The sequence below is a fragment of the Butyrivibrio sp. AE2032 genome, from assembly GCF_000702965.1.
On sequence record NZ_JNLF01000004.1, the window covers coordinates 403700 to 461370 of the forward strand.

Below are 57671 nucleotides of genomic sequence, written 5' to 3' on the forward strand. Positions count from 1 at the left end.
GGCAAAGAACTCTCTTTGAGCCTGTTCCCAACTTGAATATAATCTTTCTTCCTGAGCGTTTTCCTGTTCTCGTTGATCATTAGCAGTCTTTATGTAACCATCTACTACAGCTACAAGGTCCTTACTAATTGTTGATCTCAACATCTTAGCAGCATAAAAAGGACCACAAGAAGGATCTGCAGCCAGATATTTCAATGCTTCGAAGATTCGGGTAATAATTGATCTTGTATTTGCTGTTCGAGGATCAGAAATGGTTGTGTAGTCATCAATCTTCCTTGAAAGAGAAGAATAATTCTCTTGTATTTTACCGAGAACCCTGCTCTTTATATCTGTAAAATATGTCACTGTCAGATTATCATTAGCTTGTGCGTTTCTCCAATCGACAACAGGTAGCGGAAAAGCATTTAAATCAGCGCCTTGAGTTAACAGGCCATAAATCTGAGTATAAGATAATGAATTCCTATTCACAAAATCAGTTAAATTGTTTTCAGTTGGAATCTTATCATTTACGATTGTAGACATCTTTTTGAAAAACTCAGCCGCAAGGTATGTCAAAACATCTTTAAAAGGTAATGTTGCAGCTGCTGCACCTAAAACACAGTACTTATAAGTAGCTCCAAATTCTTTGTTTAACATACCAAGTTTTAAATTATAATTCGAAATGTGAGATTCCATAGTAAATTTATTATTTGTTTTAACTAAGAAATCTAAGAAATAATCTGTAACTACATTCATTGCATAATCATATCCGTCAGGCAAAATATCACCATTCGATGTCGTTGCAGAAATCAGATGGCAAATATCAACCGGCATTTTTCGGCTTTCAATTAAACCTAAACCCTTATAATACTGTGACCACTTATCTCCATTACGCTCAAAATTCATGCAATAATCAAGTTCCTGAAGAGAAGTAAATCCATTATTTTTTACATATTGCTCAGTCTCAGTATCTAATCCATTAGCACAATTTACATCCGGCATGAAAAAATAACCACACAAAAAACAATTTTTTGCTACAGTTTTTCTAACAGCCTCTCTAACCAGATAGCATACATCTAAAAACGTGCCTGAACCTGTTCCTCCACTTATTCCACTAAAAATATGTATATATACATAAGGATTAGTTAATCCGGCTCTGGCTTGATCTAATTCACTAATTACTTTCTCAAGAAAAGGCTTTGCGCGCTCCATCAAAAGATATCGACCAAGTTGTGGAACACCACCCGCTCCGGCAAGTGCACTCAGAGCATCTATTTTGGTATGTTCAAGCCAATCACGATATGCAGGATCTTCGTCCAATTTCCCCTGATGATGAGCAAAAACCTCAGAAATATCACAATTACAGGAAATAGGAAAAAACTCATTCTTTCTATCAATTTGACAGAATTCTCCCAAATTACTATTCTCTACAGAAATAGAGTTTTCATCAGAATCAACCGCCAGGAATCTAATATGATCATAGTGCGGAACTTCAGATTTAGGATCATCCGGAAGAACACGATTATATATTTTTGCCTTTAGATTTTTAAGACAATCAACTCCGGTTCCACCTAAACCGATACAAATAACCGCACAGTTATCCTGTTCCATCTGTTGAGCTACATCTACAATTCCGCCCTGTTTGTTAAGCAATAATTTCTGATACATAATATTTCCTCCGTTTATTAAATTCATTTATTTAATTTCTGGTTTTAACATGCTTTCAAATCGAATCTTAATGCCATTAGTGGAATTCTGAGAAGGTCTGACATCAATCTCAAAACCATTTCCACTTACTTCAATCGTGTTCTTCATTTCACCTTGGGCAAATACTTTTTTATTCGTAATAAACTTAATATCATATTTACCCGTAGCTTGGAAGAAGCATTTTTTCGAGTCAAAAATCCTGTTTGCTTCAGGCGAATTAAAAGGAACAAGATATAATCTTCCTCTATTTTTATGAACCATGATCTCATCACGATAATCGCCTGTAGCATCATCGAAATATCGGATAAAACAATTACCCATAAACTTCTTATTCAAAAAAATATATATAATCGTACTGAGAGCTATTATCAAAAGTAACAATATTATTCCCAGAATAATAATAGTTTTTTCTCCAATATCATTCCTTAAAACATTGATAGTAATTTCACAGGAAAGGCCGCCGGAATCTGTTGCCTTTACAATGAATAAGCCCTTCTTCAAACTACAATTAAATAATGATAATTCATTTCCTGATACAGTATAATCTGAGCCCTCCATAAATGAACTGGACTCAATACTATACCTCAAAACAGAATCCTCATTATCAGTAGCCAATTTGCTTAGATCAACATTTAAAGGCTTTGCACCGACATAAGGCCAATTATCCACTTTATGTTCGATTTGATCTTGAACCGGCTTCGGAGCAGTATTAGGCGGAACAGGTGTAGCAGCTGGAACTACTGTCATAACATTATAAGGACCAGTCTTCTCTGACTCCTTAGTAATATAGTTACCTGATAATGATGCCTCAAAATAATAGACACCGTCATCAAGATCAACATCAGCTTGGAAACAATCACCTGACACAGTCATTGGCACTCTCTTAATGACTTCTTCATAACCGTTCATAATCTTAAGTTCAGCCTCATAACCTGTATATTGAGAGGCCTCTGTAGCTACAGTAGTTCCTGAACTCAACCTGGAAGAAAAATGTGCCGGCGATGAATTATCTATTATGCCGTTATCATTATCAACATCTAAAGAAATCGAAAGGTTAGTATTATAGACCATGTTGATCTTGATCTGATCCTTCGGTATTCCTGTTGCAACTATCTTCCAGGTGCCCGGAACAACATCGGTGACCTTGATCATGGTAAACGAATGCAATTCAGTAACATAAGCATCTACCAGATTACCATCAGGAGTATATACATCCAAACTATCCGTATTACCGTGAATAATAATATTTACTTCTTCTACACCAATTCCTGGAATATCAAATGTTTTCTCAATGACACCGTTATCCGGGAATTCATCATCAACAATCGTAATTGTCGTCGTTCCATAGATTAACTCATAGAACGTATTAAACACATCATTAAGATCTTCAGCTCCGCTGACTTCTCTGAAAACGCCACCGGTTGCATCAGATATCTGTTTCATTTCGTTTGTATCAGCAGTACCATTTGAATTCAGACAAATTGTATAAATCGGGATGTCACTCTTAATTGCTAACTCGATAGCCTCTGCTTTATCTTCATATGACTGATTCAATTCGTCTTTTGTCGGCAGATCCGTATTACCATCACTAAGCAAAACTATTACAGAAGGAAGATTGGGATCACCATATTCATTAAGTGCATTAACAGCAGTAAGAAGCGCCATGCCTATATTTGTATCACCGGACGCTTTGATCGCTTCCAATGAATCCGTAACACTATTTTTATCCTGCTGGGAATTGACCAGAGACGGATTGATCTCCTGTTCAATCTTCGTTGAATAGACAAATCCACCCAAATAGTTGCCACGGGTAGCAAGCAAGTTGGCAAACTGGCTTATAGCTTCAAATCTGTATCCGTTAGGATCCGTCCATTTCATGGAACCGCTGGAATCTAAGACAAATACAACATTAAACCTGTTGTTATTATTTTGCTTTTTATCAGAATTATCAGCTGATACACAGCAAAAAAGCAAACCGATCGTTATCACGATGGATAACAATGAAACTAACGCCCTTTTTCTTCTCATCTTATTCACCACGCACAAAAAACATATAGCCATATTTCAGACTCTTAAATGATTTTAACATGTTTAGCGTTATTTACAACCTGCACAAAAAATAAGTTACATTTTATTTACCGCTAGGCATAGTGCACAAGGAATTCTTGCGAATTTTATTAATTTTTTCCATTGAATAATAAAAACTAACTCATTTTCATCAAGTTATAACTCTTTTATTCCTTTAATTCTCGAGAATGCAGTATAGTTCTCGCTTTCATAGTTTTTTGTGTAAACTGCAAAGACTATCTTTTCAAACATCCCGTCAAACTCCTCGCAGACCTGCTCTGCTGCCTGAGCAACGATTTGCGGAGGGTTGTAAAAAGCTCCGCAACCAAAGGCTCCTAGAATTACAACTCGCTCTTGATTCAAAAATGCAACAGAAAGAATCCGTCTCCAACGCTTCTTGTGCACTTCTAATAGTTCCTGATATGTCGGAGCATACTCACTATCATCATAAGATTGTCTCAGATCAGGCGCTGCACATGTAATAATATCTATCTCATACCACTCGTTGTCAGCTAAAAGCTCGCAATCGAATGTGTCAGCTTTAAAAACAGTAACGCCCGGGGTGAAAATAATGTCATCATTATTTCGCCTGTTTACTTCTTTATTACTGATTTTCTCTTTATGGCTCTCATAGAAAGCCTTTACGGTTTCATCAGATATACATCTATATAAGGTGCTGATTCGACACATGCTTTCTTCCTGTGCCGTAGTTCCTCTAACAACTCCACCACCCGGCGTAACAAAACTTGCAAAATTCAACACACAAACACCATTAGAACCGGGATTATTTAAGTATTCTTTTGCAGCTTCACACGAACGTTTAGAGGTCAGCCACAACTCTGTTTCTTTGAAAGGTTTTCCCGACTCAAATTGCAGAGCATCATCTTCCCAATAGATTTTCTGGTTAATAATTGCTCTGGATACAGACTGAGACAAGCGTTCATTTTCATCACACATTTCCAAGGTATTTTCGAATATCTTAATTCTTTCTATTCGGTCAGCCATCGGGAATACACCTCCAAAAATATTGATTTACTAATTATTTTAGACTATGTATGTCTATTCTTTGATTAATAATATCGACAATACCCAAGAGCATACTTTGTCATAATCATCATATAGTATTTCTATGCGTTTAATCATATGCTACATTTAAACGTAGGTACATAACAATTAACTATCTGAATCATCTATTGTCCTAATCATATCCCCTTAAGGAGAAGCCGCATGTCAATAAAAAAGCACATTACCTTTTTTCTTATAATAATCTTTTCGTTATCGCTATTTGCATGCAAAAATCAGGAAGCAAATGAGGATAGCAGTCCCAAACGCAACCTCGTCACAATAAAATACAACGACAATTATGACAGTGGCACAGCCGAGGTTTATTGGGACAGTTATCTGTTTGAAGATGATCCGAGCGTTTTCAATCTCGATTTGGCCAGGACCGCCGCCGCGATAAGTGCCGCATCAAATGACAGGTCAATCGGCACAGCTGAATTCCTGGCAGATGCTTTGCACGATTCTTTAGGATTGGAAGATATTTGTCTGTACAGTTATCCAAATTACAAGGGTAGCAAAGCGTTAAACATGTCAACTAAAGATTCCGATCTGTCCACCGCTTTTGCTATTGGACATCAAAAAATGACGTCTCCTGACGGAAAAGAATTTGAAATAATAGTTGTTGTATGCCGTGGAACCGAAGGATATCAGGATAGTATTTTCTATGACGGATTAGGCAGCTTATTAATTTCATCATACAGTTATGATGGGTTTAAGTCTTTTTATGGCTATGTAGATTATGCGACTCAAATCCAAAATGCTTTAGTGAACTATGTAAATAACTATTCCGGCAGTTTTGCTGCTGACGTAAAATTCTTATTTACCGGTCACAGTCTTGGTGGCACTCCTGTTCAGTTACTTGTTGCAGATCTTCAGAAATACGATAAATGCGCATACGGATATACTTTCGGGTCGCTCAACGCTACCAGCGAACCTTATCCTGACTACTACGTCTGGAACATCTTTAACTACTACGACGATTTCGGTCCTAATGGCAGCCAGTTATTCAAACCGTCCGGCGGCTGGTACACATACGAGAACAAGGTTGGGAAAATCCTATTATTCGCATGTGATTTTGATTATGTATTCACTTGCGATGATGGTTATTACAGCCATGTTATGGCCGGTTATTACGATGCATTAACAGCAGGATTTCTCGACGAAAAAGGCAATCCGACAATGTTTGATTCAAAAGGATGCTTTAATCTCGAAGGAACATGGGTAATGGATTCAAATGCTTCTGGTGGTACCCTTTCAACTGAGATTACATTTAACAGCGACGGCAGTTTCAAAAGCGGTGATCAAAGCGGGAAATATGCTGTCTCTTCAGTCGAAGACTATTGGTTCGATCTTGAACTTTCCGATAATGACTCAAAGAAAACGCCTTTCAGAGCTACCATTCATACGCCTGATGTAATAAGGCTATTCTACGAGGAGTCAGATCAGCAAGTGATATTAACACTTAAAAGAAAACGCTGATATTACGACGGGTTAAGCGTGAATATAGCGAATCATGTTTATACGTTCCATATAATTGGATTACGGCCTTCACCTATAGATTTTTCTGAGCTAAACATAAATTGACTGCTGGCTGATCAAATTGACAGCACTATCGCGCTTGCGTCACATCTGTTCTTTGGGGTATATCTGATTGCCTAGAGCTCAAAAAGATCCGTACAAATCAATTATTTGTATCTATGATACAGGCAATACTAAATTCAGAAGATTTAGCTGACATCTATCCTACTCAATCCCAATCATCTGACTGTTAAGATCGATCAATATCTTCGTTCCCTCACCCTGTTTGGATTCCGCCGATATCTTATGTCCCAAGTTGTCACAAATGCGCTTGCAGAGATAAAGGCCGATGCCGCTGGCACGCTTGTCCTCACGCCCGTTAAAGCCTGTATATCCGTTTTCAAAGATCCTGGGCAGATCTTCGCTACTGATGCCGATTCCCGTATCCTCTATGCAAAGTATCCCTGTATCTTTCATATAGATGCTGATACCGCCTGTGCTCGTGTATTTGACGGCATTGGAGATTACCTGCTCGATCACAAAGGATAACCATTTCTCGTCTGATAAGGCCATTGCACCGGTAGGTTTAAAATCCATTCTGAGCTTCTTCGAAATGAAGTCTCTGGCAAACTTCCTTATTGCAGGTTTGATGACGTCATCCAAGCTGATCTCCCTGATCACATAATCCGTGCTGTCAGAATCGAGCCTTAAGAATGTGAGAACCATCTCAACATAAGCTTCGATCCTGTTGAGGTCACTGTCGAGGCGCCTTGCAAGGTCCGAGTCCTCTGACTGTATCTGAAGTCTCATGGAAGCGATCGGTGTCTTTATCTGATGCGCCCATACTGTATAGTACTCGACCATATTGTTGTAGTCAGAGGTAGATTTCTTATGCGAGAACTCTTCCTCTTCTTTGAGTTTGCTTATTATCTCCTGATAGTCTTTTTCAATAGGGTCTACCGGGTTCGGCATCTCTCTTACCGTAAGCTTTTTATGCTTATTGAGGGTTATCAGAAAATCCACGACACCTGCGATAAGAAGGATAAAAGCACAGAGCACCAACGGATAAAGTACCGTTACGGCAGGCATGTCAAAGAGGAAATAAGATGACGCGAAAACGCCGATCACGATAAAGATCAGGATAATGACTTTCAGCCTTGATCTGAGATAATCTTTCAGCATCAATCCTCCAGGATATATCCCACGCCGAACTTGGTCTTGATTATGTCTTTGAGTCCTATACTCTCAAGTGTCTTTCTGAGTCTGCCGACATTTACGGTCAATGTATTCTCGTCGACGTAGCAGTCAGTTTCCCACAGAGCTTCCATAAGCTTCTCACGGCTTACTACCTTATTCTTATTCTGAACCAGAGTAAGAAGGATCTTATACTCGTTGCGGGCAAGATCGATCTCTTTGCCATCGTATGAGAGTGTATTGTTATTCATATTAAGGACGGCACCGCAGACCTCTACGGTGCTTGAAGACTGGCTGAAATCGTAAGTCCTTCTGAGGAGTGCGGAAACCTTTGCTATAAGCACGCTCTGATCGAAGGGTTTCGCAATGAAATCATCGGCACCCATGTTCACGGCCATAACGATGTTCATGTTATCTGCAGCAGAAGATATAAAGATTATCGGAACGGAACTCTTCTTCCTTATCTCCTGGCACCAGTGGAAACCGCCCATGTAAGGCAGAGTGATGTCAAGGATTATCAGGTGGGGTTCGTACTCGTCTATCTCTTCAATGACCTTCATGAAATCGGAGACAACGCGTCCTTCCATACCCCATGTCTTTAGGCAGGTCGTTATCCCGTCCGCTATTCCCCTGTCGTCTTCAACGATATAGATCTTATACATTATGATTTCGGAGTAAAGCTGTCAAAGATAAAGCATTTGAAATACTTTTTTGCCTGTTGCAGTTCCTCTTCGCTGCGGATGGTCCATGCAACGTTTTCAACAGTAAACAGTTTCCTGCACAACCTGTATGAAAACTGGTTAACGCTGTGATGATCGTAAGCAATAAAATCAGGACGCGCACGGAAGTTTAACATAAGATTTGTAAGCAGCAGTTTCTCGATCCAGGTTTGCGTAACATCCTGTATGAAAAAATCCATCGATAATTGACCGCGGATCACGTCAGGACGGTTCTTGCGGAACCAGCTTACAACGCTGGGATGAAAAGACTCGATAACATATATCCCGTGAAACTTATCCATCATTTCAGCCGTCATCTCGGTCGTAGTCTTCCAATCGCCCTCGGATTTGATCTCAACGATCAATGGCACATCTTCCTTGATAATACTCAGGACATCTGAAAACAACGGGATCTTCTCATCTGAGTTTGCCAGATGATATTGCTGAAGTTCATCGTAACTGCATTCGTACAGTTTCTTATCAACACCGCACATACGCTTGAGGTTTTCATCGTGGAAAACGACAAGCTTGTTGTCAGTAGTATGCTGAACATCAAGCTCTATACCATACCCGTTCTCCACAGCCAGCTTGAATGCTTTCAATGAATTCTCCGGAGCATCACTGTCGTTATTAAAGAAACCCCTGTGAGCGATCATCTTTTCCTCAAAGGGTTTCATTCTTGCCGTCCTGTCAGCACCCGGTTTAATGGCAAACAGATACAGACCGAACAATATGAGCAAAACGCAAAGAAAAACTATAACAACAACTACAAAGACATGCATATAACCATCTCCGATTATTTGGCGGTATCAATACTCAAAATTGATCAATTCCCTCAACAAAAGAACAAACTGCTTCTCAGGTTTCAGGATGGATCCGGGGGCAGTATTGTTATAGTCACCGGAATTGAAATACAAACATATTCCTGTGCCATACTCACGCGAGAAGACCAAAGGATATCCGTTTTCCGTTTCGAAATACACATTTACATCAGGAGCCAACTCACCCCAGCATACTTCACCGTCAGTCAGGCTGAAGGAATCCAGAAGAGATTCAAACAAACCCTCCTCCTTACAGATATCTGTCTTAACATATCTGACGGTCCTGGTGCGTTCAAAATTCGTGATCGTGCAACCGTAAAGTTCCTGCAGCTGGGTGTTTCGGGTCCTTCTGTAAATGATATCGTGTGCACAAATCAGTCTTCCGCCAGAACGCACATAATCCACAAGGCACTGGTTTAATCTCGCCAAAGCAGACGAGTTGTTCGTAAACTTGGTTACATCCGTAGTCATGAGGATGATCGTGTCTATCTTTGACAGATCATTCGAGAGAATGTCCAAAGCATCTTCCAAGATTTCAAAGTCGTAATTGTCATCAAAATCCAGTTTCTTTATGAGCTTATCCAATATTGCCGAATCAAAATCACTCCACAACAGTATATGCTTATAATCAGGATTAGAAGAAGTATTATTCTTATTCAGATTCTTACCAGCGTGAAGATAACGTTTGATGTGGTCAAGAACGCCGTCAAAATAGATGAAATCCACCTTGACGCGCTGATAATTCTGTAATGTGGATAATTCGTCCGGCAGGTCTGAAGGAAAAACAAAACCATTCATTGTTAACGGTATGATGTTTTTTCCTGTTTTTATGGCATGAACAATCTCCTGACGAAGCCAGTCATCTTCGTTTTTACAACGCTCAAGAGAATTCGGGGGCAATACCAAAACAACGTCTGAACACTCGTCCATGATCTTGAGCAATTTAGTATCAAAACGGCCGGAATCCAACGATTCAATGTCATAAAAGACTTTGTATCCTTCCGCAGTCAACTTCTCGTGTAACAGGAAAGCCAGCGCTTCACCACCCAAACGTCTATAACTGATAAATATCTGATACATATTGATTACCACATATAAGCTAAGAAGGTTACTGATATATTGTGAATGATAGCACAATTAGGTATTGATGACAAAAAATAATATAATCTATCCAAAACCGGACTATACTCAGGAGCACTAATGTTCAGCAAAAGATATAAGACAGTCTCTTTCATACTCGCATCTTCCCTGGCGGTTTCAACCCTATGCGGCTGCAGCATCGTAAATTCAAGTCAGTCCGCAGCCAATGAGACAAGTCTTCCCACGACATCCGCCACAACATGGCCGGAGATCAGTGAGACAACTACAGAGGCCACTACCGCAGAGACGACTGAGGAGACAACGGAAGCTGTTGTTTCTGAAGAAACATACCAGACCGCAATATGGAACGATGACGTTGACCCGGAATATGTGAATTCGATAGACGGTGTTACACCCGAAATGATGAGAGCCGACTTCTGGATCGGCGAGGATGACAACAGGATCCTCATGGATGCCGATGAGATAACCGAGTTCAACTACAACAACAGGGCAACCAACAAGACCGGAGACGGAGTAATAATGCCCAAATTCGACGAATTCGGAGAAGTCATGGACGGCAACATCCTCAGGGCCTTCCTCAAAGAGAATGCCGACTCCGTACCCGATGAGCCGTCCAAGTACTATCTGAACGGACACCAGACAACAAGAGGCTATTGGCAGAATCTCGTTGAACTTTCGAATATGGATGCCGTGGAAGACGAAGTCAAAGTCAGATACGGGTTCACGGTCAAGCGCATGACCGTAAGGCTCTTCCCAACTGAAGATAAAGTATATAACGGCAAGTCGGATAGGTTCTTCGATTACATGCTCTATTCCGAATGCATGCCGTTCATGCCGGTCGTCGTCCTGCACGAGAGCCTGGACGGGGAATATCTTTATGTTGTTTTCGACAGCTTCTCATCATGGGTAAGAAAAGATGCCATAGCACTCTGCAAAGACAGGGACGACTGGCAGGCCAGGCAGTTCCCGGAAAACCGGCTCGTTGTAACGGCACGTGAGATCAGGCTCGGTGATGATCCTCATCTCACTTCAACTGAAGACCTAGTTCTTCCCATGGGAACATACATGTCCCTTGTATCCGCTGACGATGCTCCCTCCGAGATCAATCAGAGAGCAACATTCTGCGATTATGTTGTAAAGATACCCACAAGAGGCAGCGACGGTTATATCAAAGACGAATACTTCCTCATACCCGTATCTGATGACGTGTATGTCGGCTTCCTGCCTTTGACGCCCGCAAACATAGTAAGACAGGCGATGAAGCTCCTTGGAGACAGATACGGCTGGGGCGGAGATCTTCGCGCCAACGACTGTACGGGAATAACAAGAGAGATTTACCGCTGCTTTGGAGTGCTCCTTCCTCGTGTCGGACAGTCCAACTCCAAAGGCATATACAAAGTCGACTTGAGCGATATGTCAGATGAGGAAAAGCTCGCCGAGATCGAAAAACTGTACCCGGGGAGTCTAATATCATTTACAGGTCACATGATGATTTACCTTGGCACTGTTGACGGAGTGCCTTATGTTATCAGCGCCGTCGGCACTTTGGTCGAACCCGGGTCTTCGGAGATACTGCATCCGAGGAGCGTTGTAATAAACAGTCTGTACGTAAAGAATTCCAAGATGAACACCTGGCTCGGGATCTCACAGACAGCATTGATGTTTATTCCCGAAAGATAACATCCTCATCCTTCAGCCTTGAGGACCACCCTGTTCTTGCCGTTTCTCTTGCCGTAGTAGAGCTTATCGTCAGCTTCCTTGATCCACTCGTCTACAGTAAGTCCCTTTTTGAAACCGGCAACCCCGGCTGTAATGGTGACTTCTATGCTGTTGCCCTCGAATGTGAAGTTGTGCTCTTCTATCTTTTTGCGGAGCTGCTCGGTCAGATCGAACCCTTTTGTCTCAGCGCTGCCGTCAGAGAAGACCAGGAACTCCTCGCCGCCCCATCTTGAGATCACACAGTCCTTCAGCGTATCCGTCATTATCTGTGCGACGGTCTTTAATACATAATCTCCGGCATTGTGGCCATATTTGTCATTAATACCTTTGAAATTGTCGATATCAGCCATCGAGACAAACATCTCACCGTCTTTCTTTACGGCTTCTTCCAGCTTGTTTACCATGAAATGACGGTTGTTGAGCGACGTCAGCCTGTCGGTAAGAGCTATAGCCGTAAGCTTTCCTTCGTAGTCGCCGATCATCTTGAGCATTATGCTCGAGTATACTATCAGGAAGAACAGGACTATCACTGAATTGAATACCCAGAAAAGGCCGGAGATTATGTTATCGACCTTATAGACAGGACCGATGCAGGCCGCATATCCCGTGGATGCAAGATAACAGAATCCGATTATGCCGCTGACAGCAAACGCGTTGATCTTTCTCTTCCCGATCTTTGATGCCATATATTCGGTGTAGAAGATGATCGGGATCATGGAAAGGCAGTACAGGTGGAACCCGATCTTGTAACCAAGGCAGATCGTGGTAATGCTCATATAGAGCGTCAGCCAGAAATAGACAATCCTTACATAGATATCCAGCTTCTCTTTACGTATCAGGATAAATCCGATGACGTAGACCAGCGCGGTCGGAATGCTGAACCATAAGAGAAATGTCGCTTTGCATACGAAGAAGAACCCAGCAAGACCAAACACCAGGAGTAAGATAATCCAGTTGATGGTATATGTAAGCTTCTGTACGCTCTTGAGATCCATACCGGCTCCTATAAAACTTATAGACCCATTATAAACCCGGCAAAAAGACTTGCCGAACCGTTATGCAAGGTTTAACACAAGTTTTACACAATGGTAATCCGCTCCAAGGTTCAGCCGCCGTAAAAAGCCCGGATTACTTGAGTTTCACGAAATACGGTTTGTTGAGTTCTATGCTCTGGAGCATCCTGCAGCCGTCGGGATTGACTGCGATGATCTTCCCTGCCGCGTCCGGATTATGCTTTATGTAGTCAGTTACATAGTCGTACTTCTCCCACAGATGCATAGGCGTAAATCTCTTAATGTCAGCGATTGAGAGATAGTAGTCTATTGTCCTGAAGCCGAAATCATCCCACCTCGGATCAAGCGGCAGCATCGCATAATCGATCCTGCCCGCAGCCTTCAGTGGTGCGGCATACTTCTTGAACTGCGGCTCGCTCGTCGTTACTTCATTCGGATAGAACTTTCTGGCTGTGGATTCGATGCTTAAACCCGTACTGTATCCTGATCCGTTCATGCCCGAAAGTCTCTTCTCGAGTCTTTTCTTATAAGTGTTAAACGGAAGCTGCGCATTGGCGAAAAGATCTCCTGCATGGAAGAACCTGTATCCTCCCGCCTCAACGATAAATGCGACACCCATATCAGTCGACTTCAGGCTCTTAACCGAACCGAAATCGGTCTCAAGGTACTGCTCACCCCTGAAAGAACACAATATGTCTTCCATTGACTGCGGTATCTTATCCAGTGCACCCTGTTCACTCGATGTACCGCTCAAACCAAGATAGATCTCACGGACATCGTACTTATCCGCAAGTCCGAAGATCCTGGAATTATAGTGATCCAGATGGACATGCGAGATAAAAATATAGACAGGCTTGGAAGGTTCAAGCGGCGGGATGGCTGCACGGTACCAGTCAAACACCAGTGTCTCATTAGCCGTCTCGATTATGAACCCGCTCTGTCCGCAGTAATAGCATTTGATGCTGCCCGAGTCAGGACGTTCAGATGTGGCGGGGATCTCATAATGCAGAGGAGACGCCACACTCACACCGTTCTTATATTCCTGGTCGTAAGGCACTCCGGCATTGTATATCACGAACCTTCCGTCTTCTTTGTTGTCCTTCCAGACGCCGCAGTGAATTGTGCGCATGTCATATTCGCGGTTATCGAATACCAGGCCGGGGATGGGGAGCTTAGCATCGTCGTAACGTTTGCCTCTTCCGTTAAACATCCCGTTCTTGAATTCACCTGTCCAGTGGCCGCCGTTATAGTAGAAAGTACCCTGTCCCTCAGGCTTTCCGTCAACCATCTCGCCCTCGTAATATCTTCCGTCTTTATATTCTTTTCTTCCGGTTGTTTTTTCAGGCATAGGTGTACTCCCTCCGTTATCCTTTTCATCTTCAATATGCAATGCGGCTTTTGTCTTCTTCAACAAGCCGCTACTCTCATATGTTTCCGGACTGTCCTCACCGTACATCACACGGCAGGCATATTGAACTCCTTCAAACAGAGGCAACGCTTTATCGTATTCGCCCCTGTCAAAATGAGCTTTCCCCTTGGCTTTGACCTTGGGAATAAGATCGGCTAAAAGATCTGAAGTTTTCTTTGTCTTAGAGTCATCTTTTCCCCGTATCTCACGCTGATATTTCAAACAGTCGGCATACATCATCAATGACTTTTTTGTTTCCCCTGCAGCGAGATAACAACTTGCAAGCTCGGACATCGTACTTAAAGCATTCTGGTGTTTGCTATCGATAATGACGCTGCTGACTTTGTAATTGATCTCCGCGATCTCAACCGCTTTTTTGTTATCTCCCATATGCCTATATGTCTGGATCATCCTCGAACGTGTGTGAAGAGTTTCATGGTGCGATTCTCCAAGAACAGCGCAGTGACGTTCGAGACAAATATCCAATAACTTTACGGCAGTCTGATAATCTTTCATTGAATCGAATACGACAGCTAGTTCCGTCAGTGTTTTAAGTGTCAATGGGTGGTCTTCGCCCAGGACTTTGCATGACAGATCATAACACTGCATCATGATCTCATGCGCCTTTTCAACATTGCCGCTCAACCTGTATGCCAAAGCCAGATTATACATGGAACGCAAAGTGTCGGGATGCTCCGCGCCAAGCACCTTAACATAAAGCTCATAACACTTCTGATGAAGCTCGAGTGCCTTTGTGTAATCACACAGGATGCCATATGCATTTGCTAGGCCATTCAGTCCGAGAAGAGTATCACGATGCTCATCTCCAAACAGGTCACGCAAGAGTTCGTAACATTTTAAATAATATTCAAAAGCCTCATTATATTTTCCGAGTCTTGAATACCTGTTAGCAAGATTATAAAGTGCTTTTATCACCTTTTCATCGGTTTCGTCACGATCCATCTTCAGCGTGTCTACAATCAATTTGCAAGTCTCAAGCGCAGAATAATCATCACCCACAGCCTGATATGCATTTGAAAGATTATTTAATGCCACGAGAGTATCATAATGCTTGTCTCCCAATACCTTACAGTACATTTCATAGCAGCTCTTGCTCATCTCCAATGCTTTTTGATAATCGCCATTCAGCCTGTAAATCTCTGAAAGATCATCCATGGCTTTCAGCGTATCAGGATGCTCTTCACCAAGCTGCGACTTGATTGTTTCGTAAGCCTTTTCACGCCAATACAGAGACTTCCTGTAATCCGCATTAACCTTATTCCCGTTCTTATACATGGAGGCAAGTTTTCGGATGGCATCGATAAGACCTGCCTCAGCTGCTTTTGTGATGAGTTTCAGACCCTTATCGAGATCGACTTCCACATCGATGCCTTCGAGATAAGCCAGACCGATAAGGTAGTTGTGTTCGGGATCGTTGTTATTCTCCGATACTGCTATCCCAACCAAAGCGTCGAGCAGTTGTTTGTTAAAACCCTGCTCATCATTAGTGTCGGCACATACAGGTATCCCCGGGTATGCCTTGATAAGTTCCTCGTAATCCGTATAGACCATCTCTGCGGGGAATATCGTCTTTCCGAGATTAACTGCAGCAGGATACTCCTGCGCCATTATGAAGTTCGGTGTACCGTTGTCGTTCTTCTCGAGAAGGCTTGGCGTAACGAGCAGCGTAAAGAGTTTACTGTCTTTTAAGATCCTGTCTATGCCTTCTCTGAAGCTTTCTCCCGGAGTAAGAAATTCGTCGAACCATATCGCTATATCCTCGCATTCGGGATTGTTATGGATCATCTTCATGAGATCGTTCGCGAGCTTTCTGTCCGTCTTCCTGTAGCTCAGGAAGATGTAAGCGTCGAATGCCTGCTTTATGCGGCTGACAAGATCGTTGCTGACCAGTACGGATTCCAGATATTTTCTGAGTTTTTCTTCGTAACTTATCTTTGTCGAATCGGTATTTACCGGAGAAAGATACTGCAGTTCCCCAAACTTATCAGCTCTGCCGTAAACTTCCTTTATGCTGTTTTCCATCAGCAGGGGCAGCACGGGAATATGCTTTTCGAGTGCGAAAGGATAATCCTTATCCATTGCCCTGTTGGTCTTTGTCAGGAGCTTCAACGTAACGGGGATCACGAACAGACTCATTCTTTCCAGGTCAACTTTTGTATTCTCATCACTGAGATCGGCAGTCATGTCTTCCGTATAATAGATCGCGCAGTCAAAAGCCTTCAGGATATCACCGCACAGCCGTTCAAAGCATTCATCCATATCATCGGGATGACATGTAAAGAATACCTTTGCCTTGCCATCCGGCTTTGCCCCGCCACGCGTCTTAAATGAGAATACCGTTTCACTCATCTGCATTAACATCCTTACTGTACTTTGTCCTGGAGAGATATAACCTGCCGATACCGGAATCATGTGCAGTCTTAACGAATTCTTTCAGGGGAATGTCTCCTTCTTCCGTCAGGACAAGATCCTCCGTTTCATTCAGATGCGTAAGGAATAACGAAGTCCTGACTTCATACGGGCAATTTTCACTGACGTCATCAGTTATCCTTCTGATAAGCGAAGATGCCGAAGGATGTCTTCCGAACCTTATGCTGTCCTGCCAGGGATTCGGCTGATTGGTCTCATCTTCGAAATGCAGTGCGGGATCCTCATTAAAAGGTCCGGCGCCATGACGCGTCAGATATGCCCTTGTAACGTAGACCGCCTCATCGAGTCGAAGTCCGCATTTGCCCAATATGCTAACAGGATTGATTATATTCGTGCGGCTGCACGTCGTGTGAGGCCACAGGTCTCTTCTGTCGACATCAAGGAGCAGGCCCTGACCGCTTTCAAAGACCACATTGTCGTAAGACAGAAAGAAAGCCTTCTCATCTTCGACAAGTGTCACATGCTTCGCGAGAACATTCTTAAGGAGTTCCGCATATTTCAATGTTTCAAGCTCCAAAGATTCGGTTATCGAATATTTAGCAAGCCTGACGGGAACATATTCTTTTTCTATGGAGGCAAGTCTGGCTGCGATCTCGGCGGCTGAAAGATCTGCGATCTCACGTATAGTCAGACCGAAACCGTCCCTTGTCCTTCTGGTAGCTTCCCAGATGCCCATTCCGCAGCTGCCGTGCTTAGCCTTGCCCCTTGCCTCTTCGATCTTCTGGTTGAGATAAACATCGTAAAGAAGAGTTACGGAAGCATCGGGAGACGCATATATCTTCACATGCGCTCCGGACACTTCCGCAAATCCGTTTATCTCTTCTTCGAGTTTAAATAGATCCGGAAAGAACGTGGCGGCCCAGTATGTGTCGGCTCCGTTGAACGAACCGGACGAGAGCTCATGGAAAACAAAACGCTTGCCTTCCCTCTCAACCGTATGCCCCGCCTGGGCTCCGCCGTTGTGTCTTACGACAAGGTCGTGACCTTCAAGTGTCAGACAATCTGTCGCAAGACCCTTTCCTTCATCTCCGTAATTACTGCCTATTACAGCGTAGAACATCAGGTATCTGTCAGATGATGAGGTTGCACATCATGCCGTCGATCTTCCTGTTGACGTCAGCAGAAAGGTCACCGAGGATATCAGCTCTGTTAAGGCCCTTGACCTTGCAGATAACGCTGATTATGAGTTCGGGAAGCAGTGAAACGGAATCCTTCCTGATGTTGATGGTCCTGCCGTCGATAACTGTCCTGTCACCGCCGCTGGTGATGTTGATATGGAACAGATAATAGGACTGTTCCGTCTCCTCGAAAACTTCCTGCAGAGTCATGTCTGACTTCTGATCGTCACCGAAGATCTTCTTGATCGCTGAAGCACTGAGTTTGGGATGGTTGGGAGCATCACCGATTGTAAATGCAAAGCCCTTCTGCTGACGCTTCTTCATGCTGTCAGTATCAGTATGTCTTGCAAGAAAATACCAGAACAGAGAATAGTCCTCAGGACCGTCGCCGCCCCTGCCTTCAAGCCAGAGCTCAAGGAGCTGCTCAGCGATACGGATATCGGATTCGTACTGTGTAACCTGCAGAGGTGCGGCATCGCCTACATCACCTATAGCCGCAAACATAAGCTGAGGATCCGGAATAACGTTTGAAGCATAGAGCTTCTTCATGAGTTCATTAAGCGAATTCTTTACGATCTCTTCAGAGAGATAACCCATAGAACCTGTTACGTCAACACCGATGGCAATAGGCGTTGAATTCGGATGCTCGTCATTATCCCTTGATTCTCTCTTGCTGATGAACTTCGGATTGAACTTATCGAGCATCGTCTTGTTTTTAAACAGGTTATCCGCACCAGCGTCGGTCGTAATGCCTCTTGTTTTTCTTAGTCTGTCCCAATCGTGTGCTGTGTAACTTCCTGATCCCATCTTGTTTCTCCTTTATCATTCATTGAATTTATGAAAATTATGGCCGCCAAAGCCCTTCATAATTACGTCATCCCAGGCTTTGAAATCGTCATAAGCCGTAGGTTTGGGTGCGCCGTCCAGGAACTCCATGCAGAGTGCCGGCGCGGTAGAGATGTCCATAACGCTCTTAGCGATGGACCTTATATCCTTCAGATAGTTGCGGTCGGATGTCATAGACACGCCTTCCCAACCGTCAAGAATAAATAATTCATGCGTCTTGGGATTGATATAAATGTCCTCGATCCTGATCGACTCAAAATCCATATTGTTGAACTCTAAAAGGCATCCCAGATTCTCAAATCTTGATATCATCCACGCAACAGTTGTCGCTTTCAGGTTCTCGAAAAGATACAGGGGGTAGATATTCTCCACCTTGGCTATCAGCATCAGTCCCCTTCCGTCATCGAGTTCGGCCCTGTATGTGACATTCGGCAGATACTTGCTCAAACCCTTAATGTCGGCAGAAGGATACATGATATCCGACAGGATGTTGTTGAACGGTGCGATCGGCATCTTATCGGGAAAGACAACTGCTATCTTATTGCTTCCGATGTAGACTTCCTTTTCAGGAAGGATCACGGAATAGTAGCTCTCGAAAGAGATATTGTTTCCCGTTGCCGTCCTGAAGTTTACGGAAGAACCGCTGTTCCAAAATTTTAGGACATCGCCTTCACTTGCAAGTTCATCGTTTAGGAACCTGTCGTTTATCAGCATCTCGTCCCTGGTATTCTTATAAGCCTTGAAGTCCTTGTCGGACAGGTAGATCATCGATCCGCAGAAACGGCATACCATCTCGCCTCTCGAACTGATCCTGTACTCGGCTCCGCAGTTGTCGCATTTTATGTTAAGAAGCTTGCTCTCCATGTCTTATCTCCCCGAAAGTAACAATGTTAATCTGACATCTTTTTAGATTATAGCATTTTTATAAAACATATTTGAGGGCAGATTTAAAGAATGTATCAGACAGTGACCTCGATATTGTCAACGCTCTTTCTGGACCAGTCGTTCGAGAGGTCCATATTCTGCCAGTCCGTCTGGTGGCAGCTGAAGCTTATCGTCAGGGTGTCGCCCTTTGCCAAAGATCCGCTGCCGACAGTAATCGTGAGACAGGTGTCCCTGTCCTCGCCCGTACATGATTCGAACGTGCCCTTGACCTTATCCGTGAGCGGAGTATACTGCCCCGACGCCGAATTTACTGCCGCGTGGTAGCAGTCGAACGCAAGAGTCCCTTCCTTTGTCAGATAGTAGTTTATCTTAAGGTTAGAAAGGTCCACCGTCCCGCTTCCTGTATTGGTGATATCGATCGTACCGGCTATCGCATTTGCCGAAAGCGACATATCGTTATAGTTCATCTTTATCGTGAGGTCACCGGATGTTGCCTGACCGCCGCCGTTGCCCGTCTGTGACTGGGTCTGGGCCGTCTGCTCGGTATTCTGTGCATTACCTGATCCGCCGCCGGCACTGCTACCTGAGCCCGAACCTTCCTCATCCGGCAGTTCTCCGAATACGACCTTACCGTTCTCCAGCAGGACGGCACCCGCTGCATTGTTATAGGAATAGTCGTTACCGTTATCCCATGCTCCGTTGGGACTCGTCATCCTGACCTGGATCTCGGACTTGTACTGAGACTGTCCGCCGGGTCTTAATGCTCCGTCATCGAAGACAACGGACAGATAGTAGATGTGGTTTTCCTCATTCCATACTTTAAGCCCGTCACATCTTCCCGACTGCATGTAATTCGTTGAAATGCTGACGCCAGAAGCGTCTCCGCCCGCCTGGTAGATCTCGGAAAGATCTACGAAATATCTGAACTCGAGGTTTTCAGCACATCTTGCGGGCCATGCCGTTCTGTTGTAGATAAATGCCTTTATCTCAGCGAAATCATTACCCTGAACATTAAGGCTGCACTCCGCGGAATACTCGTCCGAAGGAACCTCTTCGACTGCACCGAAATCTTTCAGGGTCTGCCCGTGATACTTTGAATACATGGCGGCCATGAGCCCTGTAAATCCGGCGTTATAGTCGCACGCTACCTCATTCTTGTTATAGTCGGATACCGTATCCGTATAGCCGTCGGAAGCGTCGGGACCGCCGACGAGCGCCCCGTAAAGGGTGTGCCTTGCTTCACCCGGCTCGTTCATGTTGTCGCAGTAAGAACCCTGACTCGTCCTGTGGTGCGGATGCTCGGGCGGATTCTCGCCGAAGCCGACAACATAGGACCTTCCCGAGGAACCCAGAGCATAGTCAGCCTGAGATTCTGCAAAATCCCAATATGTCTTTACCTTGTCCGAAGGACATCCATCCCATCTGCTATATACGGTGGCGACATATGCCGTTGTCGTCGCGTATCTTAACGAACCCCACTGGTCGAGCCATGCCAGGCCCTTAGGCGAATAGGTGATCCTCTGTCCGTCCGAAGTGCCGCAGGACCAGTAATCCAGATGCTTCTGCACTTCATTCTTATAAGTCTGCTCACCGGTTATCTTCGCAAGGAGGACGGCCGCACCGATGTGAACGTCATCCCAGCACAATGACCAGTCGTAATCGTGACCGGCTTTTGTGAAACACGATTTTGCATTGTCCAGATAAGTCTTATCATCAGTTGCCATATACAACCAGCAGCCTGCCCAGGCAAGCTCGTCGTAGAAACCGCTCCATGAGTTATAGAACCCGTTGGCGGCAGTGTATCCGTCGTCGCTCCTTGTCGAATCAGCAAAAGCATAAAGGCTCTTTGCGTGGTCGAGGCAGAGCTTCGAGTATTCTTTATCCGTATCTGCGAAAACAATGGCCGAGACCGCCAGTGCCGCAGCAGCTTCTCCGACGACCGCGGAACCGGGGCTGTTCTTCGTAACACAATAAGAAGGCCTGTTCATGCTCATGACCTCGGCAGGTCCCCACCAGGAATGGTCTGCATTGCCGTCGCCCACCTGATAGTAGTAGACCTCATCCTCGGGATGGCACTTGATGAGATAATCACATACCCACATAATGTCGCCCAGCATATACTCCAGCTGTCCGCTCTGTTCGTATGCCTGTCTGTCCTCATAGACCGACCATCCGAGCATGGCGGCGGAATATGCCATCGGGAGATTGAACTTCACATTGTCTCCGGCGTCATACCAGCCACCGGTAAGATCGATATTGTTGTCCGCTCCGTCCGTAAGGCCGGAATCTCCGCGCCAGTTGCATCTGGTCTGCTCGGGGAGCTTGCCGCTTCTCTGAAGTTCATAAAAGAGAACGGATTTCTGAAGAGCTTCTCCGTAATTGTATTTGCCTGTACCTTCGATCCCTTCGTAACCGCTGCCGTATTCCGACAGCCCGCCCGTTGAGTGGCTTCCCCCTGAAGATCCGTTAAAAGAAGACGTTTCAGCCGTTTCGGCATTTCCTGAGGCAGCCGTGGTCTCAGATACCTCTCCTGTAGTTGTCTCAATATCAGTCTCCTGCGCTTTATCGCATGCAGACAGTAAGAGCGTTCCTGCAAGTACGAACGCTATTGTCCTGTTAAATCTCTTCATCTTGCCCTCCGGGAGGTTTTGTCGCCATAATCGGCAATCAGATTATACCATCAGCGCCCCGGATAATCCTGAACGAAAAGCGACTTTCAACGCCCGAAAAAGCACCGCTTCAAAACGCTATTTACGTGTCGGTTAATTCACCGCTTTTGTCGGAAGCGGAAAGGTAAATCAACTGATATCTGTAATATTGACAGTGCTTTTGCCGGTTTTGCAGGAAAACTTCAGTGGTTTTCTGTATGTTTTATGTCGGCTTTTGTCGGAGCAATTCTTAGGACCGAAGCTACAAAACAAAACAATAAACCGGCAGGAATCCTGAAAACAAAGCTCACAAAAACAGCTAAAAACGACAGGATATTACAAAAGTTATCGTCGAACGATATGAAAATATCTGAAATACCATAAATAAGCCGACAAAGAAATAGGGCCAGGACTATAGGCCAGGTTGGCAAAAAAAAACAACTTTGAAATCAATGATCAAATGTCATACACAAAGGAGTCTCAGGTTTTTTCCAGGATCAACCAACCGCAAGCACGGAAAAACTAAAATCTACATCTTTTGAGCCTATGGCACCCCGTGTTTTATGCACTTAAACAAGTTGAAAAAACCATCTTTTATAAATAAATTTTGTTAGAATTTGCTAAACTACTGAAATAAAAGGTCAGAGATCCCATGAAAGGATATAGAGGCTGTCATGAACAATAACAGAAAGACGCTGTTACTCACGCTCGGTGCGACATTCGTTATCATGGCGATGCTCGTTGCCTATACGACGAGTCTGATGTACAGGTCTTCGGATTCATATATACACGAACTTGGAGACGATAAGGCTTCCGCTATCACCGCCGATCTCGAGAACTACCTGGAGACAGCCAGATCAGTTCTCTGGGTCGCCGCCGATACCGTTGACCACATGGTTGCGAAAGGTGCCACCAACGAAGAGATCGTCGAATACATCACGAGAGAGTCGGCCAATACGGCTTCACAGTTCGATGAGAGCTACACCGGAATATACGGCGTAATAAACGGCCAGTATGTCGACGGAGTCGGCTGGACTCCGCCGGACGACTACGATCCGACCGCAAGGGACTGGTACCTTGACACCGTGGCAGCAGGCGGTCAGCCTCTCGTTGTATCTCCTTATGTCGATGCCCAGACAGGCAACGTCATCATCTCGATCTGCAAAGCCCTGACAAACAAATACGATGTATTGGGCCTGGACCTCACGCTCACAGGCGTTCAGGAAACTGTTGAGGAGATTAACATCAACGGCAGCGGCTATGGCTTCATCCTGAACTACGACGGGACCGTAGTCGCACATCACGACAGCGGCGAAAAAGGAAAGAACTACAGCGAAGATCCCGATAAAGCTGAACTTTTCAACAAGATAATCAGCGTGGACAAGGGTAATTTCGACATGGTCATCGACGGCAGGAACTGCTCCGTATTTGTCGATGATGTTCTCGACCAGTGGCATCTGGTCATTATCGTCGAGAACAGCGTGCTCCTTAAGGATACGATCAACGTACTGATCGTAAGCATACTTGTCGGACTGCTCGTATTCGGATTGATATCCACGTTCTATATCCTCGGCTACAGGCATGAGCGCAAGGTCAACAAGAGCATGGAGGAGATGAAGGCAAACGAGCAGAAGCGTGAATATGAAGCAAAGATCCTCATGCTAGAGAAGTCGGCCGCGGACAGCGCCAACAAAGCAAAGAGCGACTTCCTAGCCGACATGTCCCACGAGATCAGAACGCCGATCAATGCCGTACTCGGAATGAACGAGATGATCTTAAGAGAGTCAAAGGACGAGCAGATACTCGAGTATTCCGCCAACATCAAGAGTGCCGGCAACACGCTTCTTTCGATAATCAACAACATCCTCGATTTCTCGAAGATCGAAGACGGAAAGATGTCCCTGGTACCCGTGGAATTCGATACAGCCGAGCTCATCAACAGCCTCATCAACTCGATAAGCGAACGTGCCCGCACAAAGGGACTCGAATTCAATGTCGACATCGATGAGTCGGTCCCTTCAAAACTCTACGGAGACGACGTCAGGATAAGTCAGGTAATAATGAACCTTCTGACGAACGCGGTAAAATACACCGAGAACGGAAGCGTCACATTACGCGTTAAGAATAAGGGGATCGATGACGGCAGCGTCACACTCCGTTTCGACGTTATCGATACCGGCATCGGCATCAAGGACGAGGATCTCGAGAAGCTCTTCATGTCTTTCGAGAGGCTCGAGGAAAAGCGCAACCGCCACATCGAAGGTACTGGCCTCGGAATCTCCATCGTAAACAAGCTCCTAACCATGATGAACAGTAAACTCGAGGTGGACAGCAAATATGCGATCGGTTCCACTTTCGGATTTGATCTTAAGCTCCGCGTAGTGGATGCCGAACCTGTAGGCGCATTTGACGAGAAGAACAGGAACAGCCGCATCGAACCTGATTACATCGTTCATCTCAATGCTCCTGACGCAAAGATCCTCGTAACCGACGATAACGGCATGAACCTGAAGGTCGCCGTAAACTTCCTGAAGATATTCGGCATCACTCCGGTTACCTGCGGTTCGGGCGCTGAAACGATCGAACTGGCAAGGAAAGAAAGATTCGACATCATTTTCTTAGACCACATGATGCCTCAGATGGACGGCTTCGAAACACTCAAGGTCCTCAAGGACGAAGATCTGCTCCAGGGCGCAGTAGTAATCGCGCTTACCGCCAACGCAGTCGTCGGTGCGGAAGAACAGTATCTCAAGGCAGGCTTTGACGGTTATCTTTCCAAACCGATAATGCTCGCCGATCTTGAAAAGATCTTAAGAAACAATCTTCCCGCAAATGTGATCGACGGTACTGTCAGCAACACTCCCGAAGAGGCCGTCTCGTCCTCTTCTGCCCTCTCAGCCGAGAAGGCACGCGCCCTCGGACTCAACGTTGACGCTGCTCTCGTATATGCTTGCGGCGAAGAGGATTTCTATCTTGAACTCCTGACGGATTACGCGAATGCCGCGTACGAAAAGTGCAGCGAGCTTACTTCTTATCTTGATAACAATGACATGAAGAACTACAGCATCCTCGTTCACTCGTTAAAGAGTTCATCGAGGACCGTCGGCGCCGATGAGATATCCGACCGCGCGAAAGCACTTGAAGACGCCTCCAAGAATGAAGATGCTGATTTCGTAAAAGAACATCACGGATCTTTCGTAAAGGATCTTAAGGAGCTGGCTGCCAGGATACTCGGCTGATCAAGGAGCCTCAGATATTATTCTGAACCGGCATCGCCTTCTGCTTTTGAAGTCTTACGGCCTTAACGATGAAAGTTATCATGGTGACCATGAAGAACGCAAAGAACACCACCATGATCGGTGATACCACGATGCTTATTACATAGGTCAGGACATTAACGTTCGAAGCCAGCATACGTGGATTGAGGAATCTCTCGAATCCTGCCAGATAAAAGATTATCTCGAACAAAAATGAAACACCGTATACGACAAAAGGTACGATTGCAGCTTTCGGTCTGTCGGCATTTTTCTTATTCGCTACCGTCAGGATTGTGACAACCATGGTAATGATCCCAACCAGAGCACAAAGATACATATAGTAAGGAATGACGGTCCCGTGTGCGAACGGAGTCGTAATCAGGAAACGGTAGGTGTTGCTGCCTCTGAAGAATCTCGCGGTACCGCGGATGATATCGTTCTGAAACACCGTCATTATGGTGATGATAAGCGCGGAAACACCGAGTGTTATCCCCATTCCTATGACCATCTTCTTATGTAACCTGTCCATTGCTGAACCTCCCTGTAATATCCATAGAATTAAGTCAGTCCTTAAATATCCATTTCAGGATAATGAGCACCAGTGAATTCTTCTGGGTTCTTCCTTTATCCCCATCAGGATCGGCCGTGGTCATGCAGGAGAACTTGTCATTTTTCTGCATGTCGAACCCGTTCCTGTAATCGATATATTCACCGACATCAGGAGCGCGGTCTATCGTAACCGATTCACTTGTGGATCGGTCTTTGAACTTGCGTTTCAGGAACGGGACAATTACCGACAGACCCGTTAACATCGTCATAAACCAAAGCACAAGAAATGTCGAAACACATATCGAAAAGATCTTGCCGCCGTCATATCCGTAATCATCAAAACGGGTCCACAGCCCAAACAGCGGGGGCAAACTCAATACTGCACCCATAGCGGCCGTAACGGCGAGATATTTCGCGCCCCATCTTAAGACCTCATTTGAGGCATGCTGACGGACAAGTGAACTGGCCACAGGCAGATTGCCCGAAGCTTCTCCGGTCTGTCCGTTGACGGCGATGCTGTAGTTAATACCCTGATGCTTAATGTTCAGGAACCAGACAGGCATCAGTGCATAGAGCTGGCTGAAGTTCTCGGCAAAAGAACCCGTGGCGCCCACACTTACACTCGTGTATTCGCCAGTGGTGAAATGCTTGACGATCCCGGCTGCGTATGAATCTATCCTGATCTTGATTATGTCGAGCATATCGATCGCGGATTTGTCGTAACGCTGGGCGTAGAACCCCGGAAGATACATATCGTTATAATACTTGAGATCCTTGTAATCAAAAGGTTCTATCGCTTCCATGAGAGTGTTCGGGATCTTCTGGCATCCGTCAAACGGGACCATCTTCACGTGGAACTTGATATCCCTGTCGATAAAGAAGTTGGCAACCGTCGTCCCCTCTTCTATCTTGCCAGATCCGCCGACAACGGCATGGCAATCAGCATCAATGAGCCAGAACGGAACGTAATATCCCGTGATCTTCGTCAGCGTCGCATCGGACATGAATTCCTTCGGAACTCCGTGCTGCTGCTTTGCCCATGCACGGAAATTCGCGATGGCTTCTTCCTTGCTGACCTTGAAAGGGATTATCAGATCAGGTCTGAAGCTTTTCGAAAGACGTTTTTTGATCAGTGTCGGAGAACCGCAGAACGCGCAGAACGTCGCAGCTGTATTGTAATCGGTAACGACAGCGGCACCGCAAGAATCGCAGATGAATTCCTGCTTGTTCTCTTCCTCATCTCCGGCATCTTCGGTATCGCGGTTCTCAAACCTTCCCGAAGACTTAAGGCTCTCAGGCTCGTATATCCCGCCGCACGATCCGCAGACGAGCTTTCCTATCTTCTCGTTAAAGAAGATGTTCGCCGCACAGTTCGGACACTTCACCGAATCCGTCGCAAAAAATCTGTCGAATTCATCCTGTGAGTCGTTAAACATTTCCAGCCTCATTCGTTTTTTCTTTATTGTACCGATTTTTTACGAAACGGCAAAAGCACGGAATCATCTTATCTCAATAAGAGAAGGGCCGCCCGTATGAGCAACCCTTTCTCTGATGCAGATGATCCTTGAAGGCCGTTGTTCTTCTTCAGAGTCCGTCCTCCGCGATCTTTTTTCCATTGATTATTTCTTGATGCCTTCCCTCCAAGTTGCAGGTTTAAATTCTCCCAAGAGCGGAAGGAGACGCTTATCGACATCGATCTTGAATACCGCGTTGAAGTTGTTGGTAGCGATCATCTGACCTGCAAATCCGACAATAACTACGAGTTCCTGATCGTTGAAGAACTTTCTCAGTCTGTCGAAAAGTTCGTCAGACACTGCCGTGGGATTCTTTACATACTGCTCTGCAAGTTCTGCAAGAACTGTCTCCTTCTCGTCATATACGAGATTTGCGGGATCCAGGCCGAGGCCCTTTACGTCGCTGATAAAAAAGAGCGAGCAGAGCTGGCATGAATTTGTAGTAGATATCTTGTGTGCATAAAGGATGGCATCCTTCTCTCCGATGACTTCTACAAGACGGTTCCATGATGTATACCATGCCATGTACGCGTCGTATGTAGCTGCGTCATTCAGAAGTCCCTTCTTCATGTTTGTTACCGCATTGCGTCCTGCGAGTTCGTCGTAGCGCTCTTTCTCAGCACCTGTTGCTTCGTTCTGTTCAACCAATTTGATCCTTGCCATTTTCGTAATCTCCTTTGCGATTTATTTCCCGGTATTTTTCTTAAAGCGCGAGCTTTAAGATCTCAATGAATTTCTCCGCGTCCAGCGGGACATAGTGTCCTACCGTTCCGCCTGCCGTTGCGCGCTTTGCCATAACTTCGAAGTCTTTATCCGTGATTCCCAGTTCGGACAGATGAGTCTTAAGTCCCAGTTTCTTAAAGAACTTCTCGAGTTCATCCGATAACAGGAGCGCGCGTTCCCTTTCTGAATAGTCGTACGGATCTTTGCCGTACACTCTGCTTGCGAGAAGTGCCGGTCTCCACGGTTTCACATCAGCTATGTATTTTGTCCATGCAGTGAAGACTATTGCCATTCCTTCTCCGTGTGTGATGTTGTATTGTGCCGAAAGCTCATGTTCGATACGGTGCGATCCCCAGTCCGCGATCCTTCCTGCATCGAGGAAATTGTTGTGTGAAACTGATGCAAGCCACTGTATCTCTGCCCTTGCGTTGATGTCGGACGGGTCTTCTATCAGTCTGTCGGCATTTACGAGCAGAGCTCTTACCGCACCTTCGATGAGATAGTCTGTCGTGTCGGAATTTTTCGCGTCTGAGAAATATCTTTCGAGAAGATGGGAAAGGACATCAGCTATTCCGACAGAGGTCTGGTAAGAAGGAAGGTTTACCGTATACTTCGGGTTCATGATGGCGAACTTCGGGATGATGCGGTCATCCTCAAATCCTTTCTTCCATTCGCCGTATGAGAGGATGGCACAGTTGGACGTCTCGGAACCGCTCGATGCCGTTGTCGCGATCACTCCGATGTTAAGGACTTGTTCGGGAGTAACACCCTTATCGAAGAAATCCCAGACATCGCCATCGTACGGTATACCGAGAGCTATCGCCTTGGCGGTGTCGATGGAGCTTCCCCCGCCGACTGCCAGAACGAAATCAACTTTGTCTTCCTTGCCCTTTTTGACAAGCTTCCTCACGAGTTCGATCGAAGGATTCGGTACCACTTCCCCGCTCTCGGAGAACCTGATGCCAAGCTCTTCAACAGCTTCAGTGATTACATCATAGATACCTAATGTTTTTATGAAGTCTCCGCTGTATACCAACAGGAGTGATGTGACTTTATGCTGCGATAAAAGAGACTTCAGTTTCTTTTCGCTGTCCTCGCCGAAAACTATCTTCGCGGGGTTGTAGTACTCAAATCCGATCATGTTGTTTTCTCCTGTTTATACGATCAGCCGAAGAGCGGTACGACTGCTCCGTCGTATGTATCCTTGATATACTGTGCGACCTCAGGTCCCTGGAGCACTTCAACGAGTGTCTTGATGGCCGGATCGTCAGCCTTGTCTGCTGATGTTGCGATGATGTTTCCGTATGTCTGCGCAGCAAGTCCGTCGTTAGCTTCCACTGCGAGAGCCTGGCTTACATGGAGTCCTCCCTCGATCGCATAGTTGCCGTTGATGACTGCGACGTCTACGTCAGGAAGTGCTGCCACGAGCTGCTCGGGTGCAAGTTCCTTGAACTGTATATTAAGAGGATTCTCTACGATATCTTCAACCGTCGCATTGATGCCTGCATCGTCCTTGAGCTTGATGATGCCTTCCTGTGCGAGAAGGAGAAGTGCTCTTGCTTCATTTGTTACGTTGTTGGGTACCGCAATGACTGCGCCTTCAGGAAGTGCCTTAAGATCGTTTACCCTTCCTGCATATACACCGAACGGTTCATAATGTACTGCGCCTACTGAAACCAGGTCGGAACCGTTCTCGAGGTTGAACTGGTCAAGATAAGGAACATGCTGGAAATAGTTTGCATCAAGCGAGCCCTCGATAACGCCTGTGTTGGGTGTAACCGCATCCTCAAGTCTTACGATCTCGATCGTGATTCCTTTCTCTGCAAGGATCGGCTTTGCGACTTCCAGGATCTCTGCGTGAGGTGTGATGTTTGCTCCTACCTTGAGCACCGTGTTTGCTTTCTGTTCTTCAGTCTGTACCTCAGGCTGTTCTTCGCTTGCGCCTGTCTGTACATCGGCCTTGGTGGGCTCAGCCTTTGCGCAAGCTGCGAATGAGCCCGTTATGGTAAGTAAAAGTCCTGCGGCAATTGCCTTCTTAAATATGTTCTTCATTGTTGTAATCTCCTTTAGTTATGTTTTTGTTTTAGATAAGCTTTTCGCTTTAAGAATGATTTTTGTTCAGGCATAAAAAATGCCCGGAAAGTTTATTTAACTCCCGGGCGCATGGCATATGTTCAAATGCATATTACTGCTTTAACATCGATCGTTCTCAAGGCGTGAGGAATGTCTTCTTCCGCCCTGGGCCATATTGCGCACCCGGGAGCAAAGCATTCGACAACACATCATCATGGTAGCTGCTGTATTAACTGTTCTGTACATTTCTCACTCCTCCTTTCGTTGTGATGGCGATACTTTACTACTACTTACCTACCGTGTCAATAGGTTTATTGATAATTTTTCCGGATAGTTTTCGTCACCGGAAAGATTACAGATGATATCTGCTAATAACATCACGTATTCTGATATCAGCTGAAGACTGAACATCATAAACTATAGGTAACAGGCGAGCCTTGGATCGTATATATCTATGGAGGCAACGGACAGTTCATCGAACTGTTCTACGGTGCAACAAACGAGATACCTTATAGTGACGACAACATTGGTTTCTTCCACATCTGTATTGCAGTCGACGATATCAATGAGATATGGAAAAAGATTGTTGAAACAGGCGCTCCGCAGGACGATGCACCCAAGCAGGGCTGTCTCAAACTCCGGTCTGAGGCAGCCCTGTTGCTTTAACTGATTCACGTAATTTGAAAAATTATCTGTTGTCAACTTTCTCGGGATACATATCGTGATGGAAAAGTCTGTCTTCGGCAACGCTCTCCCATTTGGTTCCAGGCTTGCCGTAATTGCAGTAAGGATCTATGGAGATGCCGCCGCGCGGTGTGAACTTGCCCCAGACTTCGATATACTTGGGATCCATGAGCTTTATCAGATCCTTCATGATTATGTTTACGCAGTCCTCATGGAAATCACCGTGGTTGCGGAATGAGAACAGGTAGAGCTTTAAAGACTTGCTCTCGACCATCTTCTCCGACGGAACATAAGATATCGTTATGGTCGCAAAGTCGGGCTGACCAGTTATCGGGCAGAGGCTCGTGAATTCGGGACAGTTGAATTTTACGAAATAATCATTGTCGGGATGCTTGTTGACGAATGTCTCGAGAACGCCGGGATCGTAATCCTGACTGTAAGTTGTACCGTTGCTTCCGAGTTTTGTAAGTCCTTCTTTTTCGCGCATGATATCACCCCTTGATGAGACTGTACTTGATGCCTTCGTCGTATGTATCGATGCCTTCAGCCTTCTTGACGAGCTTTACGACAAGATATGTAACCGGTGTAAAGATAACCTCATATGAGACCTTGAACAGGTACTGGAAAAGGATCATCTGAAGTACAACGGAATTATCCATCGTGCCCCAGAACGCGATCGTGATGAAGATAACCGAGTCAAGGCCCTCACCTATAACGGTAGAAAGAATGGTACGGATCCAGAGGTTCTTTCCCTTTGTTGCGACCTTGAGCTTGGACAATACGATGGAATTGGAAAACTCACCGAAAAGATAACCCGCAAATGAAGCAGCCGCGACCCTCGGAGTCGTACCCAACACGGTTGCAAATGCCTCCTGGTTTTCCCAGTATCCGGGATGAGGTAGAGCTATAGTGATGAGATAGATCATTACCGCAAAGAAGCTGCAGCCGAAGCCGAGCCAGATGATGGTCCTCGCATTCCTGAATCCGTAGACCTCGGTAAACACATCTCCGATGATATATGTCAGCGGGAAAAGGATTACCGCCGCGGGCAGTGTTATATTTTCCGTTACGGCCCACATCTTGCCGGCGACAAGATTAGACAGCAAAAGGCATGTTACAAAGATGATGCCTATACACATAAACAGTCTCGATACTTTCTTATCTTCGTTCATATACTTCAACTCCAAAATAAAAAATGGCTCCCAAAAACAGGAGCCACATTTAATCAAGTCAGCTTTAACAAAATGATATAAATGATTGTCCTGGTTTTGTTTTACGACAGGATGGCACAAACGAACTGTCGGCGCTTTTATTCTCGCGCGAGAGATAATATCATCTTGAAGCCTTGCGGTCAAGGACCAATCTCTTCTGTTCGGCCTGATACTTGTTGAATAACTTCACATACATGAGCGGAATGGCGCCAACTATCGCTGCACTCGCCTGAATGCCGTTCGGGATCACTGAACCCAGTGCCGCTTCAACACCATACATGAATGGCAGTGATTCAAACACAAAGTAACCGGCGAGCATTATGATTTCTGCAATAAATGATGCCGACAGTTTTCTTGCAAGAGAGACTTTTCCTTCACTGTTCCTCTTGAGAAGCAATCCGGCAACAAGACCCATGATGCCCTTTATCAAAAATGTTGCGACGGCATACTGAGGATAACCTGCCATGAGGTCTGCCAGAGTCGAGCCTATCGCGGCAGGGACAAAGGCAAAAGGTCCCAGGATATACGAACTTACGAGTATCACAAGGTCACCCAGGTTTATGTGTCCTATCGCAGTCGGGATGTGAAGTTCCGTTCCGATAAATACAAGTGCCGCAAGGACACCCGCATATGCAATCTTCTTCAGGTTATTTCTGTTCTTTTCTTTACTGTTCATTTTCTTTCATCCTCCTGAAAGATACCTTACGTTTTCCTGTGTTTTTTAGACATCCAAATGCCGAGTTCCTGGATAAGCATTACCATGATTATCAACAGGGTTACCGTGGTCCAGAGCACATCCTTCTGATAACGGTAGTAACCGTACTGCAGGGCGATCGCTCCGAGTCCGCCTCCTCCGATGACTCCCGCCATCGCCGAATATCCCAAAACCGTTGCAACGTTGATGGCGCCGCCCTGAAGGAGTGAAGGCGTCGCTTCGGGGATAACGAAATGCAGTATCGTATAAAGAGGCGATGCTCCCATCGATGTGGCAGCCTCGATAATTCCAGGCTGCACTTCGTTGAGAGAAGATTCGACCATCCTCGCGACTATCGGGATCGCGCCTATCGTGAGCGGAACTATGGCAGCTGTCGTACCGATCGATTGTCCGACCACAAAACGCGTAAACGGTATCAGCAATACCAGCAGTATTAAGAACGGGAGCGAGCGCGTTATGTTCACTATCGTTCCGATCACCATATTTACCGCACGGTTCTCGAGCAGGCGCCCTTTTGAGGTCGAATACAGGATCACTCCCAGAGGCATTCCGATGAGGTATGAGAATAGTGATGCGAAGAACGTCATGTAGAACGTCTCCCATACACCCGTTATTATCGCTTCCCTGATGTAATCACTCATTTCTGCTCACCTCCGATACCGCCAGTCCCCCGGCCTTGAAAAAGTCGATGACCGTCTGCCTGTCCTTTGCAAGAACAGGAGGCTCTATAATCATCTGACCGTAACCTATGCCTCCGACGCTCCTTGTATTCGCGCTGAGGATATTCACTTTAAGCCCTGTTTTTTCGACCAGGTTAGCTATGAACGGCACGTTCGACTGGGTTCCGTCAAAGACTATCCTTATGAGCTGTCCGTTCTCATCCGAAGGATCGAAAGGATTGCTCGGGAATACAAGTTTTTTCGCCGCATTTGACTGAGGATTTGAGAACACTTCCTTCACATCACCGATCTCGGCAAGTTTACCGTCGTCGATTATCGCTACTCTGTCGCATATCTTCTCGACGACGCTCATCTCGTGAGTGATGATTATTATCGTCAGTTTTCTCTCTTCATTTATCTTCTTCAACAGATCCAGGATCTCACCCGTGATCTTCGGATCTAATGCGCTCGTCGCCTCATCGCACAAAAGCACCTTCGGATCTGCAGCCAGTGCCCTTGCTATTGCGACTCTCTGCTTCTGACCGCCAGAAAGACGCGCAGGATACTCATTTGCCTTATCCTGAAGACCTACGATCTCCAGCATCTGTTCCGCTTTCTTTTTTCTTTCGGCGCGCGGGACGCCGATTATCCTCATCGACTGCTCGACATTTTTAATGACCGTCCTCTGGTTCACGAGATTGAATCCCTGGAAGATCATGGAGATCGAATGACGCACTTCACGGAGTTCTTTCGCTTTGAGCTGCGAGAGATCCTTTCCGTAGAAATCCACCGTACCGGATGACACTTCCTCAAGCCTGTTCAAGGTCCTTACCAGAGTCGATTTTCCCGCGCCGCTCATTCCGATTATCCCGAATATCTCGCCTTCTCGTACCGTAAGGCTGATATCCTTGAGTGCCGTGAATTCCTTCCCGTCGTTCTTATATGTCTTGTATACGTTTTTTAATTCATATACGTTTTCCATCAGTCGAATAATCCTTTACTCAAGTATCTGTCTCCCCTGTCGGGAAATACCGTGACGATGTTGCCTTCATCTATCTCTTCCGCGAGCCTTAAGGCTGCCGCGAGTGCCGCACCTGATGATGAACCTGCAAGTATGCCTTCTTGTCTTGCGAGATCCCTTGAAGCGCCGAATGCCTCATCGTCCGTAACCTTTATGACCTTATCCACCAGCGTGATGTCCATAGTGTCGGCGATAAAGTCGTTGCCTATTCCCTCTATGTTGTAATCGAAATGCTCACCGCCGCCGATCGTCGAACCGTAGGGATCCGCAAGCACGCCTTTGATTCCGGGATTCTGTTCTTTCAGGTATTTAACGACTCCTGAGAACGTTCCGCCGCTTCCTGCGCCTGCAACGAAATAATCGATCTGTCCGTCCAGTTGGCTGTAGATCTCAGGTCCCGTCGTCTCATAGTGAGCCAGAGGATTTGCGGGGTTTCTGAACTGTCTTAACGAGATCGAACCCGGAATGGTCTTAAGTATCTCTTCCGCTTTTTCCTCGGCTCCGAGCATTCCGCCTTCTCTTGATGTGTGAACGATCTCGGCTCCAAGTGCCTTCATGACCTTCTGCTTTTCGAGAGAGAACTTCTCGGGTACGGTAAAGATAACCCTGTATCCCTGGTTGAGCGCTGCAACGGCTATTCCTATTCCGGTGTTGCCTGCGGTCGCATCAACGATCGTTCCGCCTTCTTTAAGCAGACCCCTGCGGCGCGCGTCATCGATCATGTAAACGCCTACACGGTCTTTAACGCTTCCTGCGGGATTCATAAGTTCAAGTTTTGCATAAATATTTACTCCGGGCTTGACGCCCATATGATCTATCTTCAGGATCGGAGTGTTACCGATCATTTCTCTTATGCTGCCGTATACGTTATTCATCTTATCCACCTCATGCCTTAACGGAATTTTCGATCGCCTGCTTCAGATCATCTATAAGATCATCTGCATCCTCTATGCCTACCGAGAGTCTGATGAGCTCATCGACGATGCCGACTTCTTTTCTGATGTCTGCAGGGATCGCCGCGTGAGTCATCGTTGCGGGATGGCATACGAGCGACTCAACACCGCCCAGGCTCTCTGCAAGAGTTATGAGCTGAAGCTTCTCGAAGAACACTTTGTAGTCGTACTTTTCGTCAAGTACGAACGAGATCATTGCGCCTGCTCCGTCAGCCTGTTTCTTCTGGATCTCATAGCCGGGATCTGTCTCCAGTCCCGGATAGTAGACCTTGCTCACATAGCCGCTCTGAACGAGCCACTCTGCCACTTTTTGCGCATTTTCGACATGTCTGTCCATACGGACTCCAAGTGTCTTTATTCCCCTGATTATCAGGAAACTGTCCCAGGGTGCGAGCACGCCGCCGATCGCGTTCTGCAGATAGTAGAGTCTGTCTGCCAAAGCCTTGTCGTTTACGACTACGAAGCCTGAGATCGTATCAGAATGTCCGCCGAGATATTTAGTGCCGCTGTGAATAACGATATCGGCTCCTAGCGTCAGCGGACGCTGGAGATAAGGCGTCAGGAATGTGTTGTCTACGATAACGAGTTTGCCGTGCTTCTTTCCGATCCTGGATACCGCTTCGATGTCGGTGACAGTGAGCAGCGGATTTGCGGGTGTCTCGATATAGATCGCTTTCACGTCGTCATCGATCGCATTTTCGACTGCTTCAAGATCTGACGTGTCAACGATCTTATATGTGATATTGAAGTTCTTGAAAACGTTATCGAGGATGCGGAAAGTACCGCCGTAGATATTGTCGGATACGATAAGTTTGTCACCAGACTTAAAGAGTGAGAGCACTGTGTTGATCGCCGCAAGTCCTGATGCGAATGCGAGTCCGTACTGACCATCCTCCAGGTCTGCGATAAGCTTTTCGAGCGCTGCTCTGGTAGGGTTTCCCGTTCTTGAATATTCCCAGCCCCTGTTCTTACCCAGGCCGTCCTGCTTATATGTTGAAGTCTGATATACAGGTACGTTTACCGCACCCGTTGTCTCATCACCGTCTATTCCGCCGTGTATAAGTAAAGAATTTCTTTTGTAGCTCATTTTATTTTCCTTCTTTCGTATTTGCAAAATTAAAGCCCGGGATGCATCTGCTATATCCCGGGCTGTGATAATTGACATAAGTTTTATTCAGGTCAACATCGAAGATCGTCTAGGCGCATTTCCGTGCAGTCAAACGCCGAGGCCGATACAGCCCGCATTACTTGCATTCGACAACACATCTTTCCAAACATCTTCTTTGTCTCCTTCAATTTTATGGACACATTATGCCACATTAACCTACTGTGTCAATAGGTTTAATTCGATTCTTTTAAATTGTCTTCAAAAAAGTTAAGCTTGCTGCTTTGATTCGTAATCCTTAAGCGCAGACTCGATCGCCTCCTGAGCGAGGACCGAGCAGTGCATCTTATAGTCCGGCAGTCCGTCAAGAGCTTCAGCAACTGCTTTATTTGTAAGCTGTCTGGCTTCCTCTACAGGCTTGCCCTTGATGAGTTCCGTCGCCATTGAACTTGACGCGATCGCGCTTCCGCAGCCGAAGGTCTCGAACTTGACATCCGTGATGATGCCGTCATCGATCTTCAGATACATCTTCATGATGTCACCGCATTTTGCGTTGCCGACTTCGCCGACACCGTCAGCGTCTTCAATAACTCCGACGTTCCTCGGATTTCTGAAATGATCCATTACTTTTTCACTGTACAATGCCATAAGTCTTCTCCCTTATAAAATGAATTTCGTTTTTCCTGCAACGAGATCTCTCCAAACTGGTGAGAAACCTCTTAAGTATTCAACTACTTCCTTGACTGCATTTACGATGTAATCCGCATCCTCATCCGTGGTGTCCTCACCCAGGCTCAGACGCAGTGAACCGTGTGCCACGTCATGTACTCTGCCGATCGCAAGAAGGACGTGGCTCGGATCAAGTGAACCGGAAGTGCATGCGCTTCCCGATGAAGCAGCAATGCCCTTGTCATCAAGGAGCAGCAGGAGCGATTCTCCCTCGATACCTTCAAAGCAGAAATTGATGTTGCTTGGAAGGCGGCTCGTCTCATCTCCGTTCAATGCCGAATGAGGAATCTCATTAAGACCTGCGATCACTTTGTTCCTGATCGGGATCAGGTGCTCCGCATTCTTATCGATCGCTCCGACAGCCTCCTTAAGCGCTGTAGCCATCGCAGCTATCCCCGGAACATTCTCGGTACCAGCGCGTCTGCCCTTTTCCTGGGCACCGCCTTCGATGAGATTAGTCAGTCTTATGCCTTTCTTCGCATAGAGGAAGCCGACGCCCTTGGGGCCATGGAACTTATGTGCTGACGCGGAGAGCATGTCGATATTCTGCTCATTTACATCGATGTGAAGATGTCCTATCGCCTGCACCGCATCCGTATGGAACAAAACACCCTTTTCCCTGCAGACCGCACCGATGGCCTTTATGTCCTGAATGGTTCCGATCTCATTGTTTGCATACATGACGGTTACAAGAGCCGTATCTTCCCTGATCGCCGCAGCGACTTCTTCAGGCTTTATTATGCCGTTCTCGTGAACGTCAAGAAGCGTTATCTCGAAGCCTTCCTTTGCGAGCTTATTCAATGTGTGAAGTACCGCATGATGTTCAAAAGCAGTGGAAACGATGTGCTTTTTTCCTTTCAGCGCTCCGAGCTTTGCAGCGGATATTATCGCCTGGTTATCGGCCTCGCTTCCGCCTGAAGTAAAGATTATCTCCTTGGGGTCGGCACCGATGAGTCCTGCTATGTCTTCTCTCGCCTGCTCTAAGACTTCCTTTGCTTTCTGCCCGAATGCATAAAGGCTCGACGGGTTTCCGTAAGTCTCCTTTATCAGGGTCGTCATTGTGTTTATCGCCGCTTCGCTCATTGCAGTTGTTGCGGCATTATCGGCATAGATCACTTGCGTTTGTTCCTTTCGGTTTATTTGTTTACGTATGATATTCTTATAAACCCACCATGTCAATAGGTTTATAAGATATGAAATATTATTCATTTATAGGAATCCTGCATGACGATTAGGTCGATCCTCAGTAGATCTCTTTCCTTATCTTTCTCATGAGTGACCAGACATTATCGGAATAATTGCTGAGCAGGACAGTTATTAAGCCGTTGTTGGGATTATATTCTGAAAGCGCGCTGACGCCGGGATCTGACCCCTGCATATATACTATATCCTTCCCGTCGGGAACATCGATGATCCAGACGCCGTAACCGTAATATCCCTCTTCGGGGTCAGCGCCGTCGCCGCTCTGTTTCGAGAACATCTCTGTGACCATATCCTCCGGCAGCAGTTTGTGTTCCAACAACCCGTTCCAGAACTTGAGGATATCTCCGACAGTAACGAAAGCGCCGCCGTCGCCTGTGCCTTTGGCAGCAACGGAATAGATATTGGAACGGTAATCCTCATATGTGGAACCATAAAGATAACCTGTAGCACATCCTGAGGGCAGCCTGTCGAATTCAAAGTAACCGGTGCGTTCCATCCCGCACACATCGAAAATGTTTTTCTTCAAATAGACATCGAAATCCATCCCCGTGATCTTCTCAATGACCATGGCCAAAAGAACATAGCCGGAGTTGTTGTACTGAAACTTTTCTCCCGCAGGATACATCATCGGCTTTTCCCTGAAGATGCGGAAAAGATCCATATTGCTCCTTATCTTGTAGTTGGGGTAATCCGCCCACAGTCCGGAAGCATCATCCTGAGTCTCGTCATCGTAATCGGGAACACCTGATGTATGCGTAAGAAGCTGCCTTACGGTAACCGCGGGATCGATGGTGCCCAGATCAAGATCAAGGATTCCGCCAAGCGCATCATCAAAGCCGAGCTGTCCTTTAGAGATCAGCTGAAGTATGCCGACGGAAACAAAGGTCTTGCTCATCGATGCGCAGGCAAATCTTGTTTCAGAAGTATTCGGAATCTTATTTGCAATGTCCGCAAATCCCGAACTGTATTCGAACAATACCTCTCCGTTTCTGACTATATATGCGTTACCGCGCAAACCGCTGTCTTTCAAGATCTTATCCATATCATCATCCCTGCGCTGAGAATACTTCTTCAAGATACTCTCTTACTATTCCTGCAGCCTTTTTAAGTCCTTCAGGAATGTCATCACCGTATATATGAGATGATTATATCAGACTTCAATAACCCTGAGTGAGGGAAGCCCTTCTTCACAAGTTTTTCGGGATGAGGGCGAATGGTAAATTTATTGTTACTTTTTGACATTGGGGGTGGGAGCGGACTTAATCAATAAATATAATTTAGAAGATCACAGATATTCACCGACGCATAGGACATATCGAAAATGGGCAGTGCCGAAGAAAAGAAACATTCAAATAAAATCTATGCAGAGAGATTGGGCAATATGTTCAGTTTTCTCGTGGGAAATGCATACTCCTTTACTGCCGGAGTTATGGGACTTGTTCATTTCGTTCTTCTGATCACATTCTGGCTGTCCGGTGTTATGCCTCTTGTCCAGTTCAATGTCTTAAGCGTTGTCGTCTATATCTTCTGCTTCATCTTATGCCGGACAGGTCATCTCCTGCCCGTTTATGCGAGCATAATCCTGGAAGTTACTGCTTATACGGTTGTATCCTCTTACTATGTAGGTCTCAAATGCGGAACTTACTGCTTTCTCTTTTCGATAATCCCTATTATCATCTACTTCGGAAGCAGCCTTTTCAAAGGGCTTCAGAGATGGGGCGTTGTTCTGATGCTCATCCTGAATTTCCTGACATTTACTGTGCTCTACATCAGCTTCAGCAATGTACCGCCCGTCTATGAAGTATCCGAGACTGCAAGGGTCTTCCTCGTTATCTTCTCCGCATTTGCCATGGTATTCGCGATATTGTTCTACAATGCCATGTATATCTATGCCAGCGAACATGAGGTCACGATCCTCCAGCAGAAGAACCGTGAACTTTCGGCCGATGCCAAGGAAGACGCTCTGACAAAACTCCTGAACAGAAGAGGATTCCTTCCGATGGTCAAGGAACTGATGAACAACAGGCGCGGCAAGCGCTTCTGCATTGCCTTCTGCGACTTAGATGATTTCAAGCGCGTTAACGACACATACGGACATGAAGCCGGCGATGAAGTCTTAAAGCACATCACCAGGATAATCACCGATGAACTGCACGGCTGCGACATATGCAGATGGGGCGGCGAAGAGATAGTCATACTCATGCGTGACTACGATCTTGATACAGCCAGGGTCAAGCTTGAAACCCTTAGAAAGAACATCGCTTCAGATCCGACGATATTCTTCAACAAAGAGATACTCGTAACTATCACGCTCGGTGTTGCCGAAAACAAGAACTCATATAAAGAACCCGAAGAGATAATCAAGGTTGCAGATGAGCGCATGTACTACGGCAAGCAGCACGGCAAGAATATCCTTATCTATGAGGACAGACAGCTTGAAGAAAAAGAGACCGGCGAAGGAGCCTGATCTCTTATACTCATTTAATCCATGGCACCGCTTGAGCCAAGATGGTAACCGTCTATGGTAGTGTTATATGCCATGATGCCCGATGAATAGAAGTAATACCAGTCACCATCGATATACTTCCATCCGGTCTGCATCTCACCGGATGAAGCCAGGTGATACCATGAACCACCGGATGCGAGCCACCCTGTAACCATGTCGCCGTCAGGTCTGAAGAAGTACCACTTTCCTCCGATTGCTTTCCAGCCGGTGACCATTGCGCCTTCTGAATTGAAGTAATACCATTTGCTGTTGATAAGCTTCCAGCCGGTCACCATGTCGCCGTCAGGATTAAAGTAATACCACTTATCATTTATCTTCTTCCATCCGGTAACGATATAACCGTCGGCATTAAAGTAGTACCATTTCTCACTTATCTTCTTCCAGCAAGACTTGGGATAGGATCCGTCCGGATTACGGTACCACCATCCCTTCGAATCCTTTACCCACCCTGTCTTCTGAGGGATCGGGATATTGGAAGGAGCCTTTCTGTAATTGAATCTGTAAAGTTCATTTATGGCATTTTTGAAATCATTCCTGGTAACTCTTCCGTGCGGATACAGATAGTCACCCTTAGGCGTAAGGAACTCCCACTGGATCGACCAGGTGAAAGCACCCCAGCAATAGTAATCGATATCGTAATAGTCCTTGAACCAGTCTGTCCTTCCGTAATCGAAGCCGGTCTTGAATCCCATTACAGCAGAAAACTTGTGCATCATGAGCGCAAGGTCCTCTCTCGTAACAGGCTGGCCGACGCCGAAAGTATCGGAGCAGATGTTCGGATAGCCGAAGCATACGTTGTTGGCGACACCCCACTTAACCGCATCCTCATAGGAAGCTCCGGAAGGGATATCCTTAAATCCGTGAGAAAGACCACTAACGCTCGGGCTTCCCGCAAGCTTATAGAGTGTCTCTATGGCCATCTCCCTTGTTATAAGGTCTGAAGAAGACGACAGTCCGTCGTTGGTCTTGATGTAACTGTCAGGCTTATCCGTACCCTTGCTCTTGGCGCCGGTGACTTTGACAGTGTCGTCAACGCAGAAAAAGTATAAAAGCTCGACACCGAGCTCGGTCCATCCGCCGTAATTTATGCTCCAGGAATGTCCCTTGCAGACAGCATACTCGGCCTTCTTCACGCCGTCATTATATGTCTTCTGAAGACGGCTGTTGTTCGTGATGTCGATCTTGGTGAATGTGTTGGTGAATGCCTGAAGGAAGTAAAGCTGCGGATTGTGTGAGATATCGAGCGAGGAGATCTCATTGCAGGCACAGTCCAGATAAGCCAGCTTGGGATTTTTCGAGATGTCCAGCTTGGTGATGTCGTTATAGCTGCAGATGAGCTTCTGCAGCTCCGGATTGTGGGTCACATCGATCTTTGTAACATTGTTATATGCACAGTTATAGTACTGCAGACCCTTGAGACCGCTGACATCAACATCAGACAGCTCCCTGTTCTCCCAGATATCGAGACGCCTTAATTCCTTATTGTTATCGAAAGTAAGGGATTTCAGTTTATTCTTCTGAGCATCCAGATGAGCCAGGAGCGGATTGTTCGACAGATCCAGCGAAGTGAGACCGCATGAGACGCACATCAGGTGTTCCAGTTCGGGATTGCCGGACAGATTAAGTGACTTAAGATCGGGATTGTTATTGATCTCAAGATATGCCAGATGCGAATTCTTCGTTATATCGATCGACTTGAGCTTGCAGTCGAAGCTGTATATCCAGACAAGCTCGCTGTTATTCCGGAAATCAAGAGAAGTGATGTCATTTCCGGAACACCAGACGCCTCTTAAGTCTTTGTTCTTGCTGACATCGATGGAGGTCAGTTCGTTATCCTTGCACCACAGGCCCTGCAGCGCCGAAAAATGTTCTATACCCTTCAAAGACTTTACGCCGCACCCTTCACAGTCGACGTTTATGATCCTGCTGATCTCATAGTCGCTCAGATATCCGTTACCGTCACTGTCGTAATCGCTTCCCGAGATCACGGCCCTGAAGTTTGCATCAGGGAAATTATTCTTGTCGATCGCCAAACCGCTCGCAGCCATGACGGGTATGCTTCCCGCACACTGGATCACAACGGCGGACAGGATAACTGCAGCAGGCAGCCTGTAATAACGCTTCATCTTTCCGGCACCATCCATTTCTTTTGTCGAAATCTCTAAGCATTATACAGGGACTGCCCCGCAGTTGAAAGATTATAATCAGCCTGCCGATATTTTCGAGAAGAGTTCCTCGGTCTCCTGCACCGTATCGCAGCTTATGTAGTAGGTGTCGCCGCCCGCTTCAAAGCTTATGTACGAATCCGCATCAACATTCATGAAGACCTTGCATCCGGACTTGCCGTTGACTATAAAAGTTCCGATAAATACGGGATCCATGCCGATGCCGACCTGCCTGCTCATTGAAAAACCCTTCTCGATCGCGCTGTACTCAACTCCTCTGATATCTGACAACGGAACCTTATAGTAATCGAATACCATGTTGCAGATCAGGGTGTCATTTTCGACACTGACCTTCATCTTTGACTTTCCGAGTACACCGACGAAAGCAATGAATACCAGTGATGCCGCGATGAACATGACGGCCACTATCGTGATGGCCTTGCCCGCGGGATGACCGAGATTGATCGTACCGCCTATACCCATCCTCTTGGCAACATTAAGCCTCCTGTCATCAGGGTTATAGTAAAAAGAACCGAGGATCCACCTGTCATCGTCATCCACTTCGATGTCGTTCTCTTTTCTGTAGCGTCTGTCGATAACGAGCGACTTCTTTGCCAGTATGGCGGTCGCAGTCATAAGGAGCAGCATATAAACGGTCATCTGGATAATGAGGACCAGATCGCTGTTTATGAAGAACATCATGACCGAATATAAGATAACGACTGCAGCATTTGCCCATGCCATGAAAATGAACATATCGGCAAAGACCTTTTTCTTGGCTCTGTTATAGTTACGGTTTGTATCGCTGTCCGATGATATGACCTCATTGCGGATGCGGTCCATCATGAAGGCTACCGGTATGAGCATAAGACCGACAAAGAGAAACGTTCCCGTCATCGACGTCATGATGAAAGATCCGGCCCTGCCCGAAGCAGGAAGAGAGATCATACCCGTATCGTATAAGAGCGATACCAGAAAGCACAAAGCCGTGATCAGATTCGGGATGATGATGCTGACGGGCTTGAGCGCATGTACGGCTCCGGCACCCTTAAGATCTGTATAGACAGTACCTGCAGACGACTTGATGCCTATCTCTCTTTTAAGGCTCTTCATCTCCCGGTTGGCTCTCATAAAGGGGATCGAGAGCAGGAACAGATCCGCGATTATGAAAAACACCCATATCGTCATGCTGACTGTCTCATCAGGGATCAGCATTAAAAATCCCATTATGACGAATGAACATATCATCAGGATGAGTGCCTGTTTCCTCGTTGAAGAAACTATCCTGCCGATCGCGGAAGAAGCCTTCTCCTCCCTGAATTCCTCACGGTTCCTTACGCCGAAAATGAATTTTCTGTCTTCCCATTTCGAGGGGTATTCATAGAAAAACATTATCAGCAATGTCGGTACCATTATTACCAGCAAAACTATATCGAAATAATTATTCATCTTCTTTTCCTCTGTTGATCCGTTTCATTCAATGATCAGGAATTTCCCGAGTAATACTCGTCCACCAGTTTCTGGATATCATTTTTGGGAACTCCCGAGAGCCTCGCCTCCGACACGATCCTTCGAAGCTCATTCTTATTCTCTTCGGAGATGATCCCCGACTTTTCGATCTGCTGCCTTACCCTGGCGCCGTTCTTGCGGTCGGTCATGATATAGCCTTCGTTCTTCAGCATCTGATAAGTCTTGCTCACTGTCATCGTGTTGATTCCGATCTCAAGTGCAAGCGCCCTGACCGTCGGAAGCTGTTCCCCGGCTTTCAGTTCTCCAGAGGAAATGCCCATCACTATCTGATTTCTTATCTGCATGTAGATGGGCACATCTGAGTATTCATCTATCTTTATGATCATTTTTTCCTCTCCTGTCAGGATGCGGCCGGAATTACTGCCGCCTTCTTTTTATCTTCCTTCAGAACGATAATGCCTGTTATAACTGCAATTATGAGTGCAGGAATCATGCTTATAAGTCCGTGAGGTGCAGGTCCGAAGATAATGAGCTTAGCGATTTCATCTTCACGATTGCCGTTCAGGACCAGCTGAAAGAGTGTAGCAGACGCATTGATAGCACCATGCAGGAGCGCGGGGATCCAGATGCACTTTGTCTTATCATAGACTACCTCATGGAACATGCCCCAGATAATGCATGTAAGCGTGAATGCGACCAGTCCCAGAACGGGCGCACCGATGTAGTCCTTTCCGTATTCATAACCCGCAATGAGCATTGCCGGAAAATGGAATGCGGCCCAAACAGCGCCTCCGATAAGCCATGTTACAACCCTGCTGTATTTCTTCCTGAGCTCGGGATAAAGGAAACCTCTCCACCCGGCCTCTTCGCCTACAGCGAGGAACATGTTGACGAAAGGCGCATATGTAACGCACTGGACCACCGTGATCAGCATAAGCGTCTCCATGGTCATTCCCTGCTGATTCATCGATTCCATGTATTCGGCAGGATCAATACCGGCCTGTTCAACCGTCTTAAGCATATAAGATCCGTCCATGCTGAACAGATCCGGCCAGATGGCAAAGAATACCGCAATCCCCAGGAATGTAAACACTACCGGTACCAGTATTGCAAAAAATATCCACTTTACATTTCCCTTGAGCTTAGGCTTCCAGCCGATGCTCTTGACGCCGGCTTTGCTGATGATCGCCGCAATGAGAGGCATAAACATGCAGAGTGCCATTCCTGCCTGGAAAACAAGCGTCGATGCGTATCCTTCAACATTCAATGAGATCAGACATACTATGATCTGCAATACCCACGACATTCCCAAAACCAATGCCGTAAACTTGATTACTTTCTTCTTATCCATAACACCACTCCCTTTCATGGTATCCGCATACAAACGTTATTCCGCCGTTTGTATGTTTTGTATTAGTTGTTGTAATACAAACTATACAACTTTTTCCCGCGGTGTCAAGAGAGGAGCGTTCGGTTTTCGCTTTGTCATTAAAGGCGGCGATACGGCGCTACTATTAAAAATCCATAGAAAAACCTCTGTTTTTTAATATATCCGATGAAAAAATATTAAAAATACCACTGAATGAACGGATTTTTAATAGTGGCGAAAAGATGGTCACCCAAACTAAGAAGGTCTCCAAGGCTCCCCACTTAATCAGAAATCCCGAAAAAGTTCACTTGAGCATTTCGATATTCTTCTTTACCTGCGGAAGTCCGGCAGCCAAACAAACACCCCCCCCCAGCGATGAGCAAAGCCGATACTGCCGAAATGGTAATGACGGCACTTCCTGTCAACTTATAAAGACCGTAAGCAATCACGCCTGCCACAAGCGCCGCAGCCATCTCGGCCGCAAGATTGAAGAAGCAGTTAAGATTGCCGCGCAAAGCCGACAGTTCATCGGACCAGACGGTATAAGGAGATATGGAATCCATCAGCACGCCGATCATCGTGGCGATGAAGATGCATACAAATGAAACGGCGATATAGAGCGGGATCAAGTAAGGGACGCCCAGACTTACGGACACCAGTATCACGGCAACAGCTTCCGGTATGAACGTAAACAGGATCGCGATCAAGACCTTTGCTCGGATCTGTTTGCCGAGATCCGCTGGAAGGTATTTGAGCATATCAATATGCACTCCCTCACGCGTAAATGAAGTTGAGGCGATCGAATTAAGACCCGACGCGATAAATGCCGCCGCAATGAATACCGCAAACATAAGCACGTGGCTCCATGGATCTCCGGTGCTGAGCATATAAGAAAGCTTCAGGAAAAACTCGAACTTCGGAGCTTCAGCAATGAATATGACGGCGGCTACGGGCCAAAGGAGATTTGCATAAACGCAGTTCATCCTGTAGGTCATCGTTCTCATCAGAACTCTCACTTCTTTCATCACGAGAGAACTGAACACACTGCGGCTCACGCACGTTTTCCCGGACCTTGCGGAAGACTTCTTATCGCTGATGATAAAAGCGGCAAATAAGCCTTTGCGGTATGTGAGGTGAGCAACAAGCACCGACAATGCATAAAGAGCCGCGATTATTACAACCGACACGATGAGCGGGAATATCCTGTGAGTCCTGATGGCCAATGTGGTCAGGTAATTTGTCGGAAACATCACGTTGCATATAGACGTGAAAGTGTTGTTGCTGACTACCAGTGAATCAAGATAGTTCACCACGCTGATGCTGCCGTAACCCCTGAACGACAAAAGAAACAGCAGCGCAAAGCCGATAAACAGGACGAGCGAAGAATGGTAGTAGATATCAGTCCTGTTAAACCGCCTTAACGCGAGCATCAAAAGCATTCCGATGATCGAACAGTAAATCAGCGGTACAAGGAGAGATCCGAAGAAACCCACAACCGAAGATATCAGCGCGACAGGATGAAGTGCCGATGCCAGGCTGCTGTTCTTTATACACGATGCAAAATAACCTATATAGATGGCGAAAAGAACATTTGACGTCATTACGTTCTCCGCCTTGAATGTATGCCAGAATCTCGCAGAATAGAGCGAAGCGGATGATACAGGCAGCGCCGTCAGGAACTGGAGGTCCGATGAGAAGAAAAGTACGCTGAACATCAACGGCAGGCAGAAGATCATGGCAAATGCGGAGATAAGGTCGAGTTCAGACAAAAGTCCGTAGGAATTACCGTCAAAGACATACAGGAGATCTGTAAGGATATATGTGATATATCCGACCGCAACGGAGATCGGCACCATTATCCCGATAAAGGCGATCATGCCGAAACGGTTGTAGATCTTAACCTTCTTCTCGCCGTTCGGCTTGGGCATTTCGAGATTCGAACTGAAGGCTTTATAGAGCGCCCGCGTCTTGTTCATTTTAAATTCTCCGGCCTGCCCGTAAGCTTAACGAAGATCTCTTCCAAAGACATGCCCGGATTGTCGAGCGTAAGGAAATCCAGTGTTCCTTCCTTTATTATCTTTCCGTGATTGATTATCAGTATCCTGTCGCACAGCTGCTCGGCGACCTCAAGCACATGAGTCGAGAAAAGAACTGCATTTCCGGCAGCCGCATGCTCGCGCATCATCTGCTTCAGTTCATAAGCTGCAGAGGGGTCAAGTCCCGTCATCGGCTCATCGAGTATCCAAGCCGGCGGGTTATGTATCAGAGCCGATATTACCATCAGTTTCTGCCTCATTCCGTGCGAATATTCGCGCATCTGGGTGTTGAGTGCATCCTTCATCCCGAATCTTTCGGAAAGCGTGTCTATCTTCCCTTTCCTGACTTCACCGGGTATCTCATAGATATCGGCAATGAAGTTCAGGTATTCCAAGCCCGTGAGCTGTATCAGGATGTCCGGATTATCAGCAATATATGCAAATGACTTCTTGGCTTTGAGCGGCTCCTCATTTATGTCATAGCCGTTTATAACAGCGGTTCCGGACGTCGGCTTCAGTATGCCGGTAAGCATCTTGATAACTGTGGTCTTTCCCGCTCCGTTCGGACCGGCAAACCCGACTATCTCGCCTGCTCTGATATTGAAAGACACGTCATCGGTCGCCTTGTGACCGTTTCCGTAAACCATGGTAAGTGATCTGGCTTCGATCATATAAGGCGCCTCCTGTATAAGAAAAAATCGTGTATGGTTATTTAATTCCGGAAACGGAATCGGCTGTGAGTTTTTCTGAATCCTCTGCCGACAGCGGTCGTCCCCAGATAAAGCCCTGGATATAATCACAGCCGATGCTCTTAAGAGTCTCCAGCTGTTCAGGCTGTTCAACACCTTCTGAGATAACATCAAATCCCAGTACATGTCCGATCGAAATGATGGCGGCTACATACTGTCTTGAAGATTCGCTCGTATTCATCTTGTCGATAAAAGACTTGTCGATCTTGAGGAGGTTTGCGGGGAATCTGTGCAGATAGCTGAGAGACGAATATCCTGTGCCGAAATCGTCTATGGCGATCTTTATTCCCATCTTCTTAAGTTCATCTATGCAGCGCAGAGCCTTGTCGACAGAATCGATCATGATGGATTCGGTGATCTCTATTTCGAGCTGCCCGGCGGGTATACCGCTGTCCTTAAGCAGTTCTTTAATCTCATCCAGGAAGTCACTCTTCATCATGTGACGGACTGAAGCGTTGAGGCTCAGCGTCAGGTCAGCGCCGGTCTTTCTAAGCATCTCACCGAAGAACAGTGAAGCTTTTCTGAATACGGTCCCGTCAACCCTGTCTATAAGTCCGACCTTCTCGGCAACGGGAATAAACTCACCGGGGCTTATAACATTGCCTTCGACATCCTTCATGCGGGCCAGTGCCTCAAATCCGCGCAGATTGTGATCCATGTCATACTGAGGCTGCAGATTGAAATATACCGTATCATTTTCCAAAGCCGACCTTATCAGGTTCTCGATCTCGAGCAGGTGCTCCTCCCTGGATATCTCGGGATTAAACCTCAGGATATGCTCGCTGCTGTTGAGCTTCTTGATGACGCTCATAGCCGTGTTCGCATGCGAGATCAGAGTATCCGCAGTGTCAGCGTCAACGGGATATACTGCATAACCGAAACTGGCAGATATATAAAGGTCAAAATCCAGTACAGTCAGGCTGTCGCCCAGAGCATCAATATAACGCTTTATCTCGCTCTTAAGCTCATAATCGGAATTGTAACCGCTTATGACGAGCATGAATTCATCTCCGCCGATGCGCGAGAGATATTTGACCGTGCCTTTGGGATCGTTGTCCGCGATCGCTTTCCAGCGCTCTGAAACTCCTATGAGCACCTGGTTTCCGGCATCAAATCCAAATGTATCGTTGACGCTCTTGAAATTGTTAAGATCTATGGAAACGGCAGCAAATCTTTCCTTCTTCTTTACGAGATTCGCTATGTATTCCGTGCTCGCAAAACTGTTCGGAAGACCTGTAAGCGCATCAGTATAGCTCATGTGCTCAAGGCGCTTAAGAACCTTGTAGCGCGCGATATGCGACGAAAGGAAGAACGTGGTAAGCTCCAGAGTCTCCTTGATGCGCATCGTATTCTCGGTATCGAAATTAACGGCCCAGATAAAGCCTAACAGCTCGTTACCCTGCCTCAGAGGGAACAAAACGACGCTGGTAACGCCTGCTTCAACGAGAGTCAGATACCAGGGATGGTTGATCTCGCTTATATGCTCCATCTCCTCATCATTTTTGACGATGATGCAGTCGCCTTCTTCACCGAGCATATCCTTCCAGGAATTGGCGATATTGTAATAGCCCTTGAATTCCGTAACGCGCTTGATCTTGCTGTTCGGAACAAAGTTCGAAGCAAGGATCGAGAAGTCCTCCTCATCGTTATTCAAAAGGAGAACCGTACAGCCCTCAGCCTTGCAGATCTGACGTATCTCGTAGATAACGCCTTCCATCGCCTCCTGGAGATTGTTAGCCTTATGGAGCTTGATGCAGGTCTTGAGTACGTCATTGGCGGTCTGCGAAGTATTAAACGTATCAACGAGCGCGTCAGCATTTGTATTAGGGATGGAAGAATATAAACAGTAGAACGTGTTTCCGTCTTCTAATTCAAGGGGCATCGCATAGATGTCAAACCACACATCGACATTGTAAACATGTGCATAGGTGTGAATCTCTTTCTTTTCTACCGCGGCACGGCAGCAGACTTCTTCAAAACTCGTATTCTGCGGGAAATAATCCGTGTATAAAGAACCGGGAACAAAACTACAGAACTCGCCCGTCGGATTACCTGAAGCATCGTGCTTCGAGCGCATACCTATCATGTCGGCATACTTTTTGTTCGCTGCGACAAGACGGATATCTCCGTATCCGCCGTCTTCTTTCTTCTCGACCGAAACAACGCAAGTCGGAGCGAAAACAGTATCGACTAATTTCTGAAGATCCACAAAGGTCTCCTTTCCACGATAAAGGCATATGCCGTTTAATTAGGGCTTGATCCGCTCATTAATAGACCACTCTAATTTTATACATTTATCCGGTTCATTTCTATTACTTCGGCGCTTTGTTAATCGAATATTCACCTTGATAAAATCATGTTCACTTTTATGTCCGCCACTACCTGAAAAACTTGCGGAAACAAACTAAAAGAGTTGCCTTGGTGACAGTGCAACTGCCCGTAAGACAACTCTTTTGTAGTTGTGTGTATTCCCTGCAGATAAGGACTAAATTCCGGACTTATCAGTCCTTCTGAGCCTCGTAGATCTCCTTGCAGGCCTTGTAGTACTCGTATGTTGTGGTCCTCAGACGGTAAGAGAGGTTCTTGAGGATCATGTCGATCTTTTCAGGGCTGGATCTGAAGAGATTCTCGAGATCTTCTGCGCGGATGATCTCGACCTCTGTATCATTGTTCTCTGCAACTGCCGTAGCGTTGCGGGGTTCGTCGAGGATCATGCCCATCTCGCCGAAGCAAGCAACAGGAGTGATCTCAGCGAGCTTAAGCTCGTTGTTTGCACCGTAATTGCTGTAGATGCTTACGCTGCCGCTGTGAACAATGTACATGCACTTTCCGACCTCTCCCTGCTTGAAGATGATCGTTCCATAGCTGTATGTGACTGCGTTTTCAGGCTTCTGGCCGGAAACTTTCTCTGCCGCCTCACGGAGAGACTCTGCACTCGGCTTCTCGAGTCTGAAGTTCTTTGCAGAAAGGAAGATCGACTGCTGGATCATGTTGTTGAAGAAGCTCTGATACTTGTCTCTGGAGTTGGAAAGACGGATCTCATCGAGGACCTTCTTTGCCTCGTTGTAATCGTTCGTCATGGCATCGATCCTCTTACCGAGGAGCTTCATGATCTCAAGGATCTTATCCGGATTCTGCGAAATGTATTCATTAAGTTCTTCGGCAGCGATCTCGATGACCTTTACGTCGCCTTCAGCAACGACTGTCGTGCTGCGGGGATAGTTCTCGATAACGGCCATCTCACCGAAATACTGGCCCTGCTCGAGGATGGCTACCTGGACCTGATCGGCCTGATCATAATTCTTATAAACTCCTACTTTACCTTCTAAAAGCTGAAAGAAAGTGTTACCTGTATCCCCCTGCTTGATGATGATCTCACCATTACTGAATGTTTTCTCTACCGTGCTCATTATTTTTCCCCTTTCTGTCTTTCGGAAATAAACAAATACCTCAAACAGGTTTTATGTTCATATACAACAGATGGTATTGTTTATTGCCCTTTTTGTCAATTCCAGACAGCCAAAGTCTGTCATATAAAAACCTGCGGTCCGGTTATTTGTCATATGTGATGACCTGGTGTCCAAAAGTGGTCTTCAGCCAGTCACCGCTGCTGTTGTCGGACGAAGGGAACACGATCGTATTCGGGTCCCCATCTGAGATAAATCTCTTGCCGTCATTAAGTTGTTTGAAATTATCTTCTATGTCCCAATATACTCCGCCGTTGTCGTAAGCGCGGATGCGCCTTATCCTGCGATTCTCATAGTCCCTTACAAACGGCGAATAAGACCTTGTCCATGCACAGAGGAGTGATGCCTTCGTAGTATAGTTGAAGCCCTCGTACGTGCCCTCGAATATCTTTTCATATTCAGGATGCTCGGGCCCCATGGTCTCAGGCGAGCCAAACGGCAGCGCCACGATATTCACATACTGTCCCGGGATTATCTCATCGAGTTTCTTATACATGTATCCGATCTGCTTTTCGATCTCTTCGGCGCTGCATCCGCCGAGCTTAATGTGATCACGGGTGTGGTTGCCGATGTCATAACCGTTATCCACCATCCACTTCAGGATCTTTCTGTCATTGTCTTCCCCGTTCTCGAAAAGCTGAGCGTTCAGAAAAAAAGTCGCCGTCACATTGTAATCAGGATATTCAGCCTTGATCTTCTCCAGTATCCCTATGGCGCAGGTAGGATCAAATTCCGGAGTCCCGTCATCTTTCCAGCCCTGAAGGACCACATCCCTTATACCGTCATCAAATGTAAGGATCAGGGGACTGTACCCGAACGGCACATCAATATAACCGTCGACAAAATCCGTCAGCCTCATCATCCGGTATCCCTGCGCATAAAAGCTCCTGAGATCCGCCTCAAACGCCTCAGAAGTCCTGTTATAGCCGTCCTTGTCGACATTTCCTCCGGTATAGGACGTCTCGGCATTAGTCATCCCGTAGATCCTGTGATACATAAGGATCGGAACGGAATTAAGCTCATTCACTCCCGCATCCCGGTATTCCTGTGCAGTATATGTCACGAAAGCACTGGTCTCCGGAGTAGTCTCAGTGGTCTCGGCAACAGTGGTCGGAACCGTCGTTTCCGGAGCAGTCTCAACTGTTTCGGGTGTCTTGTTCCCGCAGCCTGCCAAAAGCGAAAGAGCTGCCGATATGGCAAGCATGCATGATGTTATCTTCTTTACGACCGGAATATTTATTACATTATTCAAGTTATCTCTCCCGCTGATCTCAGGCATATTTCGCATGCGAGCCCGAAGTGGATATCATGATGATGATAAACAAGACGAGCGAAGCTACGGAACTTATGATCTGGATCAGCTTTACGAACTTATTATTTACGCCCACAAGTATAAGGATACTTGTTACGATGCTTACGGCTGCCAATGCTATCTGGATTATGAAAAGATAGGTATCACCCGAAAGCGAGAGTCTTGCAACGGCACTTCTCTGATATTCCCTGAAGTGTCCGTCAGGCAACGGAGCCCTGTCCGTAAACAGATTGAGGTTCAGGACTACAATAAACAGTATGTTGGCTATTATCGAAATAATACTTATCAGCATTCCCAGCTCCTCCATTCCCCGGAAACGAATGGCTGCCTGCCTTTTTCGCAAGACTATTATACCAAAACAGGAGCATATTGAATTTGTTCTTTTGAGGTTAGGGCTTTATAATTAAATAATACTATCATTGAGGTCTTCTACGTGGTAACCGAATATATTACAACCAACTGGGCCCTTATCCTGATACTTCTGGGATTTGCCGCATCTCTTATCTCAACGGTCTTCCTTGAGAAAAAGGTCATCATGCGCATGTATGCCCTTATAGTCGAAGTCCTGCTCCTCTCCATAATAGTATTTGCAGAATTCTATATGTCAGGCAAAGCAGAATTCCTGAAGATAAGGACTGTGCTGACGGCGATAAGATACAGTGCAACGCCATTCCTTGTTGCACAGATAATCTTTACGATAAACAAAAAACAGCGGTGGCATATCTTCATACCTGCCATAATCCTGACACTGCTTGACCTGTCATCCATCTTTACCGGCGTCGTATTCAGCTTCTCTGATGACAACAAAATGCAGCATGGTCCGCTCTGGCTTCTCCCTTATATCGTAGTCGGCCTTTACTGCATCTTCCTTGTTTATCTCATGATCAAATACAGCACAAAACAGCAGACAGAAAGGATACCGATAATATTCTTCTGCTTCGCTTTTTTCTCGGGGATAGTAATGCCTTTCCTGATCGGGAGCGATTATTCCCAGCTATTCTGCGCCACCATAGCCATTGCGATGTTTGTCTACTATGTATTCCTGATCCTTCAGGTAACCAAGAAGGATCCTCTGACAGGTCTTCTCAACCGTCAGGCATATTACTCCGACATCTCAGCAGAACCGGAAGAGATCACGGCACTTGTGTCAATAGACATGAACGGTCTTAAGACCATCAACGATACAGAAGGTCACATTGCAGGAGACAAAGCTATCTCAACACTTGGCAGCTGTCTTTTCCGTGCCGTCAAGCGCAAACAGACAGTTTACAGGGTCGGCGGTGACGAATTCGTGATCGTCTGCCGCAAGACACCCGAAGAGGATGTCAAAGAACTGACGGCAAGAATACACAAGCTGGTCTCCGAGACACCATACAGCTGCTCTGTCGGATACGGATATTCAAGCGACGGCAAAAAGCCTGTCGATGCCCTTCTCCGCGAATCCGATGAGAATATGTATGCCGAAAAGCAGCTTTATTACGACAAGATCAAAGCTGAAAGAAGAAAGACCTGACAGTCATCAGCCTCTCTTCAGATTCCCGCAGTTCTTATCTTCTCCGAAAACTCCGATATCTTTTTCTCATTTTCTTCTGAAGGATGGTCTTTGGGATCGACCAGACTCAGTTCAGCTAAAAAGCTGTCTGCTTTTCAAGCCTGCTTTAAAGCGGCTATGCATTTTGAAGTATCGCCGTCTGCCGAAGTCACCATTACGGCGATCTTCTTTCCGGTCAGATCGTTGTCTTCCAGGAACGTTCGCATAGGAGGCGTAAAGCTGCTTGCCCATACCGGTGTAATTCCACGTTTTTGTTATGGATCGATCTTAAAACTCTCTGTCTTAAGATCACAATAGTATCTTCCGCTTTCCCTTATCCCTTTTTGATGATAATTCCCTGTGCTGCTCTCGGATTATAACACACGTTACCGCCCGAAAAACTGTAATTACACGGTATGAATGTCAGAGTTTTTCCGTTGTTATCGAAGTTTAAGGCATGCTAACCTATAAACTGTAAACAGGGGATTTTTACGGCGGTGCTTTTTGGGGATAATACCATGGCAAGTCTCGAAAATGTTTCATACGGAAAAATAAAACGCAGGAAAAAGACGGCTGCTTCAGAGAGAGCCTTTAATGTATTTCTCTATGCATTCTTCATTATATTTGCAGTAGTTACGATCTATCCGGTATTCAACACGATGGCATATTCTTTAAGCGACGGAATGGATGCCATAAGGGGACATATCTGGTTTTTCCCGCGGGTATGGTCATTGGAAAGTTACAGATCGCTCCTATTCGAGAGAGAAATCATCAGAAACGCTGCATTAACCACCGTAGCAAGGACCTTGATCGGAACGGCCGCGGGGCTTGCCGCCAACACTTTGCTCGCATTTATAATTAGCCGCAAAAGATTCATCTTTAAGTCAGGACTGTCACTGTTCTGGATCATTACGATATATGCCCAGGGTGGTCTTGTCACAACACTGAACCTTTACAGGAAACTCCACTTAACACAAAGTTTCTGGGTTTACATTATCCCCTGTCTTGTAAGCGGTTTATATGTGCTCGTTATAAGGACATATATGAAGGGGATACCGGACTCGCTCGAAGAAGCGGCCCAGCTCGAAGGCGCCGGTTATATGAGGATCTTTTGGAGCATCATCTCGCCTGTCTGCAAGCCTGTTTATGCGGCCATCGCGCTCTTCATAGCCACTTCTCAGTGGAACGCATGGTTTGATGCTTTGGTATACAACAAATTCAGTCCCAAGTACACGACCCTGCAATATGAATTGATGAAGTATTTAACTCAAGTTGCTGTTGCAGACCTGCCCGGCACCGTAACAGCTTACCCGGTCACTCCATACAAGATCACTCCGTTAACACTCAGGTCGGCCTTAGCGGTCCTCTCTATGCTGCCCCTTATCATCATTTATCCGTTCCTTCAGAGATATTTCGTTTCAGGGATTACGGTAAGGGGAATTAAGGATTAGTAAATTACTGCCGGCTATTTCCCATACTGTTTTCAACTATTGCATCCATCACTTTCCATTGATCAGGAACAGTCCCACTCCGCAACCTACAACACCTGCGAGCTGCTTTAAGGATATTTGTTGTCTGAATCTCAGATTATCTATTCTCAAGATGGTTGAGCGGTCTATCTTTTCGTATTCCGATCACTTCAACCTTTTGAATCCCGATACGCTTATCTGCAATACTAAAATCTATGTCAAAGACATCTCCGGCATTTAATGAATTTGTGCTTCTGAAATCGTCATCAAATATTATGTCCAGATCAAAACGATCGACCTCAGTAAGATCAGGCAGCACAGCATATGCTGACCATTGAACGTCTTTCTGAAGCACACAAAGCCATGTGGGTTTTCCGGCTTTTTCTTTCGAAAAGGCGGACACGGCTTCAACATTTATCAAACGTACTGTATAGATATTCTTCAACTTCATCTTTTTATCATCTATTACTTTATCCTGCTGAGCATCCGTACTGGTTATTATATCAGATCACTATAAACCCACGGGTATGGTATAAACTAAGTGATGGTACAATTCAAAAGAAAGTTTTTGAAGGCTGAGGACATGATATGGCTCAAGAGGAACCCAAAGGTAAAAAGATAAGTAAGGTTGTAAAGTTTATATTCCTGATAATTGCGAACTGCCTTATGATCTTTCTCGGAATCGCCTGCATCAGTCTGTGGATTCTTGTGGAGTCTTACAACGAGAAATGGAGTAATCCCGGAATTATCGGCCCAAAATCGGAACTGACGCTAAATCAGGATTTTACTATTGTTAACCCGGGCAATCCCGACGCATCAATAACGCTGAAGAAGGATACTGTGATCAGCGGTGCGAACATCTCGGAGAGGGGTGTGTTGTACTCTAATGAGCGTAACGGTGTGCGTTATCATGAATATATTCCGTTTGATTACTTTGTTGAAAGC

General features: G+C 46.0%; 46 protein-coding genes (2 of these 46 running past the window's edge). 7 read left to right on the forward strand and 39 right to left on the reverse strand.

What is annotated here, in order from left to right; translation table 11 throughout:
* The 3 genes from BO18_RS15850 to BO18_RS15860 all read right to left on the reverse strand — a co-directional run.
* Positions 1-1647, reverse strand: the start of a protein-coding gene (locus BO18_RS15850; protein WP_034447891.1) for a tubulin-like doman-containing protein. 1776 nt of this gene lie to the left of the window's left edge; 1647 of the gene's 3423 nt are visible here — the first part of the coding sequence; the start codon lies at positions 1645-1647; its stop codon lies beyond the left edge, outside the window.
* Positions 1648-1674: 27 nt separating this feature from the next.
* Positions 1675-3714, reverse strand: a complete 2040-nt coding sequence (locus BO18_RS15855; RefSeq protein ID WP_185752478.1) for a vWA domain-containing protein — start codon at positions 3712-3714, stop codon at positions 1675-1677.
* 195 nt (positions 3715-3909) lie between these two features.
* The gene (locus tag BO18_RS15860; RefSeq protein WP_034447893.1) at positions 3910-4758 is read right to left on the reverse strand and encodes a TIGR02452 family protein; all 849 of its coding nucleotides are present in this window, start codon (positions 4756-4758) and stop codon (positions 3910-3912) included.
* A gap of 222 nt (positions 4759-4980) precedes the next feature.
* On the opposite strand from BO18_RS15860, the gene BO18_RS15865 reads away from it, so the two are divergent.
* Positions 4981-6294: a lipase family protein gene (locus tag BO18_RS15865; protein WP_034447894.1), complete on the forward strand. Its 1314-nt coding sequence runs from the start codon at positions 4981-4983 to the stop codon at positions 6292-6294.
* 264 nt (positions 6295-6558) lie between these two features.
* On the opposite strand, the gene BO18_RS15870 is transcribed toward BO18_RS15865, so the two are convergent.
* Genes BO18_RS15870 through BO18_RS32925 form a run of 4 tightly spaced genes read right to left on the reverse strand, consistent with a single transcriptional unit; the run spans position 6559 to position 10147 of the window.
* Complete coding sequence (locus tag BO18_RS15870; protein WP_034447896.1) at positions 6559-7515, reverse strand: sensor histidine kinase; 957 nt, start codon at positions 7513-7515, stop codon at positions 6559-6561.
* Positions 7515-8189 (reverse strand): response regulator transcription factor, encoded by a 675-nt coding sequence (locus tag BO18_RS15875; RefSeq protein WP_034447898.1) that lies wholly within the window; start codon positions 8187-8189, stop codon positions 7515-7517. Before BO18_RS15875 ends, BO18_RS15870 begins: the two co-directional genes overlap by 1 nt.
* Positions 8189-9028, reverse strand: a complete 840-nt coding sequence (locus BO18_RS15880; RefSeq protein ID WP_034447899.1) for a glycerophosphodiester phosphodiesterase family protein — start codon at positions 9026-9028, stop codon at positions 8189-8191. The genes BO18_RS15875 and BO18_RS15880 overlap by 1 nt, the downstream gene beginning before the upstream one ends.
* Positions 9029-9055: 27 nt before the next feature.
* Positions 9056-10147 (reverse strand): toll/interleukin-1 receptor domain-containing protein, encoded by a 1092-nt coding sequence (locus tag BO18_RS32925; RefSeq protein ID WP_051688826.1) that lies wholly within the window; start codon positions 10145-10147, stop codon positions 9056-9058.
* Positions 10148-10267: 120 nt separating this feature from the next.
* On the opposite strand from BO18_RS32925, the gene BO18_RS15890 reads away from it, so the two are divergent.
* A complete protein-coding gene (locus tag BO18_RS15890; RefSeq protein ID WP_034447900.1) occupies positions 10268-11848 on the forward strand; it encodes an SH3 domain-containing protein in 1581 nt (526 codons plus the stop codon).
* 5 nt (positions 11849-11853) lie between these two features.
* Here the strand turns inward: BO18_RS15890 and BO18_RS15895 are convergent, their stop codons facing one another.
* The 6 genes from BO18_RS15895 to BO18_RS15920 all read right to left on the reverse strand — a co-directional run bounded on the left by BO18_RS15895 (position 11854) and on the right by BO18_RS15920 (position 22238).
* Positions 11854-12882 (reverse strand): GGDEF domain-containing protein, encoded by a 1029-nt coding sequence (locus BO18_RS15895; RefSeq protein ID WP_034447902.1) that lies wholly within the window; start codon positions 12880-12882, stop codon positions 11854-11856.
* 133 nt (positions 12883-13015) lie between these two features.
* Positions 13016-16678, reverse strand: a complete 3663-nt coding sequence (locus BO18_RS15900) for a tetratricopeptide repeat protein (RefSeq protein ID WP_034447904.1) — start codon at positions 16676-16678, stop codon at positions 13016-13018.
* Positions 16671-17819, reverse strand: coding sequence for an adenylosuccinate synthetase (locus tag BO18_RS15905; RefSeq protein WP_051688827.1), 1149 nt, complete (start codon positions 17817-17819; stop codon positions 16671-16673). The genes BO18_RS15900 and BO18_RS15905 overlap by 8 nt, the downstream gene beginning before the upstream one ends.
* Before the next feature lie 10 nt (positions 17820-17829).
* Positions 17830-18684, reverse strand: coding sequence for a hypothetical protein (locus BO18_RS15910; RefSeq protein ID WP_051688828.1), 855 nt, complete (start codon positions 18682-18684; stop codon positions 17830-17832).
* Positions 18685-18699: 15 nt separating this feature from the next.
* Positions 18700-19587 (reverse strand): TFIIB-type zinc ribbon-containing protein, encoded by an 888-nt coding sequence (locus tag BO18_RS15915; protein WP_034447906.1) that lies wholly within the window; start codon positions 19585-19587, stop codon positions 18700-18702.
* A 95-nt stretch (positions 19588-19682) separates the two neighbouring features.
* Positions 19683-22238 (reverse strand): glycoside hydrolase family 9 protein, encoded by a 2556-nt coding sequence (locus tag BO18_RS15920; protein WP_051688829.1) that lies wholly within the window; start codon positions 22236-22238, stop codon positions 19683-19685.
* Positions 22239-22930: 692 nt separating this feature from the next.
* Between BO18_RS15920 and BO18_RS32930 the strand changes: the two genes are divergently transcribed.
* Complete coding sequence (locus tag BO18_RS32930; RefSeq protein WP_051688830.1) at positions 22931-25495, forward strand: hybrid sensor histidine kinase/response regulator; 2565 nt, start codon at positions 22931-22933, stop codon at positions 25493-25495.
* A 10-nt stretch (positions 25496-25505) separates the two neighbouring features.
* Here BO18_RS32930 and BO18_RS15930 read toward each other — a convergent pair whose 3' ends face one another.
* From BO18_RS15930 to BO18_RS16000, 15 genes are all read right to left on the reverse strand, one after another.
* Positions 25506-26042 carry a hypothetical protein gene (locus BO18_RS15930; protein WP_034447908.1) on the reverse strand — a complete coding sequence of 179 codons (537 nt, stop codon included), beginning with the start codon at positions 26040-26042 and terminating at the stop codon, positions 25506-25508.
* Positions 26043-26076: 34 nt separating this feature from the next.
* Positions 26077-27498: a TFIIB-type zinc ribbon-containing protein gene (locus tag BO18_RS15935; protein ID WP_034447909.1), complete on the reverse strand. Its 1422-nt coding sequence runs from the start codon at positions 27496-27498 to the stop codon at positions 26077-26079.
* Positions 27499-27681: 183 nt separating this feature from the next.
* Positions 27682-28239, reverse strand: coding sequence for a carboxymuconolactone decarboxylase family protein (locus BO18_RS15940; RefSeq protein ID WP_034447911.1), 558 nt, complete (start codon positions 28237-28239; stop codon positions 27682-27684).
* Between the two features lie 40 nt (positions 28240-28279).
* The gene (locus BO18_RS15945) at positions 28280-29440 is read right to left on the reverse strand and encodes an iron-containing alcohol dehydrogenase (RefSeq protein WP_034447913.1); all 1161 of its coding nucleotides are present in this window, start codon (positions 29438-29440) and stop codon (positions 28280-28282) included.
* 23 nt (positions 29441-29463) lie between these two features.
* Positions 29464-30351, reverse strand: coding sequence for a MetQ/NlpA family ABC transporter substrate-binding protein (locus BO18_RS15950; protein ID WP_034447916.1), 888 nt, complete (start codon positions 30349-30351; stop codon positions 29464-29466).
* A 709-nt stretch (positions 30352-31060) separates the two neighbouring features.
* Positions 31061-31543, reverse strand: a complete 483-nt coding sequence (gene queF / locus BO18_RS15955; RefSeq protein WP_034447918.1) for a preQ(1) synthase — start codon at positions 31541-31543, stop codon at positions 31061-31063.
* Between the two features lie 4 nt (positions 31544-31547).
* A complete protein-coding gene (locus BO18_RS15960; RefSeq protein WP_034447921.1) occupies positions 31548-32228 on the reverse strand; it encodes a queuosine precursor transporter in 681 nt (226 codons plus the stop codon).
* Positions 32229-32388: 160 nt separating this feature from the next.
* Positions 32389-32943, reverse strand: coding sequence for an ECF transporter S component (locus BO18_RS15965; RefSeq protein WP_051688831.1), 555 nt, complete (start codon positions 32941-32943; stop codon positions 32389-32391).
* A 26-nt stretch (positions 32944-32969) separates the two neighbouring features.
* Entirely contained in the window at positions 32970-33623 is a 654-nt protein-coding gene (locus BO18_RS15970) for a methionine ABC transporter permease (protein ID WP_034447924.1), read from the reverse strand.
* A complete protein-coding gene (locus BO18_RS15975; protein WP_034447925.1) occupies positions 33616-34623 on the reverse strand; it encodes a methionine ABC transporter ATP-binding protein in 1008 nt (335 codons plus the stop codon). Before BO18_RS15975 ends, BO18_RS15970 begins: the two co-directional genes overlap by 8 nt.
* Entirely contained in the window at positions 34623-35537 is a 915-nt protein-coding gene (locus tag BO18_RS15980; RefSeq protein WP_034447926.1) for a PLP-dependent cysteine synthase family protein, read from the reverse strand. Before BO18_RS15980 ends, BO18_RS15975 begins: the two co-directional genes overlap by 1 nt.
* Positions 35538-35547: 10 nt before the next feature.
* The gene (locus tag BO18_RS15985; RefSeq protein WP_034447927.1) at positions 35548-36702 is read right to left on the reverse strand and encodes a trans-sulfuration enzyme family protein; all 1155 of its coding nucleotides are present in this window, start codon (positions 36700-36702) and stop codon (positions 35548-35550) included.
* A 288-nt stretch (positions 36703-36990) separates the two neighbouring features.
* On the reverse strand, positions 36991-37362 hold the full coding sequence (nifU, locus tag BO18_RS15990) for a Fe-S cluster assembly scaffold protein NifU (RefSeq protein WP_334291231.1): 372 nt from the start codon (positions 37360-37362) through the stop codon (positions 36991-36993).
* An 18-nt stretch (positions 37363-37380) separates the two neighbouring features.
* Positions 37381-38565: a cysteine desulfurase family protein gene (locus BO18_RS15995; RefSeq protein WP_034447931.1), complete on the reverse strand. Its 1185-nt coding sequence runs from the start codon at positions 38563-38565 to the stop codon at positions 37381-37383.
* A gap of 127 nt (positions 38566-38692) precedes the next feature.
* Positions 38693-39694 (reverse strand): serine hydrolase domain-containing protein, encoded by a 1002-nt coding sequence (locus BO18_RS16000; protein WP_034448647.1) that lies wholly within the window; start codon positions 39692-39694, stop codon positions 38693-38695.
* Positions 39695-39973: 279 nt separating this feature from the next.
* On the opposite strand from BO18_RS16000, the gene BO18_RS16005 reads away from it, so the two are divergent.
* Positions 39974-41119 carry a GGDEF domain-containing protein gene (locus BO18_RS16005; protein ID WP_034447932.1) on the forward strand — a complete coding sequence of 382 codons (1146 nt, stop codon included), beginning with the start codon at positions 39974-39976 and terminating at the stop codon, positions 41117-41119.
* A 14-nt stretch (positions 41120-41133) separates the two neighbouring features.
* Here BO18_RS16005 and BO18_RS32935 read toward each other — a convergent pair whose 3' ends face one another.
* The 10 genes from BO18_RS32935 to BO18_RS16055 all read right to left on the reverse strand — a co-directional run bounded on the left by BO18_RS32935 (position 41134) and on the right by BO18_RS16055 (position 54018).
* Entirely contained in the window at positions 41134-43302 is a 2169-nt protein-coding gene (locus BO18_RS32935; RefSeq protein WP_051688833.1) for an S-layer homology domain-containing protein, read from the reverse strand.
* Between the two features lie 60 nt (positions 43303-43362).
* The gene (locus BO18_RS16015; protein WP_034447934.1) at positions 43363-44772 is read right to left on the reverse strand and encodes a DUF5808 domain-containing protein; all 1410 of its coding nucleotides are present in this window, start codon (positions 44770-44772) and stop codon (positions 43363-43365) included.
* Positions 44773-44807: 35 nt separating this feature from the next.
* The gene (locus BO18_RS16020; protein ID WP_034447936.1) at positions 44808-45179 is read right to left on the reverse strand and encodes a GntR family transcriptional regulator; all 372 of its coding nucleotides are present in this window, start codon (positions 45177-45179) and stop codon (positions 44808-44810) included.
* A gap of 14 nt (positions 45180-45193) precedes the next feature.
* A complete protein-coding gene (locus tag BO18_RS16025; protein ID WP_034447939.1) occupies positions 45194-46144 on the reverse strand; it encodes a CPBP family intramembrane glutamic endopeptidase in 951 nt (316 codons plus the stop codon).
* Between the two features lie 299 nt (positions 46145-46443).
* A complete protein-coding gene (locus BO18_RS16030; RefSeq protein WP_034447941.1) occupies positions 46444-48138 on the reverse strand; it encodes a hypothetical protein in 1695 nt (564 codons plus the stop codon).
* Positions 48135-48869, reverse strand: coding sequence for an ABC transporter ATP-binding protein (locus BO18_RS16035; protein ID WP_034447945.1), 735 nt, complete (start codon positions 48867-48869; stop codon positions 48135-48137). Before BO18_RS16035 ends, BO18_RS16030 begins: the two co-directional genes overlap by 4 nt.
* Positions 48870-48906: 37 nt before the next feature.
* Positions 48907-51156, reverse strand: coding sequence for a sensor domain-containing phosphodiesterase (locus BO18_RS32940; RefSeq protein ID WP_051688834.1), 2250 nt, complete (start codon positions 51154-51156; stop codon positions 48907-48909).
* Positions 51157-51448: 292 nt separating this feature from the next.
* Positions 51449-52357 carry a cyclic nucleotide-binding domain-containing protein gene (locus BO18_RS16045; RefSeq protein WP_034447946.1) on the reverse strand — a complete coding sequence of 303 codons (909 nt, stop codon included), beginning with the start codon at positions 52355-52357 and terminating at the stop codon, positions 51449-51451.
* A gap of 142 nt (positions 52358-52499) precedes the next feature.
* Complete coding sequence (locus tag BO18_RS16050) at positions 52500-53666, reverse strand: polysaccharide deacetylase family protein (RefSeq protein WP_034447948.1); 1167 nt, start codon at positions 53664-53666, stop codon at positions 52500-52502.
* A gap of 19 nt (positions 53667-53685) precedes the next feature.
* The gene (locus BO18_RS16055; protein ID WP_034447951.1) at positions 53686-54018 is read right to left on the reverse strand and encodes a hypothetical protein; all 333 of its coding nucleotides are present in this window, start codon (positions 54016-54018) and stop codon (positions 53686-53688) included.
* Positions 54019-54159: 141 nt separating this feature from the next.
* Here BO18_RS16055 and BO18_RS16060 point away from each other — a divergent pair, with 141 nt between their 5' ends.
* Positions 54160-55239 carry a GGDEF domain-containing protein gene (locus BO18_RS16060; protein WP_034447954.1) on the forward strand — a complete coding sequence of 360 codons (1080 nt, stop codon included), beginning with the start codon at positions 54160-54162 and terminating at the stop codon, positions 55237-55239.
* 536 nt (positions 55240-55775) lie between these two features.
* On the forward strand, positions 55776-56708 hold the full coding sequence (locus BO18_RS16065; RefSeq protein WP_051688835.1) for a carbohydrate ABC transporter permease: 933 nt from the start codon (positions 55776-55778) through the stop codon (positions 56706-56708).
* Between the two features lie 136 nt (positions 56709-56844).
* Here the strand turns inward: BO18_RS16065 and BO18_RS16070 are convergent, their stop codons facing one another.
* Positions 56845-57177: a hypothetical protein gene (locus BO18_RS16070; RefSeq protein WP_034447956.1), complete on the reverse strand. Its 333-nt coding sequence runs from the start codon at positions 57175-57177 to the stop codon at positions 56845-56847.
* Between the two features lie 137 nt (positions 57178-57314).
* On the opposite strand from BO18_RS16070, the gene BO18_RS16075 reads away from it, so the two are divergent.
* Positions 57315-57671, forward strand: the 5' portion of a protein-coding gene (locus BO18_RS16075; protein ID WP_034447958.1) for a hypothetical protein. It continues 216 nt past the right edge of the window; the window shows 357 of its 573 coding nt (coding positions 1-357); the start codon lies at positions 57315-57317; the stop codon falls past the right edge of the window.

Excerpts from the sequence above, each read along its gene's own strand:
- BO18_RS15855 (WP_185752478.1), bottom strand. The coding sequence starts at position 3,714 with ATGAGAAGAAAAAGGGCGTTAGTTTCATTGTTATCCATCGTGATAACG.
- BO18_RS15860 (WP_034447893.1), bottom strand. The coding sequence starts at position 4,758 with ATGGCTGACCGAATAGAAAGAATTAAGATATTCGAAAATACCTTGGAA.
- BO18_RS15865 (WP_034447894.1), top strand. The coding sequence starts at position 4,981 with ATGTCAATAAAAAAGCACATTACCTTTTTTCTTATAATAATCTTTTCG.
- BO18_RS15870 (WP_034447896.1), bottom strand. The coding sequence starts at position 7,515 with ATGCTGAAAGATTATCTCAGATCAAGGCTGAAAGTCATTATCCTGATC.
- BO18_RS15875 (WP_034447898.1), bottom strand. The coding sequence starts at position 8,189 with ATGTATAAGATCTATATCGTTGAAGACGACAGGGGAATAGCGGACGGG.
- BO18_RS15880 (WP_034447899.1), bottom strand. The coding sequence starts at position 9,028 with ATGCATGTCTTTGTAGTTGTTGTTATAGTTTTTCTTTGCGTTTTGCTC.
- BO18_RS32925 (WP_051688826.1), bottom strand. The coding sequence starts at position 10,147 with ATGTATCAGATATTTATCAGTTATAGACGTTTGGGTGGTGAAGCGCTG.
- BO18_RS15890 (WP_034447900.1), top strand. The coding sequence starts at position 10,268 with ATGTTCAGCAAAAGATATAAGACAGTCTCTTTCATACTCGCATCTTCC.
- BO18_RS15895 (WP_034447902.1), bottom strand. The coding sequence starts at position 12,882 with ATGGATCTCAAGAGCGTACAGAAGCTTACATATACCATCAACTGGATT.
- BO18_RS15900 (WP_034447904.1), bottom strand. The coding sequence starts at position 16,678 with ATGAGTGAAACGGTATTCTCATTTAAGACGCGTGGCGGGGCAAAGCCG.
- BO18_RS15905 (WP_051688827.1), bottom strand. The coding sequence starts at position 17,819 with ATGTTCTACGCTGTAATAGGCAGTAATTACGGAGATGAAGGAAAGGGT.
- BO18_RS15910 (WP_051688828.1), bottom strand. The coding sequence starts at position 18,684 with ATGGGATCAGGAAGTTACACAGCACACGATTGGGACAGACTAAGAAAA.
- BO18_RS15915 (WP_034447906.1), bottom strand. The coding sequence starts at position 19,587 with ATGGAGAGCAAGCTTCTTAACATAAAATGCGACAACTGCGGAGCCGAG.
- BO18_RS15920 (WP_051688829.1), bottom strand. The coding sequence starts at position 22,238 with ATGAAGAGATTTAACAGGACAATAGCGTTCGTACTTGCAGGAACGCTC.
- BO18_RS32930 (WP_051688830.1), top strand. The coding sequence starts at position 22,931 with ATGAACAATAACAGAAAGACGCTGTTACTCACGCTCGGTGCGACATTC.
- BO18_RS15930 (WP_034447908.1), bottom strand. The coding sequence starts at position 26,042 with ATGGACAGGTTACATAAGAAGATGGTCATAGGAATGGGGATAACACTC.
- BO18_RS15935 (WP_034447909.1), bottom strand. The coding sequence starts at position 27,498 with ATGTTTAACGACTCACAGGATGAATTCGACAGATTTTTTGCGACGGAT.
- BO18_RS15940 (WP_034447911.1), bottom strand. The coding sequence starts at position 28,239 with ATGGCAAGGATCAAATTGGTTGAACAGAACGAAGCAACAGGTGCTGAG.
- BO18_RS15945 (WP_034447913.1), bottom strand. The coding sequence starts at position 29,440 with ATGATCGGATTTGAGTACTACAACCCCGCGAAGATAGTTTTCGGCGAG.
- BO18_RS15950 (WP_034447916.1), bottom strand. The coding sequence starts at position 30,351 with ATGAAGAACATATTTAAGAAGGCAATTGCCGCAGGACTTTTACTTACC.
- queF (WP_034447918.1), bottom strand. The coding sequence starts at position 31,543 with ATGCGCGAAAAAGAAGGACTTACAAAACTCGGAAGCAACGGTACAACT.
- BO18_RS15960 (WP_034447921.1), bottom strand. The coding sequence starts at position 32,228 with ATGAACGAAGATAAGAAAGTATCGAGACTGTTTATGTGTATAGGCATC.
- BO18_RS15965 (WP_051688831.1), bottom strand. The coding sequence starts at position 32,943 with ATGAACAGTAAAGAAAAGAACAGAAATAACCTGAAGAAGATTGCATAT.
- BO18_RS15970 (WP_034447924.1), bottom strand. The coding sequence starts at position 33,623 with ATGAGTGATTACATCAGGGAAGCGATAATAACGGGTGTATGGGAGACG.
- BO18_RS15975 (WP_034447925.1), bottom strand. The coding sequence starts at position 34,623 with ATGGAAAACGTATATGAATTAAAAAACGTATACAAGACATATAAGAAC.
- BO18_RS15980 (WP_034447926.1), bottom strand. The coding sequence starts at position 35,537 with ATGAATAACGTATACGGCAGCATAAGAGAAATGATCGGTAACACTCCG.
- BO18_RS15985 (WP_034447927.1), bottom strand. The coding sequence starts at position 36,702 with ATGAGCTACAAAAGAAATTCTTTACTTATACACGGCGGAATAGACGGT.
- BO18_RS16000 (WP_034448647.1), bottom strand. The coding sequence starts at position 39,694 with ATGGATAAGATCTTGAAAGACAGCGGTTTGCGCGGTAACGCATATATA.
- BO18_RS16005 (WP_034447932.1), top strand. The coding sequence starts at position 39,974 with ATGGGCAGTGCCGAAGAAAAGAAACATTCAAATAAAATCTATGCAGAG.
- BO18_RS32935 (WP_051688833.1), bottom strand. The coding sequence starts at position 43,302 with ATGGATGGTGCCGGAAAGATGAAGCGTTATTACAGGCTGCCTGCTGCA.
- BO18_RS16015 (WP_034447934.1), bottom strand. The coding sequence starts at position 44,772 with ATGAATAATTATTTCGATATAGTTTTGCTGGTAATAATGGTACCGACA.
- BO18_RS16020 (WP_034447936.1), bottom strand. The coding sequence starts at position 45,179 with ATGATCATAAAGATAGATGAATACTCAGATGTGCCCATCTACATGCAG.
- BO18_RS16025 (WP_034447939.1), bottom strand. The coding sequence starts at position 46,144 with ATGGATAAGAAGAAAGTAATCAAGTTTACGGCATTGGTTTTGGGAATG.
- BO18_RS16030 (WP_034447941.1), bottom strand. The coding sequence starts at position 48,138 with ATGAACAAGACGCGGGCGCTCTATAAAGCCTTCAGTTCGAATCTCGAA.
- BO18_RS16035 (WP_034447945.1), bottom strand. The coding sequence starts at position 48,869 with ATGATCGAAGCCAGATCACTTACCATGGTTTACGGAAACGGTCACAAG.
- BO18_RS16045 (WP_034447946.1), bottom strand. The coding sequence starts at position 52,357 with ATGAGCACGGTAGAGAAAACATTCAGTAATGGTGAGATCATCATCAAG.
- BO18_RS16055 (WP_034447951.1), bottom strand. The coding sequence starts at position 54,018 with ATGCTGATAAGTATTATTTCGATAATAGCCAACATACTGTTTATTGTA.
- BO18_RS16065 (WP_051688835.1), top strand. The coding sequence starts at position 55,776 with ATGGCAAGTCTCGAAAATGTTTCATACGGAAAAATAAAACGCAGGAAA.
- BO18_RS16070 (WP_034447956.1), bottom strand. The coding sequence starts at position 57,177 with ATGAAGTTGAAGAATATCTATACAGTACGTTTGATAAATGTTGAAGCC.